51 protein-coding genes and 1 riboswitch (2 of these 52 running past the window's edge) are annotated in these 55,987 nt (G+C 71.7%); of the genes, 22 read left to right on the top strand and 29 right to left on the bottom strand.

The features are described from left to right. On the bottom strand, positions 1–1,153 hold the 5' portion of the coding sequence (locus ACF07B_RS29530; RefSeq protein ID WP_392181196.1) for a hypothetical protein. Its footprint begins 230 nt before the window's first position; 1,153 of the gene's 1,383 nt are visible here — the first part of the coding sequence; the start codon lies at positions 1,151–1,153; the stop codon falls past the left edge of the window. Continuing rightward, entirely contained in the window at positions 1,150–1,836 is a 687-nt protein-coding gene (locus tag ACF07B_RS29525) for a FadR/GntR family transcriptional regulator (RefSeq protein WP_392181195.1), read from the bottom strand. The genes ACF07B_RS29530 and ACF07B_RS29525 overlap by 4 nt, the downstream gene beginning before the upstream one ends. Before the next feature lie 243 nt (positions 1,837–2,079). Here ACF07B_RS29525 and ACF07B_RS29520 point away from each other — a divergent pair, with 243 nt between their 5' ends. Further along, on the top strand, positions 2,080–3,276 hold the full coding sequence (locus tag ACF07B_RS29520; RefSeq protein WP_392181194.1) for a glycoside hydrolase family 64 protein: 1,197 nt from the start codon (positions 2,080–2,082) through the stop codon (positions 3,274–3,276). A 145-nt stretch (positions 3,277–3,421) separates the two neighbouring features. Here ACF07B_RS29520 and ACF07B_RS29515 read toward each other — a convergent pair whose 3' ends face one another. Both ACF07B_RS29515 and ACF07B_RS29510 read right to left on the bottom strand, forming a co-directional pair. Then, positions 3,422–4,558 carry a sulfite oxidase gene (locus tag ACF07B_RS29515; protein ID WP_392181193.1) on the bottom strand — a complete coding sequence of 379 codons (1,137 nt, stop codon included), beginning with the start codon at positions 4,556–4,558 and terminating at the stop codon, positions 3,422–3,424. 33 nt (positions 4,559–4,591) lie between these two features. Further along, positions 4,592–5,254, bottom strand: coding sequence for a TetR/AcrR family transcriptional regulator (locus ACF07B_RS29510; protein WP_392181192.1), 663 nt, complete (start codon positions 5,252–5,254; stop codon positions 4,592–4,594). A gap of 125 nt (positions 5,255–5,379) precedes the next feature. Between ACF07B_RS29510 and ACF07B_RS29505 the strand changes: the two genes are divergently transcribed. Beyond that, on the top strand, positions 5,380–5,940 hold the full coding sequence (locus tag ACF07B_RS29505) for an NAD(P)H-dependent oxidoreductase (RefSeq protein WP_362394446.1): 561 nt from the start codon (positions 5,380–5,382) through the stop codon (positions 5,938–5,940). A 125-nt stretch (positions 5,941–6,065) separates the two neighbouring features. Continuing rightward, positions 6,066–6,743 carry an AIM24 family protein gene (locus ACF07B_RS29500; protein ID WP_351871309.1) on the top strand — a complete coding sequence of 226 codons (678 nt, stop codon included), beginning with the start codon at positions 6,066–6,068 and terminating at the stop codon, positions 6,741–6,743. A gap of 68 nt (positions 6,744–6,811) precedes the next feature. Here the strand turns inward: ACF07B_RS29500 and ACF07B_RS29495 are convergent, their stop codons facing one another. The 3 genes from ACF07B_RS29495 to ACF07B_RS29485 form a co-directional block, all read right to left on the bottom strand. After that, positions 6,812–8,596, bottom strand: coding sequence for a M4 family metallopeptidase (locus tag ACF07B_RS29495; protein ID WP_392181191.1), 1,785 nt, complete (start codon positions 8,594–8,596; stop codon positions 6,812–6,814). A 232-nt stretch (positions 8,597–8,828) separates the two neighbouring features. Next, on the bottom strand, positions 8,829–9,896 hold the full coding sequence (locus ACF07B_RS29490; protein ID WP_392181190.1) for a polyprenyl synthetase family protein: 1,068 nt from the start codon (positions 9,894–9,896) through the stop codon (positions 8,829–8,831). Continuing rightward, positions 9,893–10,948: a tetratricopeptide repeat protein gene (locus ACF07B_RS29485; RefSeq protein WP_384240688.1), complete on the bottom strand. Its 1,056-nt coding sequence runs from the start codon at positions 10,946–10,948 to the stop codon at positions 9,893–9,895. The genes ACF07B_RS29490 and ACF07B_RS29485 overlap by 4 nt, the downstream gene beginning before the upstream one ends. A gap of 343 nt (positions 10,949–11,291) precedes the next feature. Between ACF07B_RS29485 and ACF07B_RS29480 the strand changes: the two genes are divergently transcribed. After that, positions 11,292–12,173, top strand: a complete 882-nt coding sequence (locus ACF07B_RS29480; RefSeq protein ID WP_392181189.1) for an aminoglycoside phosphotransferase family protein — start codon at positions 11,292–11,294, stop codon at positions 12,171–12,173. A 16-nt stretch (positions 12,174–12,189) separates the two neighbouring features. Here the strand turns inward: ACF07B_RS29480 and ACF07B_RS29475 are convergent, their stop codons facing one another. Then, complete coding sequence (locus ACF07B_RS29475; protein ID WP_392181188.1) at positions 12,190–13,029, bottom strand: helix-turn-helix transcriptional regulator; 840 nt, start codon at positions 13,027–13,029, stop codon at positions 12,190–12,192. Between the two features lie 102 nt (positions 13,030–13,131). Between ACF07B_RS29475 and ACF07B_RS29470 the strand changes: the two genes are divergently transcribed. Both ACF07B_RS29470 and ACF07B_RS29465 read left to right on the top strand, forming a co-directional pair. Beyond that, a complete protein-coding gene (locus ACF07B_RS29470; RefSeq protein ID WP_392181187.1) occupies positions 13,132–13,839 on the top strand; it encodes an SDR family NAD(P)-dependent oxidoreductase in 708 nt (235 codons plus the stop codon). A gap of 101 nt (positions 13,840–13,940) precedes the next feature. After that, positions 13,941–14,567 (top strand): alpha-ketoglutarate-dependent dioxygenase AlkB, encoded by a 627-nt coding sequence (locus ACF07B_RS29465; RefSeq protein ID WP_392181186.1) that lies wholly within the window; start codon positions 13,941–13,943, stop codon positions 14,565–14,567. Positions 14,568–14,581: 14 nt separating this feature from the next. Here ACF07B_RS29465 and ACF07B_RS29460 read toward each other — a convergent pair whose 3' ends face one another. The 3 genes from ACF07B_RS29460 to ACF07B_RS29450 form a co-directional block, all read right to left on the bottom strand. After that, positions 14,582–15,148, bottom strand: a complete 567-nt coding sequence (locus tag ACF07B_RS29460; protein ID WP_392181218.1) for a TetR family transcriptional regulator — start codon at positions 15,146–15,148, stop codon at positions 14,582–14,584. Positions 15,149–15,300: 152 nt separating this feature from the next. Continuing rightward, entirely contained in the window at positions 15,301–16,746 is a 1,446-nt protein-coding gene (locus ACF07B_RS29455; protein ID WP_392181185.1) for an MFS transporter, read from the bottom strand. A gap of 140 nt (positions 16,747–16,886) precedes the next feature. Then, positions 16,887–18,089: an FAD-dependent monooxygenase gene (locus ACF07B_RS29450; protein WP_392181184.1), complete on the bottom strand. Its 1,203-nt coding sequence runs from the start codon at positions 18,087–18,089 to the stop codon at positions 16,887–16,889. A 338-nt stretch (positions 18,090–18,427) separates the two neighbouring features. Here ACF07B_RS29450 and ACF07B_RS29445 point away from each other — a divergent pair, with 338 nt between their 5' ends. Both ACF07B_RS29445 and ACF07B_RS29440 read left to right on the top strand, forming a co-directional pair. Then, a complete protein-coding gene (locus tag ACF07B_RS29445; RefSeq protein WP_384242917.1) occupies positions 18,428–18,832 on the top strand; it encodes a tyrosinase cofactor in 405 nt (134 codons plus the stop codon). A gap of 33 nt (positions 18,833–18,865) precedes the next feature. Continuing rightward, positions 18,866–19,690, top strand: a complete 825-nt coding sequence (locus ACF07B_RS29440) for a tyrosinase family protein (RefSeq protein WP_392181183.1) — start codon at positions 18,866–18,868, stop codon at positions 19,688–19,690. Between the two features lie 72 nt (positions 19,691–19,762). Here ACF07B_RS29440 and ACF07B_RS29435 read toward each other — a convergent pair whose 3' ends face one another. From ACF07B_RS29435 to ACF07B_RS29425, 3 genes are all read right to left on the bottom strand, one after another. Next, complete coding sequence (locus ACF07B_RS29435) at positions 19,763–20,464, bottom strand: ribonuclease H (protein WP_392181182.1); 702 nt, start codon at positions 20,462–20,464, stop codon at positions 19,763–19,765. Between the two features lie 200 nt (positions 20,465–20,664). After that, positions 20,665–21,462: a VOC family protein gene (locus tag ACF07B_RS29430; protein ID WP_369482311.1), complete on the bottom strand. Its 798-nt coding sequence runs from the start codon at positions 21,460–21,462 to the stop codon at positions 20,665–20,667. Between the two features lie 171 nt (positions 21,463–21,633). Continuing rightward, positions 21,634–22,116 carry a VOC family protein gene (locus ACF07B_RS29425; RefSeq protein WP_369482310.1) on the bottom strand — a complete coding sequence of 161 codons (483 nt, stop codon included), beginning with the start codon at positions 22,114–22,116 and terminating at the stop codon, positions 21,634–21,636. A 200-nt stretch (positions 22,117–22,316) separates the two neighbouring features. On the opposite strand from ACF07B_RS29425, the gene ACF07B_RS29420 reads away from it, so the two are divergent. From ACF07B_RS29420 to ACF07B_RS29410, 3 genes are all read left to right on the top strand, one after another. Beyond that, positions 22,317–23,513 (top strand): epoxide hydrolase family protein, encoded by a 1,197-nt coding sequence (locus ACF07B_RS29420; protein ID WP_392181181.1) that lies wholly within the window; start codon positions 22,317–22,319, stop codon positions 23,511–23,513. Positions 23,514–23,714: 201 nt separating this feature from the next. Then, positions 23,715–24,368, top strand: coding sequence for an ATP-dependent Clp protease proteolytic subunit (locus tag ACF07B_RS29415; RefSeq protein ID WP_384243321.1), 654 nt, complete (start codon positions 23,715–23,717; stop codon positions 24,366–24,368). A 1-nt stretch (position 24,369) separates the two neighbouring features. Next, the gene (locus ACF07B_RS29410; RefSeq protein WP_392181180.1) at positions 24,370–24,972 is read left to right on the top strand and encodes a ClpP family protease; all 603 of its coding nucleotides are present in this window, start codon (positions 24,370–24,372) and stop codon (positions 24,970–24,972) included. 24 nt (positions 24,973–24,996) lie between these two features. Here the strand turns inward: ACF07B_RS29410 and ACF07B_RS29405 are convergent, their stop codons facing one another. Further along, positions 24,997–25,473 (bottom strand): helix-turn-helix domain-containing protein, encoded by a 477-nt coding sequence (locus tag ACF07B_RS29405; protein WP_384243061.1) that lies wholly within the window; start codon positions 25,471–25,473, stop codon positions 24,997–24,999. 81 nt (positions 25,474–25,554) lie between these two features. After that, on the bottom strand, positions 25,555–26,841 hold the full coding sequence (locus ACF07B_RS29400; protein WP_369482304.1) for a DUF6777 domain-containing protein: 1,287 nt from the start codon (positions 26,839–26,841) through the stop codon (positions 25,555–25,557). A 162-nt stretch (positions 26,842–27,003) separates the two neighbouring features. Between ACF07B_RS29400 and ACF07B_RS29395 the strand changes: the two genes are divergently transcribed. Next, on the top strand, positions 27,004–28,302 hold the full coding sequence (locus ACF07B_RS29395) for a streptophobe family protein (protein ID WP_392181179.1): 1,299 nt from the start codon (positions 27,004–27,006) through the stop codon (positions 28,300–28,302). A 166-nt stretch (positions 28,303–28,468) separates the two neighbouring features. Here ACF07B_RS29395 and ACF07B_RS29390 read toward each other — a convergent pair whose 3' ends face one another. The 5 genes from ACF07B_RS29390 to mgrA all read right to left on the bottom strand — a co-directional run bounded on the left by ACF07B_RS29390 (position 28,469) and on the right by mgrA (position 34,687). Beyond that, complete coding sequence (locus ACF07B_RS29390) at positions 28,469–29,467, bottom strand: serine/threonine-protein kinase (protein WP_384240405.1); 999 nt, start codon at positions 29,465–29,467, stop codon at positions 28,469–28,471. Between the two features lie 34 nt (positions 29,468–29,501). Further along, positions 29,502–30,356, bottom strand: a complete 855-nt coding sequence (locus tag ACF07B_RS29385) for a hypothetical protein (protein ID WP_392181178.1) — start codon at positions 30,354–30,356, stop codon at positions 29,502–29,504. 6 nt (positions 30,357–30,362) lie between these two features. Next, complete coding sequence (locus ACF07B_RS29380; RefSeq protein WP_392181177.1) at positions 30,363–32,705, bottom strand: FHA domain-containing protein; 2,343 nt, start codon at positions 32,703–32,705, stop codon at positions 30,363–30,365. Positions 32,706–32,773: 68 nt separating this feature from the next. Beyond that, entirely contained in the window at positions 32,774–33,184 is a 411-nt protein-coding gene (locus ACF07B_RS29375) for a hypothetical protein (protein WP_392181176.1), read from the bottom strand. Positions 33,185–33,694: 510 nt separating this feature from the next. Beyond that, positions 33,695–34,687, bottom strand: coding sequence for an L-glyceraldehyde 3-phosphate reductase (mgrA, locus tag ACF07B_RS29370; RefSeq protein WP_392181217.1), 993 nt, complete (start codon positions 34,685–34,687; stop codon positions 33,695–33,697). A 150-nt stretch (positions 34,688–34,837) separates the two neighbouring features. On the opposite strand from mgrA, the gene ACF07B_RS29365 reads away from it, so the two are divergent. Together ACF07B_RS29365 and ACF07B_RS29360 are read left to right on the top strand one after the other, a co-directional pair. Then, positions 34,838–35,731 carry a LysR family transcriptional regulator gene (locus ACF07B_RS29365; RefSeq protein ID WP_392181175.1) on the top strand — a complete coding sequence of 298 codons (894 nt, stop codon included), beginning with the start codon at positions 34,838–34,840 and terminating at the stop codon, positions 35,729–35,731. Between the two features lie 108 nt (positions 35,732–35,839). Further along, positions 35,840–36,349 carry a DUF664 domain-containing protein gene (locus ACF07B_RS29360; protein WP_392181174.1) on the top strand — a complete coding sequence of 170 codons (510 nt, stop codon included), beginning with the start codon at positions 35,840–35,842 and terminating at the stop codon, positions 36,347–36,349. On the opposite strand, the gene ACF07B_RS29355 is transcribed toward ACF07B_RS29360, so the two are convergent. Next, a complete protein-coding gene (locus ACF07B_RS29355) occupies positions 36,337–37,401 on the bottom strand; it encodes an adenosine deaminase (protein ID WP_392181173.1) in 1,065 nt (354 codons plus the stop codon). The two genes, ACF07B_RS29360 and ACF07B_RS29355, sit on opposite strands and share 13 nt — an antisense overlap. Before the next feature lie 93 nt (positions 37,402–37,494). Further along, the gene (locus ACF07B_RS29350) at positions 37,495–37,887 is read right to left on the bottom strand and encodes a VOC family protein (RefSeq protein WP_351871232.1); all 393 of its coding nucleotides are present in this window, start codon (positions 37,885–37,887) and stop codon (positions 37,495–37,497) included. Positions 37,888–38,372: 485 nt separating this feature from the next. Between ACF07B_RS29350 and ACF07B_RS29345 the strand changes: the two genes are divergently transcribed. Next, entirely contained in the window at positions 38,373–39,281 is a 909-nt protein-coding gene (locus ACF07B_RS29345; RefSeq protein ID WP_392181172.1) for a phosphatase PAP2 family protein, read from the top strand. Here ACF07B_RS29345 and ACF07B_RS29340 read toward each other — a convergent pair. The 3 genes from ACF07B_RS29340 to ACF07B_RS29330 all read right to left on the bottom strand — a co-directional run bounded on the left by ACF07B_RS29340 (position 39,254) and on the right by ACF07B_RS29330 (position 42,498). After that, positions 39,254–39,862 (bottom strand): hypothetical protein, encoded by a 609-nt coding sequence (locus ACF07B_RS29340; protein WP_392181171.1) that lies wholly within the window; start codon positions 39,860–39,862, stop codon positions 39,254–39,256. The two genes, ACF07B_RS29345 and ACF07B_RS29340, sit on opposite strands and share 28 nt — an antisense overlap. Positions 39,863–40,004: 142 nt before the next feature. After that, positions 40,005–41,372, bottom strand: a complete 1,368-nt coding sequence (locus tag ACF07B_RS29335; RefSeq protein ID WP_392181170.1) for a phospholipase — start codon at positions 41,370–41,372, stop codon at positions 40,005–40,007. Between the two features lie 304 nt (positions 41,373–41,676). Then, positions 41,677–42,498, bottom strand: a complete 822-nt coding sequence (locus tag ACF07B_RS29330; protein ID WP_392181169.1) for an alpha/beta fold hydrolase — start codon at positions 42,496–42,498, stop codon at positions 41,677–41,679. A gap of 348 nt (positions 42,499–42,846) precedes the next feature. Beyond that, positions 42,847–42,941, top strand: a riboswitch (TPP riboswitch). Here ACF07B_RS29330 and ACF07B_RS29325 point away from each other — a divergent pair. The 6 genes from ACF07B_RS29325 to ACF07B_RS29300 all read left to right on the top strand — a co-directional run bounded on the left by ACF07B_RS29325 (position 42,933) and on the right by ACF07B_RS29300 (position 49,734). Next, on the top strand, positions 42,933–44,333 hold the full coding sequence (locus tag ACF07B_RS29325; protein WP_392181168.1) for a purine-cytosine permease family protein: 1,401 nt from the start codon (positions 42,933–42,935) through the stop codon (positions 44,331–44,333). Its footprint overlaps the riboswitch before it by 9 nt. Positions 44,334–44,398: 65 nt before the next feature. Beyond that, complete coding sequence (gene thiD / locus ACF07B_RS29320) at positions 44,399–45,196, top strand: bifunctional hydroxymethylpyrimidine kinase/phosphomethylpyrimidine kinase (RefSeq protein WP_392181167.1); 798 nt, start codon at positions 44,399–44,401, stop codon at positions 45,194–45,196. Between the two features lie 363 nt (positions 45,197–45,559). Continuing rightward, complete coding sequence (gene gndA / locus ACF07B_RS29315) at positions 45,560–47,002, top strand: NADP-dependent phosphogluconate dehydrogenase (protein ID WP_392181166.1); 1,443 nt, start codon at positions 45,560–45,562, stop codon at positions 47,000–47,002. Between the two features lie 392 nt (positions 47,003–47,394). Next, entirely contained in the window at positions 47,395–47,979 is a 585-nt protein-coding gene (locus ACF07B_RS29310; RefSeq protein WP_384243168.1) for a hypothetical protein, read from the top strand. 426 nt (positions 47,980–48,405) lie between these two features. Beyond that, on the top strand, positions 48,406–48,870 hold the full coding sequence (locus ACF07B_RS29305) for a cyclic nucleotide-binding domain-containing protein (RefSeq protein WP_392181165.1): 465 nt from the start codon (positions 48,406–48,408) through the stop codon (positions 48,868–48,870). A 159-nt stretch (positions 48,871–49,029) separates the two neighbouring features. Then, positions 49,030–49,734 carry a response regulator gene (locus ACF07B_RS29300; RefSeq protein WP_392181164.1) on the top strand — a complete coding sequence of 235 codons (705 nt, stop codon included), beginning with the start codon at positions 49,030–49,032 and terminating at the stop codon, positions 49,732–49,734. A gap of 94 nt (positions 49,735–49,828) precedes the next feature. On the opposite strand, the gene ACF07B_RS29295 is transcribed toward ACF07B_RS29300, so the two are convergent. Together ACF07B_RS29295 and ACF07B_RS29290 are read right to left on the bottom strand one after the other, a co-directional pair. Next, a complete protein-coding gene (locus ACF07B_RS29295) occupies positions 49,829–52,213 on the bottom strand; it encodes a glycoside hydrolase family 65 protein (RefSeq protein WP_392181163.1) in 2,385 nt (794 codons plus the stop codon). Positions 52,214–52,309: 96 nt separating this feature from the next. Further along, positions 52,310–54,694: a phosphoketolase gene (locus ACF07B_RS29290; protein WP_392181162.1), complete on the bottom strand. Its 2,385-nt coding sequence runs from the start codon at positions 54,692–54,694 to the stop codon at positions 52,310–52,312. A gap of 86 nt (positions 54,695–54,780) precedes the next feature. Here ACF07B_RS29290 and ppk2 point away from each other — a divergent pair, with 86 nt between their 5' ends. After that, on the top strand, positions 54,781–55,584 hold the full coding sequence (gene ppk2, locus ACF07B_RS29285; RefSeq protein WP_369482284.1) for a polyphosphate kinase 2: 804 nt from the start codon (positions 54,781–54,783) through the stop codon (positions 55,582–55,584). 26 nt (positions 55,585–55,610) lie between these two features. Here ppk2 and ACF07B_RS29280 read toward each other — a convergent pair whose 3' ends face one another. After that, positions 55,611–55,987, bottom strand: partial view of a zinc-dependent alcohol dehydrogenase gene (locus ACF07B_RS29280; RefSeq protein WP_392181161.1) — the 3' end only. It continues 646 nt past the right edge of the window; 377 of the gene's 1,023 nt are visible here — the last part of the coding sequence; its start codon lies beyond the right edge, outside the window; its stop codon occupies positions 55,611–55,613.

Below are 55,987 nucleotides of genomic sequence, written 5' to 3'. Positions count from 1 at the left end.
ACTCGGGCAGGCCGATGGCGGCGCGGAAGCGGCCGAGTCCCAGCCCGCCGACCGCCGAACGTTCCGGTCGCCGTGGCCAGGTGCGGCCGTTTTGGCGCAGGCGCAGGAAGACGAGCGGGGGCAGCCGGCGCAGGACGGGCCGGGTGGACACGGCGGCGACGATCTCCAGGACGTCTCCGTCGCCGAGGTCCGCGTGCAGCCAGGTCCACCGGTGCGCATTGCCGTGCCCGTAGATGCGGGCCGAGGCTCCGGGTGCGGCGCGCAGGTTCAAGGTCGTCTCCCCGTACGAGAGTTCGCCCTCGTACGTGGCTCGGGCGGCCGGCAGCATCTGGGCGGCGGGCAGTACGGGGCGGCGCCAGGACCAGCGGGGGAAGGTGAACAGCGGTGGGCCTTGGCGCTGTTCGTGGAGACTCCAGTGGAAGTCGCCCGCGCTGCCGGTGAGTTGTCCGGCGACACAGGTGACGCCCTCGGTCGTGAATCCGCCGGCGGGCCGGGTCCAGGGGACTGGTCCGAAGCGGGCGTGCCGTACGTCGCCCTCGCGGGGGAACACCGCGGCCCAGCCGTGGGCGAACGGCTCGGATCCGTCGGCGGGTGCGGTGAGTTCGTGGTGCAGCCAGACTCCGGTACCGGTCGCCGGGTCGGTGAGGGTGGTGTACCAGACCTCGGTGCGGCCCGGGGTGCCGTTCCATCGCGGGGCCGCGTGTTCCGCGGGGTCCTCGCGGCGCGGGAAGCGGAATCCGAGCAGGAAGGGGAGAAGGCCGGTGGCCAGGGGAAAGCGCAGGACGCCCTCACCCACCCGCGCCGGGCCGTCGTACACGGTGAACGGCAGCACGGTCATGGAGGTGACGGGACGGCGGGGTGTCACCGACTTCCAGCCGTCCAGGGTGAGGCAGCGCCCGTCGGCGGTGAAGGTGAGCCGGTAGCGGATGCGCCGCCGGGCGATCGGTGACACCTCCAACTCGCCCTTCGCGTACGGGTCGTCGGTGTGTCCGGCGATGCGTACCCGGCCGGCCAGACGGGCCGGGGTGGTCCGGTGCGGGAGCAGGACCTGGTCAGCGGCGGCGCGCAGGTCGAGCCGGATACGCCGCTGTCCCGGTTCGCCGTCGAGGCGGACGGTGCCGAGCATCGTCTCCGTGAACCGGGTGCCCCTCACCTGAGGCCGTCCAGCATGATGCGTTCGGTGGCCCGCAGATAGGTGCCGGCCGCCTCGCGCGCTCGCCGGGCGTCACCGGCGGTGACGGCGTCCACGACGGGTGCCAGTCTTCCGTGGGCGGCCTCCGCGTCGGTGAAGGGTCCCTTGAGCAGGGAACGGACCGGCAGGTAGGCGTTGAAGAGGGTGTTGGTGAGCAGGACGTACACGCGGTTGCCCGTGGCGCGGGCCAGCGCGCGGTGCACCTCGACGTCGGCCAGCTGGACCGCGTCGGCGCCCTCGGCCCGCCGTACTGCCGCGAGCAGCGCGCCGAGTTCGACCCGTTGGGGACGGGTGCCACGCTCGGCGGCCCGCTCGGCGATCAACGCGCCGATCCCGCGCCGTACTTCGAACACCTCGTGCACCCAGCCGGCGTCGTGCCGCACGAGCATGGGCAGGAGATCGGCTCCGCCGAGCCGGGCGTAGTCCCGCACCCGGGTGCCCACTCCGTGCCGGGTCTCCAGCAGTCCGGCCTGCACGAGCCGCCCGAAGGCGTGCTTGAGCGTGGTGCGCGTGACGCCGTACCCGTCGGCCAGCCGCCGCTCGGGGGGAAGGTAACTCCCCGCCGGATGACGGCCGTCGAGTATGTCCGTCCGCAGCCGGTCCTCCAGGACGTCCACGATGGTCTCGCGGGGCAGAGCCTCCACGTTTCCCCCTCCGGGCAAGTGGCTGAGTGGATGAGCCACTGAACCAGCGACCGGACCTGGGGTCAACCCCTCGCGTGCGCTCAACCCGCCCCACCCCTGGGCGAGTTGGACCGGACCAATGCTGCGCGAATCGTTGACACGCCTGCCGCCCGGCAGGATTCTGAGAGCGCTCTCAAAAGGAAGCGGACGAGCCGCGTCCGCGTGCATCCACCTCGCTGAACCCCCACATCAAGGAGGCAGAGAGTGCGCCTACACATCAGATGGCCCGCCTGGGCGTTGGCCTGCGCCACACTCACCGCGACACTGCTCACCTTCGGCGCGCCCTCCCGCGCCGAAGCCGCCGTCCCGGCGACCATCCCCCTCACCTTCACCAACAACTCCGGCCGCGGTGATCAGGTCTTCATCTACGACCTCGGCACCGAGCTCTCGACCGGACGGCAGGGCTGGGCCGACGCGAACGGCACCTTCCACGCGTGGCCCGTGGGCGGCAACCCGCCGACACCCGCGCCCGACGCGTCGATCACGGGACCGGCCAATGGTCAGTCGAAGACGATCCGGCTCCCCAAGTTCTCCGGGCGGCTCTACTTCTCCTTCGGGCAGAAGCTCGACTTCCGGGTGACGACCGGCGGTCTCGTGCAGCCGGCCGTCCAGAATCCGAGCGACCCGAACCGCAACATCCTCTTCAACTGGTCCGAGTACACGCTCAACGACTCCGGTCTGTGGATCAACAGCACCCAGGTCGACATGTTCTCCGCCCCGTACGCCGTCGGAGTCAAGCTCGCCGACGGGACCACGAAGAGCACCGGGCATCTCAAATCCGGCGGCTACAACGGCTTCTTCAGCGCGCTGCGCAGTCGGCCGGGCGGGTGGGCGAACCTCATCCAGACCCGGTCCGACGGCACGGTGCTGCGGGCGCTCGCCCCGGGGCACGGCATCGAGGCGGGCGCGCTTCCGGCCACCGTCATGGACGACTACATCAACCGCGTCTGGCAGAAGTACGCTTCGTCGACGCTGACCGTGACGCCCTTCGGCAACCAGCCGAACACCAAGTACTTCGGCCGGGTCTCCGGTGGCGTCATGAACTTCACCAACAGCTCCGGAGCGGTCGTCACCAGCTTCCAGAAGCCGGACTCGGACAGCGTCTTCGGCTGCTACAAGCGGCTCGACGCGCCCAACGACCTGGTGCGCGGGCCCATTTCACGCACCCTGTGCGCGGGGTTCAACCGCACCACGCTGCTGACCAATCCCAACCAGCCGGACACCTCGGCCGCTAACTTCTACGCGGACGCGGTGACGAACCAGTACGCCCGCGCCATCCACGCGCAGATGGCCGACGGCAAGGCCTACGCGTTCGCCTTCGACGACGTCGGCAACCACGAGTCCCTCGTCAACGACGGCAATCCGCAGCAGGCGTTCGTCACGCTGGACCCGTTCAGCTGACCGAAGCCGCGTCGCGGGAGCGGGGCGGGGCGGGGGCGGGACGGGAACCGTGCCCGTCCCCTCCCCGTCCCTGCGCCCGTCCCGTCCTCGTGCCGCCTGGCCCGGGGCGCCGCGCCGCCCGGACGCCGTAGGCGTGGGTCCGCCGTCAGCGGTCCCGGCCGTCGTCGCCGGGATCCAGACAGTGCACGGGGACCCGCTGGACCAGGTTGTTCACGAAGCCGCCGCGGTTCCACGGCTGCTCGACCGGCTGGGTATGGCCTTCGGCGTCGGTGGCGCGCGCACTGAGGACATGACGGCCGGGGGTCGCCGTCCACGGGAAACTCCACCCCCGCCAGGCCCACCGGTGGCCGTCCGGCGGGTCCAGCCGCGCCGGGTGCCAGGAGCGCCCCTCGTCCGTGCTGACCTCGACACCGGTCACGGGCGCGCGCCCCGACCAGGCCCGTCCCGTCAGGGTGACGACGCCCGGCCGCACAGCCCTGTCGCGCGACATGAAGTCGGGGAAGCCCGGCGGGACCAGCAGGGCACGTGGGGCGATCCGGGTGACCGGCTCGCCCTCGTCGGAGGCGTCCTGCCGCAGCCGGTACGCCACGGCCTGCTGGAATCCGCGGAACGGCGCGCTCGTCACCGTGATCTCCCGGAGCCACTTCACATGCGCCATGCCGTACCAGCCCGGCACCACGAGCCGCAGGGGATGGCCGTGCTGCGGTGGCAGCGGGGCTCCGTTCATCGCGTAGGCCACCAGGACCTCGGGCTCTTCGCCGCGCGCCACGTCCAGCGGAAGCGCGCGCTGGTAGTCCTGCTCGACCCCGCGTTCCACACCGTGATCGGCTCCGGTGAACACCACGTCCACCGCGTCCGGTTCGACCCCGGCCTCGGAGAGCAGCAGGCGCAGCGGCACACCCGTCCACTCGGCCGTGCCGACCGCCTCCACCAGCCACGGCTGGCTGACCGGCCGGGGTGTCAGCAGCGCACGTCCGTTGCCCGCGCACTCCATGGTCACCCGCTGCCTCACCGCGGGATACGCCTTCAGCTCGTCGACTCCGAGCAGCAGCGGGCGCTGCACCCGGCCGCCGAGGGCGAGCCGCCAGGAGGCCTCTTCGGCGTACGGAATGTCGTAGTGCGTCAGCACATAGTGCAGCCCCGGCGGTGTGACGTCGTAGCGCAGGGCCTCCAGCGGCAGTCCGTGGTTCCGGGCGGCGAGAGCCAGCTCCTGGGCGCTGATGCCCTCGTCCGGGCCGGCCAGCCGGGCAGGTGTGCTCATGTCCTCGAGGCGTTGACCCATGCGCCCATTCTCCGCTCGCCCAGGGCGGCGCCGCTAGACGGGGCGCGGGGTGACGCTGCGGTTCACCAGGTCGCGCCAGCCGGCCTCCAGACGTTCCCGCGGCATACCGCGCTGGCGGGTCAGATGGCCGATCAGCGCGGGGTCCAGGTATCCCATCAGGGTCTGGGCGCGGAGCTCCGTGTCCGTCTCCGGTCCCGAGCCGGTCTGCCGCAGCAGCATGCACACGTGCATGAAGCGGACCCGGAACGGCGCGGAGGTGAAGCGGCGGCTGACCTCGGGTTCGGCGGCGAGGTACAGGTCGAGCTGCTCGGAGGTCTGACGCAGGGCGTGGCATCCGAAGGCGTACAGGCGCTCCACCGGTGGCGCGCCGGGTCCGAGCGGTGCCGGACCGCTGATGAAGGCGGTCTGGAAGCGCTGCTCGGTGTGGTCGAGCAGCGCCATCAGCAGGCCGGTGCGGTCGCCGAAGCGCCGGAAGACGGTCCCCTTGCCCACGGCCGCGGCGCAGGCGACGCCCTCCATCGTGAGCCTGGCCACTCCCTGCTCCTCGACCAGCCGCGCGGCGGCCTCCAGCAGGCGCGCGCGGTTGCGGGCGGCGTCGGCGCGCAGCGGGGCTTCCTCAGGCGCGCCGAGCTGCATGAGGACGGGCTCGTCGGGCGACTCCGGTCGCTTCGGAAACGGCGGAAGTGGATGGGACATGAAGCCAGCGTAACGGCAGCGGAGGCGAACTGGACTGCGGTCCGCTTCGGTGGTAGACCTTAAGCGGACCTCGGTCCGTTTTATTACGGCAGTGTTTCAGCGATTCCACCCCCCGGGAGATATCCATGTCCGTACGCATCCTCGCGCTCGTGGGCAGCCTGCGCGCCGGTTCCCACAACCGTCAGCTCGCCGAGGCGGCAGTCAAGCTCGCCCCGGAGGGTGCCGAGGTCGAGCTCTTCGAGGGCCTGGCCGAGATCCCCTTCTACAACGAGGACCTCGACGTCGAGGGCGACGTGCCCGCCGCCGCCGCCCGGCTGCGCGCCGCGGCCGGTGAGGCCGACGCGTTCCTGCTCTTCTCGCCGGAGTACAACGGCACCATCCCTGCGGTCCTCAAGAACGCCATCGACTGGCTGTCCCGTCCGTACGGCGCCGGCGCCTTCACCGGCAAGCCGGTCGCCGTGGCCGGCACCGCGTACGGCCAGTTCGGCGGCGTCTGGGCGCAGGACGAGGCCCGCAAGGCCGTGGGCATCGCCGGCGGCACCGTGCTGGAGGACGTCAAGCTCTCCGTCCCCGGCTCCGTGGTCCGCTTCGCCGAGACGCACCCCGTCGACGACGCCGAGGTCGCGGCGCAGCTCTCCGAGGTCCTTAACCGGCTGCACGGCCACGTCGGGGCACCGGCCGCCTGACAACTCCCCTGTGGGCCGGTCCGGTTGCCCCGGACCGGCCTTCGGCATGTCGTGACTCGGTCACCGTTCGCCCCAAGATCGCCACGGCTCTGGCGGAGCCTCACCCTCCGCGACAGGATGCCCGCATGAAGAGCGATCTCTTTTCCAGTGACCACATGGTGCAGCCGGCCGTGGCGGCGGGCATGACCGTCCAGAACGCGAAATCCATCAAGTACGCAGTCCAGGGCGAGATGTTCGCGCGTCAGGGCGCGATGGTCGCCTACCGGGGCAGCCTCCAGTTCGAGCGCAAGGGCCAGGGCGTGGGCGGCATGCTCAAGCGTGCGGTCACGGGTGAGGGACTTCCGCTGATGACCGTCCGCGGGCAGGGCGAGGCCTGGTTCGCGCACGAGGCACAGAACTGTTTCATCGTGGGCATCGAGCCCGGCGACGTGTTCACGGTCAACGGCCGCAACGTCCTGTGCTTCGACGCCTCTCTGTCGTACGAGATCAAGACCGTCAAGGGCGCGGGCATCACCGGCGGCGGTCTGTTCAACAGCGTCTTCACCGGTCACGGCAGCCTGGGCCTGATATGCGAGGGCAACCCGCTCGTCATCCCCGTCTCCCAGCAGCAGCCGGTGTTCGTCGACACCGACGCGGTCGTCGGCTGGACGGCACATCTGCGCACCTCGCTGCACCGCTCGCAGTCGATCGGCTCGATGATCCGGGGCGGTTCGGGCGAGGCGGTGCAGCTCAAACTGGAGGGCGAGGGCCACGTGGTCGTACGTCCCAGTGAGGCGACACCGCAGAAGACGCAGCAGCACTGAATCCGGGCAACGGCGAGGGGGGCCCGCCGTCTGCGGGCCCCCCTCGTGTCGGCTTCCGGAGCGGTCCGTCAGCGGCCGGCGGCCGGGGTGTTGGCGGCCGTGACGTTGACGGCGGCCCAGGCCGCGCCCACCGCCTTGTACGCGGCGCTGTTCGCGCCGTACAAGTCGGCGGCGGCCTTGAGCGTGGCCTTGCGCGCGTCGTGGAAGTCGGTCGTGGAGACCATGTACCGGGTGAGCGCCCGGTAGAAGACGGCGGTGGCCTTGGTGCGGCCGATGCCGGTCACCCGGGAACCGTCGTACGTCGGCGAGTCGTACGCGACACCGTTGATCGTCTTGCGGCCGCTGCCCTCGGCGAGCAGGTAGAACGCGTGCGAGGAGACACCGGAGCCGGCGTGCACCTCGGTGTCGTAGGCGGCGGGCGACCAGTAGTCGATCGTCTCTTCGAGCACGTCGAGGGAGGGGTGGTCGAGGCGCCGCAGGAACTTCTGGGCGAGGCCCAGCTTCTCCCCCACCAGGTAGTTCGGCGGGTTCTTCGGATTGTTCGCCGAGAACTCGACGTTCGAGCCGAAGATGTCGGCGAGCGACTCGTTCAGGGCGCCCGCCTCCCCGTACTGGTTGCCGTCCTCGTCGACGCGGGTGGGTTCGAGGGCGGCGGTCGCGTCGACGACCCCGTGGGTCAGCTCGTGGCCGGTGACGTCGAGGACGACGAGCGGCTTCTTGAACACCCGGCCGTCACCGTCGCCGTACAGCATGCAGCCGCAGACCGAGTCCCAGAAGGCGTTGCCGACCTTGTTGCCGAAGTGGACCATTCCGCGGGCACCGGCGCTGTTGTTCTTGATGCCCTTGCGGCCGAAGGTCTTCTTGTAGAAGTCCAGGGTCTGGGCGATGCCGTACTGGGCGTCGACCGCGGCGCTCGTGCGGGCCGAGGTGGTACCCGTGCCCCACTTGTTGTCGCCATCGGTGAACGCCTTGCCCCGCGCGAAGGACTCCAGTTCCTGGCCCTTGGCGTCCCGGGTCTCGGTGTTCCACCGGGTCGGGTCCTTGAGCACATAGCTGGTCCGCGCGGTCCGGGTGGTGGTCAGCGCCACCTTGCCGGCGAAGAGGGAGGACCCGCTCCCGGTGGCGGTGGCCGGGTAACGGCGAGCGGCGGCGCTCGTGAGACCGGACAGCCCGGCGACGGCTCCGGCGGCCGTGCCGGTCCGCGGGGTCGCGCTCTCGCCCCGCTCGCGCAGCGTCGCGGCCAGGGACGGGGATATGAACTCGTCGGTGTTCGGGGTGTTGCTGCGGATCCGGCCGGTACGGGCGTCCACGACGACCGTGCTCGACCCTCCGGCCTCGGTGGTGCCGCTGTCCGTGACGAGCACCTGGTAGGCGAGGGAGGCGGCGCCGTCGCGGGCGTCCACGACGAGCCGGGCGGTGCCCGCGTCGCCCTTCGCCACGGCCTCGGCCTTGCGCTCCGCCTGCTCGGGCGTCAGCTCCGCCTCGACGGTGGACGGCTTCACCAGGTGGTCGGCGGCCCGGGTCACACCGAGATACTCGCCCCGCTTGCCGAGGTGGACGACCATGTCGCCGCCGAGGACCGGAAGGCCCTGGTGAGTGCGGACGAAGCGGACGTGGCTCTTTCCGTCCGGGTCCGTCATCACGTCCTTGGCCCGGAGGGTGTCGCCCTGGGCGACACCGGTGGCCGAGGCGTGCGCGAACGCCGCCGCCCTGGCGGCGTCCACCGGCGACGAGGCCGAAGTCGCCACGCGGGCGGGCCCGTTCGGCACGGTGGCGAAGGCGGGGCCGGGGAGCGTGGCGGCCGTCGTCACGGCGACGGCGATCGCCACGCGGCGTATGTGGGGTCTACGCACTGAGTTCCTTTGTACGGAGCGGCCGGGTTCACCAACCGCCTTACGGCGCGGCGCCGTCGGGCACCGCGGGGGCTGTCGGGTCCCGGCCGGACAGATGTGCGGGGGAACGAGGTGGTTGCCCGGCCCGGCCGATCAGCCTCCGTGTGTGACGGATGTCGCACGGCCCGACCCGGAACGGACAGGACACGCGTGCGGGGCGGAGAGGCGAGGGGGATCCGGGAACGCGCAGGCCTCAGATGGTGCGGTCGGCGAGGGCGGACAGCACCGTACGGAGTCGCGCCGCGGGCTCCTGGGCGAGCGGCGCCCCGGCGAGGAGCGCGTCCGCCGCGGCCAGGTGGCGGCGCGCCGCGCGCACGGCCGCCGCGCGGCCCCCGGCGCGCTCGACGAGGGCCGTCGCACGGCGGACCCCGGACTCGTCCAACACGTCCGAGACCGCGAGGAGTTGTTCGAGTTCGCCGTACCCGGCTCCGCCGAGCGCCGCGAGCACCGGCAGGGTCTTCTTCCCCTGCCGCAGGTCACTGTGGACCGGCTTGCCGGTGACCGACGGATCACCCCAGATGCCCAGGACGTCGTCGGCGATCTGGAAGGCGACGCCGAGATGGCGGCCGGCGCGGTCCAGCACGGTCACGGTCCGGTCGGGCGCTCCGGCCAGCCGGGCTCCGAGGGCCAGCGCGCAGCCGAGCAGCGCGCCGGTCTTGCGCTCGGCCATCACCTCGTACTCCCGTACCCCGACCGCGCCGGGTCCGGTCCAGGGCCGGTCGGCGAACAGCAGGTCGTCGGCCTGGCCACGGACCAGGTCACCGAGCGCGGAGGTCAACTGCCGTACGGCGGAACCGGCTTGGGGAGTGAGAGCGACCGTCTCGACGGCCAGCGCGAACAGCGCGTCGCCCGCGAGGACGGCGGGACCGGTGCCGTACGCCTTCCACACGGCCGGGCGCCCGCGGCGCAGCGCGTCGCCGTCCATGATGTCGTCGTGGAGCAGCGAGAAGACGTGCACGAGTTCCACCGCGACCGCAGCCGGCACACCGGCCTCGGCGGGGCCGGAGACGATTTCCGCCCCGAGGACTGCCAGCGCCTGGCGCACCCCTTTGCCCTGGCTGTGGTCGGCGGGGGCGCCGCCGACCTCGCAGCGGCCGAGCGCGTACCGGGCCATCTCGGCCACCCACGGATGCAGCGTGCCGATCGACTCCGACAGTGCGGGAGCGGCGAGTTCACGGCACCGGCGCAGCACCCGCGCGGCGCCGGGCGACGGCGCGTGCGCCGCCGGGGCGGTCGAACGGTCGAGGGCAGTGGAGGTCATCCCGCGGCCTCCGTCTCGTCGGTCCCGGTCGTCAACCCGAGCTCTGTCCGTGCTCGTTCGACCATCCGGTGGGCGTGCCGCAGCCCGATGCTCTCCAGCGTCAGGGCCAACTCATCGAGTTCGGCGCCGGTTTCGGCGCGGTCGCGGCCGAGGCGGGCGAGGGACTTGACCAGCCCGAGACGGGACAGGGCCGTGCCGCGCGGCTCGCTCATCGCCTCGAACTCGGCCAGGGCGCCCGCGTACACCTCACGGGCCTGCTCGTAACGCCCGGCCCGGTAGAGGACGTTGCCGCGCATCTTGTGGTTGTACGCGAGCGCGCCGGACAGCTTCATCGCGCGGCAGGAGACCTCGGCCTCGCTCAGCAGTTCCAGCGCGCGCTCCGTCTTCCCGTCGCGCACGGAGACGATGTCCGCGAGTCCCCGCAGCGCCCAGGCGTGGCCGCGCCGGTCCTCGGCACGGGCGGCTATCCCGGCCGCCTCCTCGAACATCGCGTACGCGGTGTCGTACGCGCCGGTGTTGCGGTGGATCTGGGCGATGCCCTCCAGAGCCCACACCGTGTGGCGGGCCTCGCCGCGCTTGCGGGCCTCGGCCAGCAACTGCTCGTGCAGCGCCGTCACGGCCGCGTAGTCGCCCTGGATCCGGCCGGTCTCCGCCATCCCGGCCAGCGAGTAGCCGCGCACCACGACATCCCCCGCCTGTCCGCCGAGTTCGGCGGCCAGCCGCAGCAGCCGCCACGCCAGCGGGAACGCCCCGCGCTGGCGGGCCAGGGTGCCGCCGCTCCACAGCGCCCACGCCATCGCGGCGCCGTCCCCGGCCTCCCGGGCGGTGCGGTAACTCGCCTTCCACGCCCGGTCGGCGTCGGTCACCTGCCCGAGCCGGCGGTGCGCCTCGGCGACCGCGAGGCCCGACCGGGCGGCCTCGGCGCGGGCGCCCGTACGTTCGGCGGCGCGCAGTTGCTCGGTTCCCGCCGCGAGCACGTCGGTCAGCGAGGAGTTCACCGACAGGGTGGTCAAGGCGCCCTGGTATTCCGGGGCGAAGGCTTTGCCGTACATGAGTGCCCTTCCGTCCGCCCACCGTCCGTCCGCCTACGGGATCGGCCCGGTGGTGATGCTGTTGTCGACTCCTTCAGGGCGGTGACGTGCGGCGGCCGCACTACGCGCTCCCCGTATACACGGCATGTATACGCAAGGTGTATAGTGCGCCGGTCCCCGTCCCCGAAGTTGACGCTTCAGGGAGGACCGCGCGCCACGCGCCCGTTGCCGATCAAGACGGCGATCGCGTCCGGGAGGTTGCCTGGCCGCCCCAAACACGTTGCACGGCGGCCCGAACCGGCCACAGGATGGCGACAACAGCGTCTCCCCCACGGAAAGCAGGCCACCGTTGCCCCCGGCTCCGATGCACGCGGGTGAGACCCGGATCAGCGGTTCGCTCGTACGGCGTCTGCTGGCCGAACAGTTCCCCCAGTGGGCCCGACTCCCCCTGAAAAGCGTGCAGTCGTCCGGGACCGTCAACGCCCTCTACCGTCTCGGCGACGACATGGCCGTGCGCCTCCCGCGGGTCGCGGACGGCGCCGACGACGCGCTCAAGGAACATACGTGGCTGCCCCGGCTCGCCCCGATGCTCCCGTTCCCGGTCCCCGAGATCCTCGGCCTCGGCACCCCCGCCGCGGACTACCCGTGGCACTGGTCCGTGCTGCGCTGGCTCGACGGCGACCTCCCGGCGCCCGGCGCCCTGACCGGCCCACGGGAACTCGCCGCCGATCTGGGGGCGTTCGTCACCGCCCTGCGCGGGATCGACCTGCCGGGCGGGCCGGGCGCCTACCGCAGCACGCCACTGGCCGCGGTGGACGCCGAGACCCGCTCGGCGATCGACGAGCTGCGCGGCGCCGTCGACACCGGCGCCGCGACGGCGGCGTGGGAGGAGGCGCTGGCGGCACCGCCGTGGACGGGACCGCCCCGATGGCTCCACTCGGACCTGATGCCGATGAACCTCCTGGTCCGCCGCGGCCGCCTCGCGGCCGTCCTCGACTTCGGCACCCTCGGCACCGGCGATCCGGCCTGTGACTTCATCCCGGCCTGGAACCTCCTGCCCGCCGCCGCGAGGCCCGCCTTCCGGGACGCGGCCGGCGCCGACGACGCCGGCTGGGCACGGGGACGCGGCTGGGCCCTGTCCATGGCCCTCGCGCAACTCCCCTACTACCGCCTCACGAACCCGGTCATCGCGGGCAACGCCGAGCACGTGATCCGTGAAGTGCTGGCCGAACAGCGGGTGCCGTAGCCGCCGTCACGCGCGATCACTCGACGAGGGCCTGCGTTCCGAGAACGCCGAGGAGGGCGACGCGCTCGGCGTCCTCCGTGCCGGGCTCGGCCGTGTAGACCATGATCCGCAGGTCGCTGCCCGCGACGCTGAGCACATCGCAGTCCAGCGTCACGGTTCCGACCTGGGGATGGTCGATGATCTTGCGGGAGGCGTCGTGACGGGCGACCGCTCCGGACTCCCACAGCTCCGCGAACCGCACACTGTTCGCGCACAGGTCGTCGATCAGCTGCCCGAGGCGCCGGTCCGTCGGGTACCGGCTCGCGGTCGCGCGCAGATCGGCGGCGAGCGTCGCCTCGAAGGCGCGCCGCTCCCGGGGGGTGTGCCGCACCCGGCCGCCGGGGCCGACGAAGGCGCGCCACACACCGTTGCGTTCGTTGCCGCTCCACCCGGACGGATCACCCAGCAGCGCCGCGTACAGCGGATTGGCCAGCAGCAGGGTCCAGGCCGCGTCGTACACCGCCACGGGCGTCCCGCTCAGCCGGTCGAGCAGCCGGTGGACACCCGGGGTGATGTGGGCCGGCACCATGCCCCGGCCCGGCGGTACCAGTCCGGCCACCTGGAAAAGGTGCTCGCGTTCGGCACCGGACAGCCGCAGCGCCCGGCCCAGGGCCTCGACGACCTGCTCCGAGGGATGGGCCGCCCGCCCCTGTTCGAGGCGGGTGACGTAGTCGACCGAGATGCCGGCGAGCAGGGCCAGCTCCTCGCGGCGCAGTCCGGCCGCGCGCCGGGTCCCGCCGCCGGGCAGCCCGACGGCCTCCGGCGTGACCCGGTCACGCCAGCGCCGCACCGTCCGCCCGAACTCCGTGTTCGCCATGCCACCCACTGTGCACCCGCCCGGGCCGGCGCGCCTGGTACCGGCGGTCCCAGGAAGACCGGACTCCTGGCTGTGGGCGGCGGACCGCCGGACTCTGGACGCATGACCACGACACTCATCACCGGAGCGAACAAGGGCCTCGGCTTCGAGACCGCCCGCCGGCTCGTCGCGGCGGGCCACACCGTCTACGTGGGCAGCCGGGACCCGGAGCGCGGACGGCGCGCGGCCACGGAACTCGGGGCACGCGCGGTCGTCGTCGATGTCACCGACGACGCGTCCGTCGCCGCCGCGGCCAGGACCATCGAGGCGGAGGGCGGCCTGGACATCCTGGTCAACAACGCCGGCATCGAAGGGCGCGGCGAGGGCAACAGCGTGATCGGGGCGGCGGAGGTGACCGCCGGGATGATGCGCGAACTGTTCGAGACGAACGTGTTCGGTGTCGTCCGGGTCCTCCACGCCTTCCTGCCCCTGCTCCAGCGGTCGGCCTCCCCGGTAGTGGTGAACCTCAGCAGCGGCCTGGCCTCGCTGGCCCGGATCACCGACCCCGCCGGCCCGGCCCACGCCTACCCCGGTGTCGCCTATCCGGCGTCCAAGACCGCCGTCAACGCGATCACCGTGCAGTACGCGAAGGCGTTCCCCGGGATCCGGGTCAACGCCGTGGAGCCGGGTTTCACCGCCACCGATCTGAACGGCAACACCGGGTTCCAGACCGTGGAGGAGGGTGTCGAGATCATCGTGCGCATGGCGCGGATCGGCCCGGACGGACCGACCGGCGGCTTCTTCGACGCGGCGGGCCCCGTCCCCTGGTGACCACGGCAGTCAGCCGCTCGGCCACCACCCCGCTGCTCGGGCACCCGGCCACCCGGGAGCCCGATGGAACATACATTCGATTATGGGGGTACGCTGGCCCCATGGCCACGCACCTCCAGGGCTCACTCTTCGACCAGACCGACGAACTCCGTCTCGGCCCCCTGAACGGGCTGCGGCGCACGACGCTGGGCGACGGGGCCTGGATCGACCTGCTGCCGGGCTGGCTGAGCGGAGCCGACGAGCTCTTCACCCACCTCGCCGCCGAGGTCTCCTGGCGGGCCGAACGGCGTCAGATGTACGAGCAGGTGGTGGACGTACCCCGGCTGCTCGCCTACTTCCGTGCCGGGGATCCGCTGCCGCACCCGGTCCTGGACCGGGCCCGGGACACGCTGTCGGCGCACTACGCCGAGGAGCTGGGCGAGGCGTTCACCACGGCCGGGCTCTGCTACTACCGGGACGGGCGCGACAGTGTGGCCTGGCACGGGGACAGGATCGGCCGGGGCGCCCGCGAGAACACGATGGTCGCCATCGTGTCGGTGGGCGCCCCGCGCGATCTCCTGCTGCGGCCACGGGGCGGCGGGGAAACGGTCCGGCGCCCGCTGGGCCACGGCGACCTCATCGTCATGGGCGGCTCCTGCCAGCGCACCTGGGAACACGCGATCCCCAAGACGGCACGGGCCGCAGGACCCCGGATCAGCGTCCAGTTCCGCCCGGACGGGGTGAACTGACCGGCCCGGCCGGCTCACGGCGCGAGCTGCGCCTGCACCGCGGGGGCGTACCGGTCGACGATGTCGTCGACCGGCGTGGCGCGCAGGTGCGAGCCCCGCGCGATCCCGTACATCACCCCGAGGCCGAGCAGCGTGCTCACGGCGAGTTCGGCGCGCAGGCCCGCGTCCTGCCCGCTCAGCCGCCCGGCGAGCCGGTCGCTGACCTGGGCCCGGAAGTTGGCCCGCAGTATCTCGCCCTGCTCCCCCTGGAGCGGGGCGAAGACGATCCGCAGGACGGGGTCGGCGCCCCGCTGGGTCTGGCCTTCGAGGAGATGGCGGACCATGTGCCGCCCGAGCTCCTCCAACGGCGCGTCCAGCAGGGCGTCGGCGTCGGACTCGAAGGACATGACCCGGGCGAACAGCGCGTCCTTGTTGCCGAAGTACTTGAGGATCAGCGGCGCGCTCACTCCGGCCCGGTCGGCGACCGCCTTGAGCGTGATGTCCGCGTGCGCGTGCCGGGCCAGCAGATACCGGGCCGCGCGCAGGATCGCCGCCTTGCTCGCCTCGGCGTCACGACGGGGGACGGGCGCGGCTTCCGGCACCTGGTCCGAGGAGGGCGCGACTTCCGGCCCACTGTGCGGGGCGGGCGCGGCTTCGGGGTCGCCGTGCGGCGGAGCGGCGGCGGCCGGCTGCTCACCGGGCCCTGGGGCGGCCGAGGACGCCGTGAGACCGGAGTGCGGGGTGGTCACGGTGCTCAAGCTCCTTCGAGGGCCTCGTCGCGGGGTGCCCCGGTGGGGCGTCCGGTTCGCGGGGTCTCGCGGGAGGCGGGGTCGGTGGGTATCGACAGTGCGGCGGCGCAGGCCACCAGTGCGACGGTACCCGCCATGACGAAGGCCAGCAGATAGCCGTGCAGGGTGGGAACGGGGGCGCCCGCGACGAGGCTCGTGTGATGCACGAGCACGGCGGCCACGGCGGCACTGCACACGGCCTGCCCGATGGTGCGCATCAGGACGTTGACGCTGTTGGCGGACGCGGTCTGCCCGGCGGGCACGGCACGCAGGATCAGGGTCGGCAGGGCGGAGTAGGCGAACGTCGTACCGATCGAGCACACCGTGGCACCCAGGATGATCGCCCACAGGTCACGGCTGTCGGCGATCCGCAGGACGTAGCCGGAGGCGATGATCGCCGTACCGAGGGCCAGGGTGATCCGGGGACCGCGGGCCGCCGATATGCGCGCCGAGACGGACGACAGCAGCAGCATCGTCACCCCGCCGGGCAGCAGGCACAGCCCGGTCGCCACGATGGACAGCCCGAGCCCGTAGCCGGTGGCCGTCGGCGCCTGCACCAGTTGCGCCGTGACCAGCGAGTTGCCGTAGAAGGAGAAGCCGGTCAGCAGCGCGGCGACGTGCGGCAGGGCGACGCGGGGACGGGCGGCCAGCTTCAGGTCGACGAGGGGGCGTTCGGTGCGCAGCTGCTGTCGCCACCACAGCGTCAGAACGGCCGCGCAGGCGGCGAACAGCGCGAGGATCCTGGGGCTGGTCCAGCCCCAGGTGCCGCCCTGGGACACGGCGAGCAGCAGACACACCAGTCCGGCGGCCAGGCCCAGCGCGCCCACGGTGTCGAAGCGGCCCGGCTCCCGTACGGGCGACTCGCGCACCGCCCACCAGGCCAGTGCCGTCCCGAAGACGCCGAGCGCGGTCGTCGCCCAGAACATGACGTGCCAGTTGGCGTACTGCACCACGAGGGCCGCGAGGGGGAGGCCGAGGGCGGCGCCGATGCCCACGGTCGAGCTCATCAGGGCGACGGCGGAACCCGTACGCTCCGGCGGCAGTTCGTCGCGCAGGATGCTGATCGACAGCGGGACCACGGCGGCGGCGGCCCCCTGAAGCGCCCGCGCCACGATCAGGACGCCGATCTGCGAGGTGAGCGCGCACATCAGCGAGCCGACCGTCATCATCGCGAGGGCCATGAGCAGGACGCGCCGCTTCCCGTACATGTCTCCCGCGCGGCCCAGGACGGGGGTGAGCACCGCTCCGGCGAGGAGGGTCGCCGTCACCATCCAGGAGACCGCGCCCGCCGAGGCGCCGGTCAGGCGGGGCAGGTCGGGCAGCAACGGGACGACCACCGTCTGCATGACGGCCATGAGAATGCCGCCGAACGCCAGGACAGGGATCGCGAGCCGCTCGCGCAGGACCGCCATCGGCACTCCCGAAGTAGACGTGAGAATGAGGTGAATGACAATTCACCTTAGTGGTGAATTGTCATTCACCCCAAGTGGGGTCCACTTCTCCAGGAGTGCGCGAGGGCGCCTCGGCGGCGCTCGGGTGTCGGTCGGTGCGGCTATCGCCCGGCTCGGGCCTGTACGCCGCGGGCGACCTTGGGGCCGAGCCAGCGCTTGAAGCGGCGCAGCGCCTCCAGCCGGCCGGCCGCGCGGTCGATGCGGTAGTACAGCTGCGGCGGGACGTACGGCAGCAGCGGTGAGTGACGCTGCCCGAGCAGGGCGAACATCTGCGCCGGCGGAAGACCGATGTAGCGCGGCAGGCTCTCGTACCACTGGGCGCTGTGACGGGCCGCGCTCTGCACCGACAGCAGCTCGGACCTGCGCTTCTGCCCGTAGTAGGTGAGGGCGGTGTCGAGGTCCGGGTGCTCCCGCAGCGCTCCGGCCAGGGAGATGGCGTCCTCCAGGGCGAGGGTGGTTCCGGCCCCGATCGAGTAGTGCGTGGTGTGGGCGGCGTCGCCGAGCAGCACGAGGTTGCCGCGGTGCCACGTCCGGTTGGTCAGCGTGCGGAAGGTGAGCCACTGGGCGGCACCGTCGGGCTGCGCCCTGCCGATCAGCCCGTGCCCGTCGAGCAGGTCGGCGAAGAGCTTCTCCAGCAGCGCGAGACCGTCGGCCTCGCTCGCGTGCCCGAGCCCGAGGCCGGCCCAGGTCCGGGGAGAGCACTCGATGACCAAGGTGCTCCGGTCGTCGCTGAACCGGTACGCGTAGCACCAGATCCAGCCGTGGCCCGTCTCCACGAAGGAGAAGGTGAACGAGTCGAAGACCTTGGTCGTACCGACCCAGATGTAGTGGTTGCGTCCGTGGGTGACCTCGGTGCCGAAGTGGTCGGCGTGGCGCTCGCGCAGAGCGCTGTTGACCCCGTCACCGGCGACGACGAGGTCGGCGTCGGGCAGCCGGTCGGCCGCGATCTCGCTCTCGTACTCGACACGGACACCCAGGGAGCGGGCCCGCTCCGCGAGCAGGTCGAGCATCCGGCGGCGGCCGATCCCGAATCCCTCGTCCCCCGGGGCCACGGTCGTGCGGTGGCCGACATGGGCGACGCCGTCGCTCCAGCTCACCGAGTTCTCGCTGACGGCGAGCGCGGACGCCGGATCGCCCTCGCGCAGCTTGTCGAGCAGCCCCGACCAGTAGGTCACACCCCAGCCGTACGTCGAACCGGCCGGGTTCCTCTCATGGACGGTGACGTCATGGGACGGGTCCTGGAGCTTCATCAGGATCGAGAAGTACAGGCTTGCGGGTCCGCCACCGACGCACGCGATCTTCACGCGCACTCCCCTATGTAGCACAATGCGGTCAATTGACCACGAAGAGTAGCAGGGGGTGCCACCCTCGCGGTTCGCGCCAGATCGCGGGCGTGAGCCGCGCCACGAGCCGGCGGCCGCGACCGCAAGATCATCGACCCGGCGGCTTCCGGCCGAAGGATTTCCGCCTGGCGGCAGGCGCGAGGACCCCGGACAGCAAGATCAACTTTGTTCAACTCTGCATGACATATACGCGATTGTCCGGATCACGGCCAACCGACATTCGGCGATTTCTCCCGTTGTTTGGCGACCAGATAGGCATATCAGGTCATCAACACCCGCTGATCACAGGAGGTCTCCGCATGCCGGAGCTCACTCGCCGCCGCGCCCTCGGGGCCGCCGCCGCGCTCGCCGCGGGCGCGGGCGCCCAGGCCCTCGCCGCACCCGCCGCGTCCGCGAACCCGAACGGACCGGCCACATCGCGGCGGTCCATGGCCGGGCACCACCACGGCGCCCCGGAAGCCTTCGACGAGGTCTTCCGGGGGCGCCGCATAGAAGGCCGCCCGGTCACCGGGGGCGGTCACCACCACGGCGCCGGATACGCCGTGTTCGTCGACGGCGCGGAGCTGCACGTGATGAGCAACGCCGACGGCAGCTGGATCAGCGTCGTCAGCCACTACGCCCCCGTGCCCACCCCGCGCGACGCGGCCCGCGCCGCCGTCGTGGAGCTGCAGGGGGCGCCGCTCGTGCCCTTCGCCGCCAACTGAACCACCCCGCAAGCAGATCGTGGAGTCCCGCACATGACCGTACGCAAGAACCAGGCGAGCCTGACCGCCGACGAGAAGCGGCGATTCGTCGACGCGCTGCTGCAGCTCAAGCGCAGCGGAACGTACGACGCCTTCGTCACCACGCACAACGCGTTCATCCTCGGCGACACCGACAACGGCGAGCGGACGGGCCACCGTTCACCGTCGTTCCTGCCCTGGCACCGCAGATTCCTTCTGGAGTTCGAGCGGGCCCTCCAGGCCGTCGACCCCTCGGTGGCACTGCCCTACTGGGACTGGAGCACCGACCGCACCGCGCGGGCGTCGCTGTGGGCGCCGGACTTCCTCGGCGGCACCGGGCGCAGCCTGGACGGCCGGGTGATGGACGGTCCGTTCGCCGCCGCTTCGGGCAACTGGCCCATCAACGTCCGCGTCGACAGCCGCACTTATCTGCGCAGGTCGCTGGGCAGCGGGGTGCGGGAACTGCCGACCCGCGCCGAGGTGGAGTCGGTGCTCGCCATGGCGACGTACGACATGGCGCCCTGGAACAGCGCTTCGGACGGCTTCCGCAATCACCTCGAAGGCTGGCGGGGCGTCAATCTCCACAACCGGGTGCACGTCTGGGTGGGCGGCCAGATGTCCACGGGCGTCTCCCCCAACGATCCGGTGTTCTGGCTCCACCACGCCTTCATAGACAGGCTGTGGGCCCAGTGGCAGCGCCGTCACCCCGGCTCCGGCTATCTCCCGCTCTCGGGCACCCCGAACGTCATCGATCTCGGCGAGACGATGAAGCCGTGGAACGACACCCGGCCGGCCGACCTGCTCGACCACTCCGCGTTCTACGCGTTCGACACCGTCTGATCCCGAGGGCAGCGCCGACGGCCACGGCGCGGGCGCGGGCGAGCGTCCTCGTCACGGGGAACGCCGGAGGTGTCAGGCTCCGCCCTGCGCCTCGGTGCGGCACTCCGGGTGACCCCAGCCCTGGGCGTTCTTGGCGATCGGCTCGCCCGCGGCATAGGAACGACCGCACACACAACGGCCGTTGAACTTGGCCTTGATGGTGCGGCTGCTCGACGCGCCCTGCCCGGAAGTCTTGGCCGGAGCGCGGCGCCGGGAGGCGACCGGGGTGTCGGGGGAGGCGGGCGGCTCCGGGGAACCGAGCTCGCTGCCCGCGGGCCGCTGTACCACCGCGGCCTGGCTGGCGGCACGGTCGGCGAAGTCGTTCAGCCGGTCGCCGTCGACCTGGTGGGCGGGGACGTAGCGGAACTCCACCGTGCGGCCGGTGAGGAGTTCGTCGATCCGGGCGACCAGTTCCTGGTTGGCCACGGGCTTGCCCGCGGCCGTCTTCCAGCCCTTGCGCTTCCAGCCCGGCAGCCAGGTCGTGACGGCCTTCATCGCGTACTGGGAGTCCATCCGGATCTCCATCGCCACCTCGGGGGCGACGGCCGTCAGCAGGCGTTCCAGCGCGGTCAGTTCGGCGACGTTGTTCGTCGCCGTGCCCAGCGGGCCCGCCTCCCAGCGGGCCGGGGTCTCGTCCCCGTCGGCGACGACCCAGGCCCATCCGGCGGGTCCCGGGTTTCCCTTCGAGGCCCCGTCACAGGCGGCAACAACGCGTTCAGGCATGCCCCCGATCATGCCACGCCCCGGCGAGGACCCCGCGCACGGGCGCGGGGCCGGGGGCCGAGGAAGCCGGGTGGTGACCCGGCGGGGTCCGTCGCGGGCCGTCGCGGGCCGTCGCGGGCACCTGCGGTCCGGCGGCACGGTCCGGGTCGCGCGCGGCCGCCCCGCCGGTCACGGCGGGGCGGCCGGTGCGGGACGGCCGGTGCGGGCGAAGGTCAGGACACGTCCGTCATCTCGGGCATCTCGCCCTGGGTCGCCTTCATGTCGATGACGGAGAACGACGCGCCCTGCGGGTCGCTCAGCGCCGCGAACCGGCCGAACGGGCTGTCCATCGGCCCGAAGCGCAGGACCGCACCCCGCGCGGTCGCCTTGGCCACCGCGTCGTCGCAGTTCTCGACGGAGAAGTAGACGTTGACGTACGACGGCACCTCGGGCGGGAACTCGTCCGTCATCTTCATCCGGCCGAGGACCGGATTCCCGCCGATGTTGAAGACACGGAAGTCGACGGCGTCGTCGCGCACCTGCTGGGCCGTGAAGGGGAAGACGGCCGGGAAGAACGCGTCGGACTTCTCCGGATCGCGGGTGAAGACCTCCGCCCAGGCGTACGCGCCCGGCTCTCCGATCGACTCGAAGCCCTCGTGGACGCCGGCCTGCCAGACGCCGAAGACGGCACCGCCGGGGTCGCGGGCCAGCGCCATGGTGCCGAAGTCCCCGACCTTCATCGGCTCCATCAGCACCTCGCCGCCCTCGCCCTTGATCTTCTCGGCGGTCGCGGCGGCGTCCGGCGAGGCGAGGTACAGACACCAGGCGGACTGGCCCTCCTGTCCCGGCATCGGCGGCACGACGGCGGCCACCGCCTTGCCGCCGGAATAGGCCTGTGTGTAGTTCCCGTACTCCGAGGACGCCTCTCCGAACGTCCAGCCGAGCACGTCCCCGTAGAAGCTCTTGGCCCCTTCGACATCGCTGAACATCGCGTCCGCCCAGCAGGGCGTTCCTTCAGGCTGTACGGCCATGACCCGACCTTCTCCTGTTCGGTGAACGATTGCGTTCTTCACGCTAGCCAGCCTTCACGCGCGCCGCGCGCCGAGGCGCGGCCCCCGCACGGCACCGCAGGCGGGCCGGCCCGGTCGCGCCGCCCGCTCCTCCGGCCGGGCGGGCTCTCCTGCCCGGCCGGAGGACGCCGGTCACTCCCCCGCGTGCGCCTTCTCCAGGGCCGCCATGTCCAGTTTGGTCATCTTGTACATCGCCTGCGCCGTGCGGGCGGCCTTCTCCGGGTCGGCGTCGCCGAGCAGGTCGATGAGCCCGTCCGGGACGACCTGCCAGGACAGTCCGTACTTGTCCTTCAGCCAGCCGCAGGGACCCGCCTCGCCCCCGTCCTCGACGAACTTGTTCCAGTAGTGGTCCACCTCCTCCTGGCCGTAGCAGTGGATCTGGAACGAGATCGCCTCGTCGAACGTGAACTGCGGTCCTCCGTTGACCGCGACGAACTTCTGGCCGTTGGCCACGAACTCGACGGCCAGCACGGAACCGGCGGTCCCCGGCCCGGCCTCGGTGTAGCGGCCGACCCGGCCGAGCCGGGAGTTCTTGAAGATCGAGACGTAGTAGTGGGCGGCCTCCTCGGCCTGGCCGTCGAACCACAGACAGGTGCTGAAACCGTCGGCGGGCATGTGTACCTCCTCGGGCGGAAAATCGTCGTCACCTCTGTCGACCGATCCTCGTCCGAAAACTCATCGGCCGCGCGCGCACGACCGCACCCGCGACGCCCCGGCGCCGCCCCGGAACCCGTCCGGTGACACCCGGCCGCCGGGTCCCGGTCCCGCGGAAAACCCGTACCGGGCGATCCGGGCGCGGCGTTAACATCCGCGGAATGCATCCCACCGGCTCCCCCGGCGTCCATCCGTTCCGTGTCGGCTTCCCGCAGAGCGACATCGACGACCTGCACCGCCGCCTCGACGCCACCCGCTGGCCCGACGAACTGCCCGGAGTGGGCTGGTCCTACGGAGTCCCGATGGACTACCTCCAGGATCTCGTCCACCACTGGCGGCACGCCTACGACTGGCGCGCGGCCGAGGAACGCCTCAACTCGTGGCCGCAGTTCACCACCGAGATCGACGGCGCCCGCGTGCACTTCGCGCACATCCGCTCGCCGGAACCCGGCGCCACCCCGCTGATCATGACGCACGGCTGGCCCGGGTCCATCGTCGAATTCACCGATGTCGTGGGGCCGTTGACCGATCCGCGCGCGTACGGCGGCGATCCGGCCGACGCCTTCCAACTGGTCGTGCCGAGCATCCCGGGCTTCGGGCTCTCGGGACCGACCCGGGACACCGGCTGGGAGTTCACCCGGGTGGCCGCCGCGTTCGCCGAGCTGATGGAACGTCTCGGCTACCGGCGATACGGCGCACAGGGCGGGGACTGGGGCGGGGCCGTCTCACGCGAGCTCGGGCGCGCGCACCCCGACCGGGTGACCGGCGTCCACCTCAACCTGCTGCCCGGGGCGTTCGCCGTCACCGAGCCGACCGCCCCGGAACTGGCGGCGCTGAGCCCCTACGAGCGCGAGCGCACCCTCCGCTCCTGGCGGCGGGGCCAGGAGTGGAACCGCGACGAAGCGGGTTACGCCGCGTTGCAGTCCACCCGGCCGCAGACCCTCGCGTACGCCCTCACGGACTCTCCGGTCGGTCAACTGGCCTGGATCGCGGAGAAGTTCAGGCAGTGGACGGACTCGCGTGACCGCTCCGAGGACGCCGTCGACCGGGATCTGCTGCTGACCAACGTGATGCTGTACTGGCTGACCGGGACGGCCGGTTCATCCGCGCGGATCTACTACGAGCGGGCCCACGCCGCCTACTGGGGCACACCGCCCGAGCCGTCGACCGCTCCGACGGCCCTGGCCGTCTTCCCCGAGGAGAACTTCGTCGCGCTGCGCCACGTCGCGGAACGCACCGACACCATCGTCCGCTGGACCGAGTTCGACCGGGGCGGTCACTTCGCCGCGATGGAGGAACCGGATCTGCTGGTCGGGGACATCCGGGCCTTCTTCCGCCAACTCCGCCCGGTCGTCTGAGGGACGGTGACGGTACTCCGCCGGCCCGCCTCGCGACGGCCGTGGCGGCCGTCGCCGGGCACTCCGCGGAACACACCGGGCGCGCCTTCCTGCTCTGCCGACAGCGAATCTGCCACGGGCCGAGAAATCCGCACCGGCACCGCCACCCGACCGAGAGTGGAGTCAGCGGCGACACCCGCCGCGTCACGACCAGGAGGAACCATGACTCCCCTCATCACCGGCCAGGACCCGGCCCGCACGCCGCGGGCCGAGGAGGGCGACACCCCGGCGACCCGCTACGACGACCATCTGGCCGCGCAGTTGCTGGCCCAGCGGATCGTCTTCCTGGGCACCCAGGTCGACGAGGTCTCCGCGAACCGGGTGTGCGCCCAGCTGCTCCTGCTGTCCGCCGAGGACGCGCGCACGGACATCAGCCTCTACATCAACAGCCCGGGCGGTTCGGTGACCGCCGGGCTCGCCATCTACGACACCATGCGGCTGATCCCCAACGACGTCTCCACGCTCGCGATGGGATTCGCCGCGAGCATGGGACAGTTCCTGCTCAGCGTCGGCACGCGCGGCAAGCGCTTCGCCCTGCCGAACACGCGGATCATGATGCACCAGCCGTCCGCGGGCATCGGCGGCACCACCGCCGACATCGAGATCCAGGCACAGAACCACGAGTTCACCAAGCGAGCCATCGAACGGATCACTGCGGAACACACCGGCCAGAGCGAGGAGACGATCTCCAGGGACGGTGACCGCGACCGCTGGTTCACGGCGGAGCAGGCCAGGGAGTACGGCATGGTGGACCGGGTCGTGGAGTCCCTCGACGATGTCCGCCCGGCCGCGTCACGCCGACGGATGGGACTCTGACATGGGTACGTACACGATTCCGAACGTCGTCGAGCGGACCCCGCAGGGCGAGCGGTCGTACGACGTCTTCAGCCGGCTGCTCTCCGAGCGGATCATCTTCCTCGGCACGGAGATCGACGACGGCGTCGCCAACGTCGTCATCGCGCAACTCCTCCATCTGGAGTCGTCGAGCCCGGAGAGCGAGATCGCGATCTACATCAACTCGCCCGGGGGTTCGTTCACTTCGCTGATGGCCATCTACGACACGATGACCTTCGTACAGGCGCCCATCTCGACGTTCTGCGTCGGACAGGCCGCCTCCACGGCCGCCGTGCTGCTCGCCGGGGGTGACCCCGGGCGGCGATTCGTCCTGGAGCACGCCCGCGTGCTGCTCGGCCAGCCGGCCAGTGGCGGCCGTCAGGGCACGGTGTCCGACCTCAGCCTCCAGGCCAAGGAGATGCTGCGGATCCGCTCGCAGGTCGAGGAGGTCCTGTCCCGGCACACCCACCGCGACGCCGCGACGCTGCGCGCGGACATGGACCGCGACAAGATCTTCACCGCGCGGGAAGCGGTGGAGTACGGCCTCGCGGACGAGATCCTGAGCCGCCGGCTCGCCGTGGTCTGACCTCGGCGAGCCCGCGGGACGGCGTCAGGCGGCGAGACACATGCCGTCGTACCGGGAGGCGGAGGACGGGGTGGACGCGGAGCGGCCGCGGACGGACCCGGCCCGGGTGTGCCGGGTCAGCTCCCGCTGGGCCAGCGACAGCAGTTCGGTCAGACCGAGACCCAGGGCGCGCGCGGCCGCGGCGAGGACCTCGGAGGAGGCCTCCTTGCGGCCGCGTTCCACCTCGGAGAGGTAGGGCATGGAGATCCGGGCCGCGTCGGCCACGTCCTTGAGCGTGCGCTCCTGGGCCAGCCGCTCGCGCCTCAGGACATCGCCGACCAGATCGCGCCACAGCGGCTCCCTGCCCGCGGGAGCGGGAGCCGCGGGTCCCCGGAGGGGCGCGAGCACCGGTGGCCGTGGCGCCCGGGGCGGCGCACCGGCCGGCGGCGCTGTCCGGGAAGGCTCCCCCGCCGCCGGGCGCAGGGGAATGACGCGGGCTTCGTTCGTCATGTGGTCGCTCACCCCTTCAGCCTAGAAGCGCGGGGCCGTACGGGAAGGGACCGGCGTTCCGCTCTCGGTGAATCCGGGACGCCGGCCGGGACCTCACGTCCCGTTGTCCGGAGCGGGAGAGGAACCGGCCGGCTCCGGCGACTGATCGCCGGACGACGAGCCGGAGGCCGGGGCCGACTCCGTCGCGGGCGGCGGAGGCTCGCTGGAAGGACTCTCCGGTTCCACCGAGGACGGCGCGGAGGAGGACGGCTCGGAGGAGGAGGACGACGGGGAGGAACTCTCGGACGACGGCGAGGTCGAGGTCGACGGGGACTTGGAGCCCGAGTCACTGACCGACGGCGAGGGCTTCACCGGGGGGTGCGTCTTCTTGTCCTTCTCCACGTTGTCACCCCGGTGCCGCTCGATCCATTCCTTGCTCTCGGGGTCGTAGAGAACGAACACGTTGATGACCGTCGTCGACGGGGCGATGGCCACGGAGTTCTGCGGACGGTACGACGGCCACGGGTCGCCGGTCGTCTTGGGGGTGCCCTTCTGCGGTACCGGTTCGAGCAGCGGGTTGCCGCAGGCACAGCGCACCCGGGGCACGCCCCGGGAGTCCACGAGGACGGCGGTGCCCGCCTGGAGGACCGCCTGGTAGCTGGTGGGGGCGCCGTTGCGGTAGCCGTGGTTGGTGACGCGGGTGTCCAGACGCAGCTGTACGGGGGTCAGGGAGCGCAGATAGGCGGGGACCGCGTCGGGCTGGACGCGCACGACGGAGGCGAAGGCCTTGTTCTTCGCGGGGTCCGCCTTCAGCGCGCTGATCTGCTTCTCGACATCGCAGCTCGACACGTTGCGGGTGCCGCCGTAGAGGCCGGCCGTGTTGCCTCTGAACGTACGGGTCGCGTTGGCGGGCGCCGACGAGACCGTGGCCGCCGGGCTCTGCGTCTCGATGGAACTGTCGTTGGCCGTCGACTCGGTGAACGGGTCGGGCCCCGTCTTGTCCGAGGACGCCGCGAAGACCTCACCGCTGGTGTTCTTGGTCCCTCCGCCGCCGCCGGTGAAGACCAGTCCGAGGATCACCGCCGCCGCCACGACACCGGTGATCAGCGCGACCCGGGGCGCCGACCGCCACCAGGGCCGTTCGGGTCCCCCGCCCGGCTGCCCGGGACCGGTGGCTCCACCGCCCGGCCCCTCGGGACCCGAGCCACCGCCACCCGTACCGCCCCCTCCCGTACCACCGCTTCCCGGCCCGCCGGCTCCGCCACCCGCGCCGGACGCGCCGCTGGGCGGACCGGCGGGCGGGAGGTTGACGGGCTGGGTGGGGCTCGGCTGCGTGGGGCCCGACAGCGGGCCCGAGGGCGGTCCTGTGGGGCGGCCGGAGGACGGCGGTTCGACGCTCACAAGCTCTTCTCCCGATGGAGGGATGCGGTGGCACCGAGGTGCTTTTGTGATGATTTCTTACACGACAAACCCATTGTGTGCCTCGCTCCGCCGGTGCCCGCAAGCCGACGCGGCCGGCTCTCCCGAGGGGCGGTCGGTGCCGGTGCTGCTTAGCGTGGCAGCGTGAGTCACCAGACACCGTCCGCCCAGCCCGCACCCAGCAGCGGTGCGCGTCCGGCCGCCCGTCACGGCTGGCTCCAGGCCCTCGTGGCCGTACTGGCCGGTCTGGTCCTGATGGGGGTGGTCGCCGCTCTCGGCCTGTGGGCCTCCGGCGCCACCGACCTCCCCGACAACGCCTATCCGAGAGTGGTCGCGGCCACCCTGGTCACGGCGGTCGGCGGGACCATCGAGTTCACGGGCGACGCGGGAGCCATCGCCGAGACGAAGGCGGGCCTCACGGTGATTCCGCTGTCGGTGACCCTGACCGGGGCGCTGGTGCTCGGGGCGGGATTCCTGCGGCCGCTGCGGCATCGCGCCGTCGCCGGAACGACGGAGCTGGCCGGCTGGGCCGGACGGCTCGCCGTCCTGTGGCTGCTCGTCCTGATCGGTCTGGCGCTCGCCGCCCGCCAGAACTTCACCATCGACCTCGGGAACGACACCATCGGCGCCATCGGCGACCTGTTCGGCGCAACGCCCCAGGTGGGTTTCAAGGCCGCCGTGGCACCGACGCTGGTCTTCGGAGTGCTGTGGCTCGCCGGTGTGTTCGTGATCGCGCTGCTGGTCTCGCGCGGTGCCGCCCTCCCCGCCCGGCTGCTGCGCTTCCAGGAAGCGGTGCGACCGGCCGCGTACGCCATGGTGATCCTGCTGCTCGCCTGCGTGGGCCTCGGCGTGGTCATCGGACTGGTCGTGGCGGCGACCCGCGGGCATCCGGCCGAGACCTTCGCCGTGATGCTCCTCGGTCTTCCCAATGTCGTCTGGCTCGCGTTCACCATCGGGCTGGGCGCCACCTGGAACGGACGGGTGGACGGGCCCTTCGGGCTGCCGATGCCGCACGTTCTCGACGAGGTGCTGCGCACTCCGGACGTGTCCGCGCTCAACCTCGGCTCCCTCGCCGACTACGACGGCAGGATCTGGTGGCTGGTGGTCGTCGACGCCGTCCTGCTGCTCGGGGCGGCGTTCCTGATGGCGGCCCGTTCACCGTCCCGGACGCGGGCCTGGCAGCACGCCGTCCGCATGGCGGTCGCACTGGCGCTGACGGTGCTCATGATCTGCCTGCTGGGCCGGATCTCGGCGAACTACGGCCTGTCGATCCTCGGTCTCGGTGACATCGGCGGAGGCCTGAAGGGGGAGCTCTTCCTGAAGCCCCAGGTGTGGGGCGCCCTCGGTCTCGCCGTGCTGTGGGGTCTGGTCACCGGTTTCCTGGGCGCCGTTCTGGCCAAGGGCGTCCGGCGCAAGGGCGAGGTCGATTCCCCCGGCCGATGACCGTCGACTGACGCCCGACAACTCACGCCCGACGCCCGACGGCTGACGGCTGACGGCTGACGGCTGACGGCTGACGGCTGACGGCTGACGGCTGACGGCTGACGGCTGACGGCTGACGGCTGGCGGCTCAGGGTGGCGCCTCAGGGTGGCGCCTCAGGGTGGCGCCTCAGCCCCGGAACACCGGCCGGGCCCAGACGGGTGGCTGCGGCACGGGCCCCGGGCCGCCCGACACCACCTCGGCCTCCGTGCTCGCCCCGGTGCCGCCCCCGGTCACCGGGCCGCGTGCGGCGATCCGCAGCGCGCTGACGAAGGCCAGGCACGAGTCGTACCGGTCGTCGGGGCTCTTGGCGAGCGCCTTCGCGAGGACCGCGTCGACCGCCTCCGGGATATCGGGGCGATGGCTGGTCAGGGCCGGCGGCTGGTCGTACTGGTGGGCCCACAGCAGCGCCATGTCGTCGTCGCGCTGGAAGGGCGGATGTCCGGCCATCGTCTCGTAGACGACGCAGCCGAGGCTGTAGACGTCGCAGCGGCCGTCGACCGGCTTGCCCGAGATCTGCTCCGGCGCCACGTAGTCGAGGGTGCCGACGAACTGCCCGACGCTCGTGAACCCGGTCAGCGACAGGGACTTCTTGGTCAGTCCGAAGTCCGTGAGATAGACGTGTTCGGGGTGGTCGCTGTCGGTGCCCTGGGCCACCAGGATGTTGCCGGGTTTCACGTCCCGGTGCACCAGGCCGTGGTCGTGCGCCGCGTCGAGCGCGGAGGCGACCTGGATGCCGATCCGGGCGGCCACGGTGACCGTCAGCGGGCCCTCACGGTCGAGAAGATGGCGCAGGTCGCGTCCGGCCACGTAACGCATGGCGATGTAGAGGACGCCGTCCGTCTCGCCCGCCTCGAACACGGGCACGATGTGCGGGTGGTCGATCGCGGCGGCCACCCGTGACTCGTGGGTGAAGCGGCCGCGGAAGGTGTCGTTCCGGGCGAGTTCCGGGGCGAGCAGTTTGAGAGCGACCGTGCGGTCCAGACGCAGGTCCTTGGCCTGATAGACGACGGCCATCCCGCCGCGGCCGATCTCCCGCTCGATCCGGTAGCCCGCGATCTGCCGTCCGATCAGGTCGGACGGCCGCCCCGAGAACAGGCTGGTGTCCCGCCCGGACGTCTCGTCCATCAGAGGTCACCCCGGTCCTGCCCGGCGCCGTGCATCAGTCCTCGCTCCCGTCGTCGCCTTCGTCACCGCTGAACGTGACCAGGCGGGTGGGCTCGTGTCCGCCCGGCGGCCCGCTGGGAGGTCCGCCCGGAGGCCCGCCGGGGGCGGACTCCCGCACGATCCGCGTCGGCTCCGCCTGGCGCTCCTGCGCCCTGCTCGGCCCCTGCGAACGGTCCGGCGACCGATCCGCCTCCCGCGACCGGTCGGATTCCTGCGTCCGGTCCCGCTCCGGGCCCCGGTCCCGCTCCGGACTCCGGTCCCGCTCCGGACTCCGGTCCCGCGGCGGTTCCCGCTCCGGCGGCGGTTCCTGTTCGCGGGGCGGTTCCTGTTCGCGGATCTGGTGGTCGCTCTCGCGTCGCGCGGTCGAGGGGGTGCGCTCGGCAGCGAAGGTGCTCAGCCGCGTCCCGTCGCAGTACACCCACCGCTCGTGCTCTCCGTCGTACAGCCACAGCGACTCGCCGTCGACGACCACGCCGATCCGGCTGCCCTGCGTCCGGGCACGGAAGTTCTCGGCCTCGAGCTGTCCGGACGCCAGGTCCTCGGCCGCCCGCCGGTAGTCGGTGAGCGCCTGCTCGACGCGGGCCAGCAGCGGGCGCGGATCGGCCGTGCGGGCAAGCGGACGGGTCGCCGCCGGCGGTACCTGCGGTACGCCGATCAGCAGACGCCCGTCGACCCAGGCCGACCAGCCGTTCGCGCACACGACCCGTCCCCAGTCCCCGAGCCGGTCGACGAGTTCGACCGGCAGGAGCGCGTCCAGGGGAACGGTGGGCCGGGACGGGTCGGGCGACTCCCAGGCGGGCAGCCCGTCCTGCGGAACGACATGCGTCGGGCGGAAGCCGGGGCTCGTCATCGGCGGCTACTTCCGCATGACCGCGGGCTCGTGCCGTCGCAGCAGCCGGGCGACCAGCCAGCCGAAGACGACGGAGAGCACCACGAGCATGCCCATGTTGATGAGCCACGCGCTGGTCGAGTGCCGGAACATCGGGTCGCCGGTCAGCTCGCCGGGCACGATCCGGGCCAGGCCGATGGTCCCGGCCATCGCTCCCAGGGCCCAGCGGGAGGGCACGAGCCAGGACAGCTGTTCCAGGCCGGGCACACCGTGCAGCTTCAGCAGGGCGCCGCAGAACACCACCTGGACGATGGCCAGCAGCACCAGCAGCGGCATCGTCACCTCCTCCTTGCGCACCACGGCGGAGACGAGGAGGCCGAGCATCATCGCGGTGAAGGCCAGCAGGGCCACGGCCAGCGTGATCTCCACGAGGGGTGGCATCAGGACGCCCTCACCCCCGGGTGCGTTGAGGTCGACGCCGAACAGGCCGACCAGGGTGAGCACGACGGCCTGGAGCACGGTGATGGTGCCGAGCACGACGACCTTGGACATCAGGTACGCCGATCTGGACAGCCCGACGGCCCGTTCTCGCTGGTAGATCGTCCGTTCCTTGACGAGTTCGCGGACGGCGTTGGCCGCGCCCGTGAGCACACCGCCGACACACAGGATGAGCAGCGCGTTCATCGCCGTCTCCTGGGTCAGTTTGCCGCCCGCCAGCGCCCGTGCCATCGCACCCATCACGAACGGCAGGGCGATCATGATGGCGAGGAAGGTCCGGTCGGCCCCGAGCGCGGCCGCGTAGCGGCGGACCAGGGTTTTGAGCTGGGAGCCCCAGCTCTGGGCCTTCGGCGGCGGTCCGACGAGCGCCCCGGTGGCCGCGTCCGGCATTCTCGGCTGCGAGGTCGACCTGTCGATGTACTGACCGTGGAACGGCGAGTCCTGGTACTCCCCCGCCCAGTCACGGTCCGTGTCACGCTCGAAGGCTTCGAACGCCTCGGGCCACTGCCGGTAGCCGAAGAAGGCCAGCGTGTCGTCGGGCGGCCCGTAATAGGCCACCTTGCCGCCGGGCGCGAGGACCAGGAGCCGGTCGCAGACGTCCAGGCTGAGCACGCTGTGGGTGACCACGATGACCGTCCGGCCGTCGTCGGCGAGGCCGCGCAGCATGTGCATCACCGAGCGGTCCATGCCCGGGTCGAGTCCGGAGGTCGGTTCGTCGAGGAAGAGCAGGGACGGCTTGGTGAGCAGTTCCAGGGCCACGCTGACGCGCTTGCGCTGTCCGCCCGACAGGCTGTGGATGGGCTGGTCGGCACGCTGTTCCAGGCCCAGCTCGCCGATCACCTCGTCGACCCGCGCCAGGCGCTCCTCCTTGGCGGTGTCCTGCGGGAAGCGCAGTTCGGCGGCGTAGGTCAGCGCGCGTCGGACGGTCAGCTGGGCGTGCAGGATGTCGTCCTGCGGGACGAGGCCGATGCGCTGGCGCAGCTCGGCGTAGTCGCGGTAGAGGTCACGGCCGTCGTAGAGCACCGTGCCGTGGTCGGCGGGCCGCTGTCCGGTGAGCGCGTTCAGGAGCGTGGACTTGCCGGCGCCGCTCGGGCCGACGACGGCGAGCAGACATTTCTCGCCGACGGGAAAGGACACCCGGTCCAGGAGCGTCTTGCTGCCCCGGTCGACCTCGACGGTGAGGTCCTGCACGTCGAGGGAGACCTCGCCGCTGTCGACGTACTCCTGCAACTGGTCGCCGACGAGGCAGAACGCGGAGTGTCCGATGCCGACGATGTCACCGGGTGTGATCAGGGCGGTCTCGACGGGCTGTCCGTTGAGGAACGTGCCGTTGTGGCTGCCGAGGTCGACGATCTCGTACGTCCCGTCGGGCCGGGCCCGCAGTTCGGCGTGGTTCCGGGAGACGATCAGGTCGTCGATGACGAGGTCGTTGTCGGCGCCGCGGCCGATGCGGACGGTGCGGGAGGGCAGCGGCCGTACGGTGGTCGGCGCCTTGAAGGTGCCCGTGGCGGCCGGCATGGAGACGGCCGAGGGGCGCTCCGCGGCGGGTGGCGGGCGGCGGACGAGGACGGCGCGCGGGCCGTCGGCGGGACTTCCGAAGCGGATCACGCTGCCGGGTCCGACGCCCCATTCATGGACGCGCCGGCCGTCGGCGTACGTGCCGTTCGTGCTGTTCTCGTCCTCGAGCGTCCAGTGATCGGCCTGGGGCCGCAGCACCGCGTGGTGCCACGAGACCCGGACGTCGTCGATCACGACCTCACACAGGGGATCGCGCCCGACGTGGTAATCGTGGTTCGGACTCATCACCGTCGAGCCCGTCTCGGTTTCGAGGACGAGCTCGGGTGCAGTCGCCGCGAGCGGCCTCTCTGCCATGTCAGAATTCTAACGATTCGCCCAGATAAGTGCCTGATCTGCGTCCGGTGGCCGGGACGCGCGAACGGTCAGGCGGCGGAGATTCCGAGAACTCCGGCGGTGCGGTGCATGCGCAGCGCGTCCACCGATTCCGCGAGCAGTTCGTACTCGGTGGTGTCGTCGCTGGTGGAAACGCGGACGAGTTTGCCCGCGGCCAACTCCTCGGCTACCAGCTCCTGTTGCCCCGAGTCACCGCACCAGGCGCGCAGCATCGTCGGGACGTCGGGAACGGTGTCCCCCACCGGCGCGATCGCGTTGGGCGGATAGGTGGGGTCCTCGGGCTGCGGATCGAGCCGTTCGGCCATCCAGGCCGCACGGTCCCGCATCCACCACAGGGCCAGCGCGAGGGTCGGCGCGCGATACGTGCCAAGGGGTACACCGACTCGCTGACCGCCGCATATGCCGTACGCGGTGACATGGCACAGGAATTCGTCGTGCACGGTTTTCCCCCATTGGCGTCGCTCGTCGCCGGTCCGGCCTCACTTTCCCTGCGGCTCATGGGCTATGCTCCGTGCAATTGCACAGGCATGGCTGAATTGCCCTACTGATTGAGTATCGTCACTACTGACACACTGTCACCATGTGAATTCAGCCAGTCTCTTGGCATATTCACCGCCGCGGTTGGCCGAAAGGGCATCGACAGCTTTCCCGGCCCCGGAACCGCCCTCGGTCTTGCGGGCCCCTGAACTCCGGCTTCTGGCATGCCCCGTGGGGAGATCGGCGCTTCGCGCGGCGCCCGCCACGGTCGCCGTACCGCTTCCTCAAGCCGAACACCGGCTCGGGACAAGGGCCTTGAGCATGCCTACGTTCCCGCGTGAAGGCCGGTTCGCCAGGTCCGCGAACACCGACCGCACCGAACCGCCGTCACCCTCTGTTCCGAGGAGGTCCCCGACGCGACCGCGCGTCGGGGACCTCGGCGTAACCCGCGGGCGCGCTCGGCGCCGTGGGCCCTACGCCCTGGCCACCGCGTCGATCCGGGCGAGCTCGTCCTCGGTGAAGTCCAGGTTGGCGACGGCCTCGACGCTGTCCTCCAGCTGCCGCGGGCTGCTGGCGCCGACCAGGGCCGAGGTGACCCGGCCGCGGCGCAGCACCCAGGCCAGCGCGAGCTGGGCCAGCGACTGGCCGCGGGACTTGGCGATCTCGTCGAGGGTCCGCAGCCGGCCCACGAGATCCTCGGTGACCGTGTCCGCGCTCAGGAACGGGCTGTCGCTCGCGGCGCGCGAGTCCTCCGGGATGCCGTCGAGATAGCGGCCGGTGAGCAGGCCCTGCTCCAGCGGCGAGTACGCGATGGAACCGACCTGGAGCTCGTCGAGCGTGTCCAGCAGGCCCTCGTCCTCGGGGCGGCGGTCGAGCATCGAGTAGCGCGGCTGGTGGATGAGCAGCGGGGTGCCCAGCTCGGCCAGGATCCGGGCGGCTTCGCGGGTCTGCTCCGCCGAATAGTTCGAGACGCCGACGTACAGCGCCTTGCCCTGCTGGACGGCCGAGTGCAGGGCACCCATCGTCTCCTCCAGCGGAGTCTCCGGGTCGGGGCGGTGCGAGTAGAAGATGTCGACGTACTCGAGGCCCATCCGGCCCAGGCTCTGGTCGAGCGAGGACAGCAGGTATTTGCGCGAGCCCCATTCGCCGTACGGGCCCGGCCACATCAGATAGCCGGCCTTGGTCGAGACGATCAGCTCGTCGCGGTGGTGCGCGAAATCCGCTCTCAGGGCGTCACCGAGGGCGGACTCGGCCGCGCCGGGCGGCGGGCCGTAGTTGTTCGCCAGGTCGAAGTGGGTGACACCGAGGTCGAAGGCGCGGCGCAGGATCGCGCGCTGGACGTCCACGGGCCGGTCGGGGCCGAAGTTGTGCCACAGACCGAGCGACAGCGCGGGAAGCTTCAGGCCGCTGCGTCCGGTGCGCCGGTAGGGCATGTCCGCGTAACGGTCGGGGTGCGGGGTGTACAACACGTACTCCTGAGAGGCCGGGGGAACAGGCTGACTCCACTCTCGCGCGCCCCCCGGGCAGCGGTCCAACGGAAGGATCGGATGGCATTGAGCGATCCCGCTTCTCAATCGGTCCGGGCACCCGCCCTTCGGCGCCTACCCTTGCCTCTCATGGAACTGCGTCATCTTCAGCACTTCGTCGCCGTCGCCGAGGACCGGCACTTCACCCGGGCGGCGGAGCGGCTCATGGTCTCGCAGTCGGGCCTCTCCTCCTCGATCAGAGCGCTGGAGCGGGAGCTTCAGGCGCCGCTGTTCGTCCGTACGACCCGCCGGGTCACCCTCACGGAGGCCGGCCGCGCCCTGTTCGTGGAGGCGGAGCGGATCCTCGCCCAGGTGAGGTCGGCGCACGACGCCGTGGCCGCCGTACAGGGGGTACTGCGCGGCACGCTGTCCCTCGGCACCGAACAGTGCATAGCCGGCGTGCACTGCGCCCGGCTGCTCGCGGCGTTCCGGCGGCGTCATCCGGACGTGGAGATCCGGCTGCGCCAGGCGGGTTCCGAGGCGCTGGCGGAGGAGGTCGCGGCGGGCCGTCTCGACCTGGCCTTCGCCGTGCGCACCCGTGCCGATTCCGAGCATCTGCGGTCGGTCCCGCTGGCCAGTGAGCCGATGACCGTGCTCTGTCACGCCGAGCACCCTCTCGCGACCGCCGCCGTGGTCACGCCCGAGGAACTGGGCGGGGAGGCCTTCGTCGACTTCCACCCCGACTGGGGTCCGCGGCGCACCACCGACGCGGCCTTCGCGGAAGCGGGTGTGCGGCGGACGGTGGCCCTGGAGGTCAACGACGTCCACAGCCTTCTGGAGCTCGTCCACGAGGGCCTCGGCATCGCCGTCGTACCGCGCCATTTCGGTCACAAGCCGGAGGCCCGCGATCTCACCGCGCTGCCCTTCAAGGGCGCCTCGGAGGGCTTGTACGAGACGGTCGCGATGCTGCCTCTGGCGGAGGCCACGAGCCCGGCCGCGCGGGCCCTGATGACGCTGCTCGACGCCCCTCAGGAAGGTGTCTGAACCGTCCGGGACGCGCGGCGACGGCGGGAACCGGCGCGCCCGGCACCGTTTCGGGACACCCGGACGGTTCCGGACGCAGGGACGGGCCCGATGGGCGATGGTGGTTCCATGCTTGCCAAGGACATCCTCATCGACGGATTCGGCCGCATCCGGGAAGAAGTCCATGCCGCTGTCGACGGACTCGCTCCGGAGGCCCTCAACGCCCGCCCCGGCGAAACGGTGAACTCGATCTCCTGGCTGGTCTGGCACCTCACCCGGGTCCAGGACGACCATGTCGCCGACGCGGCCGGGACGGAGCAGGTGTGGCTCACCGAGGACTGGGCGAAGCGCTTCGCGCTCGACCTGCCGCGGGGCGACACCGGGTACGGACACACGTCCGGGAAGGTCGCCCGGGTCCGGGTGGAGTCGGGCGACCTGCTGCTCGGCTACTACGACGCCGTCCACGAACGGAGCCTCGACTACATCGGCGGGCTGGCCGCCCACGACTTCGAGCGCGTCGTGGACGAACGCTGGGACCCGCCGGTCACCCTGGGCGTACGCCTGGTCAGCGTCCTGTCCGACGATCTCCAGCACGTCGGACAGGCCGCCTACGTCCGCGGGCTGGTTCAGATGTCGTAGCCGGGCAGGATGACGTCCTCGACGAGGGCCTTGCGCTCGTCGTAGGGGATGAACGCGCTCTTGACCGCGTTCACCGTCACGGTGCGCAGATCCTCCACGCCCCAGCCCGCCTCCTCGACGAGCAGCGACATCTCCCGGGTCATCGTCGTCCCCGACACCAGACGGTTGTCGGTGTTGAGGGTGACGCGGAAGCCCAGGTCGCGCAGGGCGGTGATGGGGTGCTCGGCGACGGACTTCGCCGCGCCGGTCTGGAGGTTGGAGGTCGGGCACATCTCCAGGGCGATACGGCGGTCGCGCACCCAGCCGGCGAGGCGGCCGAGCTTGCCGTCCACGATGTCCTCGGTGATGCGGACGCCGTGGCCGATGCGCTGGGCGCCGCAGACCTGGAGCGCCTGGTGGATGCTGGGCAGACCGTGCGCCTCGCCGGCGTGGATGGTGAACGGGACGCTCTCGCGGCGCAGGTGCTCGAAGGCGGCCAGGTGGTCGGCCGGCGGGAAGCCGTCCTCGGCGCCCGCGATGTCGAAGCCGACGACCCCGGCGTCCCGGAACGCCACCGCGAGGTCGGCGATCTCGCGGGTCCGCTCGAACATCCGCATGCCGCACAGCAGGGTGCCGACACGCACCGGCGTGCCCGCGGCGGCGGCCTTGGCCATACCGGCCGCGAGGCCCTCCTGCACGGCCTCGACGACCTCGGGCAGCGTCAGACCGCCGTTGACCATGAGCTCGGGCGCGTACCGCACCTCGCCGTAGACGACACCGTCCTCGGCGAGGTCGAGGACGTACTCCTCGGCCGTGCGGAGCAGGCCCTCGCGGGACTGCATCACGGCGAGGGTGTGCTCGAAGGTGGCTATGTAGCGGACCAGGTCGCCGGAGTTGGCGGCCTCGTAGTACCAGCCGGCCAGTTCCCGCGGGTCCGTGGTGGGCAGGGTGTGGCCGACGGTGTCCGCGAGCTCGACCAGGGTGGCCGGTCGGAGGCCGCCGTCGAGGTGGTCGTGCAGGACCGCCTTGGGCAGGCGGCGGATCGTGTCGATGTCGATGCGGGGCGCGGTCATGTGCGGTGTTCCTCGGCAGGTCGTTCGGATCGGAGGGCAGGGAAAGGTACAGGGCGTACGGGGCGTACCGGAGGGCGCGGGAGAGCGGGCCGGTCAGCCCGCGGGCTGGAGCAGGTCCCAGCGGTTGCCGTACAGGTCCTGGAAGACGACGACCGAGCCGTACGGCTCGTGGCGCGGCTCCTCCAGGAAGGTCACACCCGCGGCGCGCATCCTGGCGTGATCGCGGGCGAAGTCGTCGGTGTACAGGAAGAAGCCGACACGTCCGCCGGTCTGGTCGCCGATCCGGCCGCGCTGCGCCTCGTCCTTGGCCCGGGCGAGCAGCAGTCCGGTTCCGCCGCCGTCCGCGCCCGGCTCGACCACGACCCAGCGGGAGCCGTCGGGCCTCGGGGTGTCCTCGACGAGGCGGAACCCAAGGGCTTCGGTGTAGTGGCGGACGGCCTCGTCGTAGTCGTCGACGACGAGGGTGACCAGGGCGATGCGTCTCATCGGACCTCTCCAGGGTTATACGTAACACGTAGGGTACGGCATCGGGTACGGCGTTCCCTGCCGGGCACCGGGGCGACTCCCTTCCGCCGGTCACCCGGGCCGGGCGGACGGGCGCGCGGACGGGCGGGCGGGAGAGCGAACGGGCGGGAGGACGGGCGGGAGGACGGGCGGACGACGCCGGCACCACCGGGCGGCGGCGATCCCCGGGGGCGACACGGCGCGGCGCTCCGCCGAGTGACGGGACACCGGCCCCCGGTCGGCGAAAGGGGGCCGACCCTCGCGGGTGATGCGACGCTGATCTTCATGGAGCATTCCGGGAACCACCCCGGAGGCCATCGTCTACAGTTATGTAGACGAGACCGCGACGCGGCAAGGCGCGGGCGAGCGGTCCTGCCCTGTGCGCGCCTCCCGTGGAAAGGGGCCACAGCCATGTCCGCCGCCCCGGGCGCACCCGCGTACGAGACCGACGCCCCCCGGGTCCGGCCATGAAGCGACAGGGCACCGGCGACATCGCCGCGTCGACCGCGCTGGGGAGCCTGGTCGCCTTCGTGCTGCTGGCTCTGGTCGTGACCGGTCACGACGGCGCACCTCTGTCCGGCGACTCGGAGCTGGCCTCCTGGTCCCTCGCTCACCGCCCGGACATGGCACTCGCCCTGGCACGCGGCGTGACCTACACGGGCACCGGAATCGTCCCGTACACGCTGGTCGTCGTGGCCGGCCTGCTCCTCGGCCGGACGGCACGGCAGCGGGTCCGCGCCGTCGCCGCCTGTGTCTGCGCTCTGGCCGCCGCGCAGGCCCTGCGGTTCGCCGTGATGTCACTGATCGCCCGCCCCCGGCCGCCCCTGGAGAACTGGGCCACCCATGCCTCGGGGTGGTCGTTCCCGTCCGGTCACACCACCACCTCCGCGGTCGCCGCCGGACTGCTCGTCCTCGCGGTGCTCGCCCGCGCCCCCCAGTCCAGGAGAGCCTTCGTCCTGCTCGTCGGCTGCTGGGCCGTGCTCGTCGGCTTGTCACGCGTCTATCTGGGCGTCCACTGGTTCTCCGACGTCGTGGGCGGCTGGCTGTTCGCCGTCTGCTGGCTGAGCCTGCTCCTGTACGTCCTCGCGCGGTTCTTCCCCGGCATCCACTCCACGATGACGGCGGCCCCTCACCGCGAAGACCCCACGACGGGATCAGATGCCGTCACGATGGACGTGGGCGTCCGAGCCCTTCATCAACGTCCCCGCGCGGAGGACAGCCGGTTGTCCGTGAGGGCGTCGGCCGGGAGCCGGACGGCCGGACACAGGCAGCAGTCCTCGAAACGCCGGACCGTCTCGGCATCAAGGATCCGGCTTCGGGTCCTGGCGGCCGGCCGACGGGGCGGGCCTCACTCGACGCCCGGCGGAAATCCGTAGATGCCGTCGTCCACGGGTGCCCCCTCCGGGATGTCCAGAGGACAGATTCCCCAGTTCCGCGCGATGGCCATGACATGCTGTTCATCCGGCATGGCGGCACGCCAGTCGTCGCTCTCGGCTTCGCTCCAGTTCTCCCAGCCCTCCTCCAGCCACCGCTCCCCGACGCCCAGTCGGCGCTCGATCTCGGTGGGCTCACCGAACCGCAGGGGCACATCACCGGCGCAGCCGTGAAAGCAATAGGCCCGGACCACTCGGCCGGCCTCCACCCTCGCCCAGGCGTGATACTCACCGATGCGATCCGTGCTGAAGTACTGAAGGTCGCCGAAGCGCCGGCCGAGCACTCCGAGCCAGTCCAGGATGGCGGGACCGTCGCCGTCGCGTCCGTTGTCGAGGTGGACCCGGCCGTGGGCCAGCGTCCAGCCGTCCACGGGGGACGCCACGAAGACGCCCCGCTTGTACGCCGCTTCGGACCCTGTCTCCCAGTCCATCGCCACGCGCCCGACCAGCCCGAGCGCGTCGGCGACTGCCCTGCTGTCGGCGCCGGGCACGGCGAGCCAGGACGTCTTGTAGCCCATACCCATGGTGATCCCCTCCCACGTCTGAGGGTGGAGCCTGCCGCACGGTACCGACATCCGCCGTCGGGCGCCCCGGCCACGCCCCTGCGACCCGCCCGGGACCCCTCCCTCCCGGGGTGCCCTCGGCGGGGCTCGCGGTGGCGCCCGGCTACGGATAGACGTACGTGTTCAGCGTGTTCACCGCGGAGCCGGGATCACCCAGGTCGTAGCGGTCGACCGCGAGGTAGTTGGGCTTCTTGCGGGCGGCCGGCTCACAGAAGCGGCGGGCCCGGTCGGCGAGTTTGGTGTTGTCCGTGCCGGCGGTCCCGGAGATCGTGACGTCGCGGAAGTGATTCATGACGAAGAGAGGGCGGAAGCCGTTCTCCGTGCGGGTGAGCGGTACGTTCGTGCCCGCGTCGTACCAGCGGCTGTAGCAGGACCAGTCGGAGGAGCCGAGGCCCGAGCCCATCGACCAGTAGTTCTCGACGGTCCACTCACGCTGGTACATGACACCGAAGCTGTCCCGGGTCAGTCCGGCGGACTCGTCGGACGAGCGGCTGTGGTCGGTGAAGATGAGCATGCGGTGTCCTGCGGCGGTCAGATCAGCGAGCTTCGGCCAGCCGTTCTCGCGCACGCCGGTCGCGTCGGGACGGTAGAGGACGTCGGACAGACCGTTCACGCGGGCGAGTTCGGAACGCAGGACACCCGGATCGACGTAGTCCTCCAGGAACACGGTGACGAACTGGTCGGGGTGCCGCTTGAGGAAGTCGACCATGCGCTGGAGGTCGACCCAGAGCGCGACCGGCCTGCTGACGAGGGTGCAGCTGTTGTGACACAGGATCGCACCGTCGGGGGTCTGGTGCAGGTCGAGCATGAACCCTCGCACGCCGTCGGCGAGTTGCTGATCGATACCGCGTTTCTGATTGGGTACGAAGTTGACGAAGGGCGGGGCGAATCCGCCGTCCACGCCGTTGGCGTAGGCGTTGTGGGCGGTGAGGAACGTGACCTGGTCCAGGGTTCGTTGATCCTGGGGCGGCATCGGCCGGGTCACGGGCTGGGCCGGGGTGAGGTACCAGGAGGCGAGAGCGCCGGCCGAGCCGATGGCCAGCTGGGCCGGGTAGTTGGAGCCCGAGGACCTGTCGGTGACCGTCAAGTACCGTTCCGAACCCGGGGCTTTGAGCGTGTACCGGTCGGTGCCGCCCGGCGTCACCTCCCAGGCGGCGTCGGCGCTCGTACAGGCCACGGTCCGGGCCTGGTCGCCCGAGCGGCCCAGGCAACTGCCCGCGCTGTCCGTGCTTTCGAGCACGGAGGAGGAACCGCTCTGGCGCAGCGTCCACTGCTGGCGGTCCTCGTTTCCCCTGGGGTTGTGCTGGACGACCGCGCCCGCGCTGTCGGCGGCGTTCAGTCCCGTGACGGCGCTCTGGACGAAATAGGTTCCCGCAACGGGGACTTGGGCGGCACCGGCTGGCGCGGGGACGGCGAAAACGGAGCCCAGTACGGCGGTGGCGGCGAGCAGGGAGCGTCGGCTCGGTCTCATGGCACGTGATCCCTTCCTGTGGGGAGCATGAGCATGCCATGCAGAGACCCGGCGTCGGGGGACAGCGGTCGGATCGCGTCACGGGACGTGGCCCCACCCCGGTCCTGGCCCTCACCTCGGCCCCCGGTCCGTCCCCGCCCTGGGCCCGGCCTCGCCCCCGGTCCGCCCCGGCCCGGCCCCGCGCGGCCCGCCCCGGACACGGTGTCGCCCGGGCGGCGACGCATGCCCCCGAGAGCCCCCTCGCATCACCTCCGACGCGGCTCGGACGGACCGCCGTTCACCCTCCGCGCGAGGTCAGGTGCCCTTACCGCGTGCCGGGATGCTCGATCCGCGTGACGAACGCGGTGATGTCGGCGACCACGCGTTCGGGCTGCTCCCAGTGGAGGCAGTGGCCGGTCTCGGGGTAGGCGAGGAACTCCGCGCCGTGCACCGCGTCCAGGATGGTCTGCTGGTCCTCCCGGGGCAGGAACTCGTCCTGTTCACCCCAGATGACGAGTGTGGGCACCAGGATGCCCGCGAGCGTCGCGCGGAGATCGGCGTCGAGGAGTCCGCGGGCCGTGTCCTTCCAGACGTACGCGGGAAGCTTCAGATTCTCCTCCACCATGGTCTCCACGAACCCCCGGGCGATCGGGCGGGTCACCGTGCCGGCCAGGAAGTCCTCGACGAACGCGCGGGGCACGGGATCGGTCAGCTCCTCCACGGCGCCGGCCAGCCTGGTCACCGCCGGTTTGTCCGTGAGGGTGCCGGGGACACCGAGCAGCACCAGGCCCGCGATGCGGTCGGGGTGGCTGCCTGCGACGATCCGGGCCGGTACGCCGCCGCTGGACGCCCCGACCAGGACGGCCCGGGGGATGTCGACCGCGTTCAGGAAGTCCACGAGGTCGGCGGCGAAGTCGTCCGGGCCGTAGCCCTCCGGGGGCCGGCCGGCGTCGCCGTGCCCGCGCTGCGTGGGCGCGTATCCGTGCAGGGACGCCGGAAGGCGCCGCAGGAGGGGTTCGAAGGACCACCAGGAGTCGGCCAGACCGTGCACGAAGACGACCGGCGTACCACTGGGATAGCCGGCCTCGGCGTACGGCAGGACGAGACCTTCCCCCACCTGCGCGGACTTCAGGGAGATCACGGTCACGGCACCCTGCCTCCTTCCGCCCGGCCGCCGGGTCCGGGACCCGGGAGCGAAGAGCGAGCGGCGATCACTTCCGACAGTACCGAGGGGCGGCACACGCCGCGCTGCGAACCGGCCCGGTCGCGCCGTTCGAATGAACCGGAGCGCGCGCGGGCGCGCTCCGGCCCGGGTGTGTGACCCCATGAGGCGACGCCTTCGAAGAGGCGCCGGGGTCACGGGCCCCGGACGGCTCCCGGACGGTCCGGTCCGTGTCCCGGTGGTGGCGCCGCCCTCCGCGCACGGGAGCCGAGCACGGGTTCCGCCCGGGGACCCACTGCCGCTCGGTCGCGAGGAGCGGTTAGTGTGTCCGTCGTACCGGACACGGGGTGCCCCGTCCGAGGGCTGAGATCACACCCGTCGAACCTGAACCAGTTCATACTGGCGGAGGGATGTCTTCCATGCCATGGGCGCATGTTCCCGGCGGGCTGCCCGCCGACACCCGGCCTGCCGTCTTCGACGGACGGATGCCCGCCGCACCCGGTGACCTTCGGGTGGAGGGGCACGGCATCGAGCCGGTCCCCGAGAGCAACCGGTACGGCGGGGCCGGGCGCCTGTTCACCGTCTGGTTCGCCCCGAACCTGACGATGACGGGCGTGTTCACCGGCACCATCGGGATCGCGCTGGGCCTGGACTTCGGCACCGCGCTCGCCGCGGTCGTCCTCGGAACCGTGTTCGGCGCCCTGCCCACCGCCTACCTCAGCACCTGGGGCGGACTCACCGGCACCGGCCAACTCCCGCTCGCACAGCTCGCGTTCGGCCGGGCGGTGGTGCTGCCCGGGATGCTCCAGTGGCTGTCCTCGGTCGCCTGGGACGCGTTGATCGGCCTCTTCGGCGGGGATGCGCTGGCGCGGCTGTGCGGCTGGCCGTTCTGGCTCGGCGTGCTGGTCATGATGGCCGCTCAGGGGGCCCTGGGTGTCCTCGGCTACGAAGCCGTCCACCGCCTGCAGATCGTCATGACGTTCGTGCTCGCCGTGGCCTTCGCGGCGATCGCCTGGCGGATGCTCGACGGGGTCCACCCCGCGACGACCGGGTCCGCGACGGGCGCCGACCGCGCCGGCGCGTTCGTGCTCACCAGCACCATCGCGCTGAGCCTCTCGCTGTCCTGGGCGCCGTACGCCGGTGACTTCAGCCGCTATCTGCCGCGTTCGACGTCCCGGCCGCGGATGTTCTGGTGCACCTTGCTCGGGCTCGTCGCGTCCTTCGTCGGTGTGCAGGTCCTCGGGCTGTGGGGCGCGTCGGTGCTGACCGACCAGACAGCGGCGGGCGTGGACGCGTTGCTGGGCGGTGGCGCCGCAGGAGCGTTCGGGCTGCTGGCCGTGGCACTCGCCGCGGTGTGCAGCAACGCGATGAACGACTACAGCGGTTCGTTGGCCCTCCAGACCCTGGGTGTGCGGATTCCGCGCCCGTTGGCGGCCGCCCTGGCCGCGGCGCTCGGCTTCCCGCTGGTGCTGTGGATGCACGCCGCCGACACGACGGCCCGCTTCCAGAACGTGCTGTTGTTCGTGGGCTATTGGATTCCCGGGTTCGTCGCCATCGTCGTCGTCGACTGGATCGCCCGGGGGCGGGAGCGCGGGGACGCCCCGGTCGACGTCGCCGCCGAGATGTCCCGTCCGCGCTCCGCATGGCCGTCGCTGGTGGCCTTCGTGGCGGCATTCGGCGCGGCCGTGCCGTTCATGGACACGGGCCTGTACGTCGGTCCGGTGGCCGACGCGCTGCACGGCGCCGACCTCTCCTACTACGTCGCGTTCCTCGTCGCCCTCGCCCTCTACGCCCCGCTGCGGCTGCGCCGCCGCGTCTGAGGGCCGCCCGTCGCTCCGCCGGTCCAGGGCTTCGGGCCCGTGGCCGTATCCGAGAGGAACACCTCATGCCCACCCCGCCGCGCGTCCTGACGATCGCCGGCTCCGATTCCGGCGGAGGCGCGGGAATCCAGGCCGACTTGAAGACCATGCTCGCGCTGGGCGCCCACGGGATGAGCGTGCTCACCGCCGTGACCGCGCAGAACTCCGTGGGTGTGCAGGGGGCTTGGGAGCTGTCCGAGGAGGCGGTACGGGCCCAGTACCGCAGTGTCGTCGACGACATCGGCGTCCAGGCCGTGAAGACGGGGATGCTCTCGTCGCCCGGACTGGTCGCCACCGTCGCCGAGTTGCTGTCGGACGTGGGCGCCCCGGTCGTCGTGGACCCGGTGAGCGTCTCCAAGCACGGGGACCGGCTGCTGGCCGACGACGCGCTGGACGCCGTACGGACCCGGTTGCTGCCGCGGGCGACCGTGGCCACCCCGAATCTCGACGAGGTCGCTCAGCTCACCGGGCTGAAGGTGGACGACGAGACGGACATGCGCCGGGCCGCCGGGCTGCTGCTCGCCTTCGGTCCCCGGTGGGTGCTGGTGAAAGGGGGTCATCTGCCGGGCCAGGCCGTCGATCTGCTCACCGACGGAACGGCCGAGCACTGGCTGCGGGCGCCCCGCCACGACAACCGGCACACGCACGGCACGGGGTGCACGCTCGCCTCGGCCATCGCGGTGGGCCTGGCCGAGGGACTCTCGGTACCGGAGGCCGTACGACGGGCCAAGGCGTACGTGACCGCCGCGATCGAGGCCGGTTTCGCGCTCGGTGCCGGTATCGGACCGGTGGACCACGGGTGGCGACAGCGCCGGAACGGCTGACCCGGCCCGACGTCAGCCCGTCGTTCGGCACGACCCCTCCTGTCCGGGCCGCCGCCAGCGATCCCGGCGCGACCGCCCTCTTCCCGGCCGCCGGCCGTCGTTCGGGGACGACCGCGCCTCCTTCCGGCACCGGCCGTCCGGGCAGCCGGACGCCGGCCGAACCAACGGCTCCGCACGGCGGTGCGATGCTCCCGCGCGGCCATGTCCGTCCGGCGCCCGAAGGTCCGTCCCGCGGTCCGGAACACCTCCTGGCGCGAAAGGTGAACACCTCGGCCCCTCCCGGCGTACTGATCGGCACAGCGACAGTCGTCTGCCCGCCCGTCAGGTACGCGGACAGGCAGATCCGGATCCAAGGAGCAGACCATGAAGGCGACCGCGCAGATCGGCGTCACAGGGCTCGCGGTGATGGGCCGCAACCTGGCCCGCAACTTCGCCCGGAACGGCTACACCGTCGCCGTCCACAACCGCACCCCCGCGCGCACCAAGGCACTGGTCGAGGAGTTCGGGCACGAGGGCGCCTTCGTCGCGGCCGAGTCGGCCGAGGACTTCGTCGCGGCGCTGGAACGCCCCCGACGCCTCATGATCATGGTGCAGGCGGGTGCCGCCACCGACGCCGTCATCGAGGAGTTCGCCCCGCTGCTCGAAGACGGCGACATGATCATCGACGGGGGCAACGCCCACTTCAGTGACACCCGTCGTCGTGAGCAGTCGCTGCGCGAACGCGGCATCCACTTCGTCGGCGCGGGTGTGTCCGGCGGCGAGGAGGGCGCCCTCAACGGGCCGAGCATCATGCCGGGCGGCTCCCCCGAGTCGTACGCCTCGCTGGGCCCGATGTTCGAGTCGATCAGTGCCAAGGTGGACGGCGAGCCCTGCGCCACGCACATCGGCACCGACGGTGCCGGGCACTTCGTCAAGATGGTGCACAACGGCATCGAGTACGCCGACATGCAGCTCATCGGTGAGGCCTACGACCTGCTCCGGCGCGTCGGCGGCTACACGCCGCAGCAGATCGCGGAGATCTTCCGGCGCTGGAACAAGGGCCGCCTCGACTCGTACCTCATCGAGATCACCGCCGAGGTCCTGGCGCACACGGACGCCGCCACGGGTGAGCCGTTCGTCGACGTCGTGGTGGACGCCGCGGGGCAGAAGGGCACCGGCCGCTGGACCGTGCAGACCGCCCTGGACCTCGGCTCCCCGGTCACCGCCATCGCGCAGGCGACCTTCGCCCGCGCCGCCTCCAGCCAGGACGGACTGCGCTCCGCCTACCGCGGCCTGCCCGGCGGCACCCACTGGGAGCTGTCGGGAACGGAGGCCGAGCGCTTCACCAGCCAGGTGGAACACGCCCTGTATGCCTCGAAGTTGATCGCCTACGACCAGGGCTGGAAGATGATCCTGGACGCGGCGGCCGAGTACGGCTGGGACATCGACCTCGGTGAGGTGGCGAAGATCTGGCGCGGCGGCTGCATCATCCGCGCGGCGTTCCTCGACCGTATCCGCGCCGCGTACGCCGTCGATCCGGGCCTGGTCAGCCTGCTCTCCGACGCGGGGTTCGCCACCGAGATCAAGGACGCCCAGGTCCCGTGGCGCGAGGTCGTCTCCACGGCCACCCGCAGAGGCGTGCCGGTGCCCGCGTTCTCGGCCGCCCTGTCCTACTACGACACCCTGCGCGCCGACCGGCTGCCCGCCGCCCTCACCCAGGGCCAGCGCGACTTCTTCGGTGCCCACACCTACCGGCGCACCGACCGCCAGGGCAGCTTCCACACGCTGTGGGGCGAGGCGTCCCGCAACGAGACCGAGGTCCTGTGACCGCCACCGGTCGATGAGTGAGCGAGGGGCGGGCCGTACCTCCGTGATGACGGAGATACGGCCCGCCCCTCTCCCTCTTTGACGCCGGGGGTCTCCCGTCGCGCCGGTCCGGACGTGATGTCCCTCGTGTCGGGTCTGTTCGGGTATGAGCCGTCGGATCGCTCCGGGAGGGTGTCTCGGTGAGCGGGGCGGCCCGGTATCCAAGGCGGACATTTTCGCGTCGACGGCTCGTTCGGTACGTGCGTCGATGTCGCCATCCCCGCCCTGACCGGGGCAGATGCCGCGCGCCGGGGCCTTCCGCTCTCCGCCGCGGGACCGGGCGGCCTCTGCCACCGCTCGCGCGCTCCGCGATCCCCTTGCACTGTTGGGGTGTAACGAGGAGGTGCGGTGCCATGCGCGGAGCACAGGGTGCGAGGCAGTGGTGCTGGCGCTGGCGGAGGAATCCGCTGCGTCGCCGTGACGACGTCTTCGAGGCGTGGATCGTACTGATCGTCTGGATGGTGATGGTGCTGGGAGGCACCCTCGCCGGCCTGGCGACCGCCCACGCCGCCGACGAGTCCTTCACGCGGCTGCGCCACGACCGGCACGCCATCCCGGCCGTACTGGTCAGCAGTACGGAAAGGTCGATACCCGCCGGAGAGGGCTCGGCCTACGACCATGTCCGGGCGACGGTCCGCTGGAACGCGCCGGACGGGACACCACACGTCGGCAGCGCCCTGGTGGAATCCGGGCACAAGGCCGGATCGCACGTGGTGATCTGGACGGACGCGCGGGGCCGGCCCACCACGGCACCGCCGACCACGAGCGCCGCGGCCACCGAGGCCACCCTGCTGGGCGTCGCCGCGGCCGTGGCCCTGGGCGGCCTGGTCTTCGGCGCGGGCGGCCTCGCCCGGTGGCGGCTCGACCAGCGGCGCTACCGCCGGTGGGAGCGCGAGTGGGAGCGGCTCGGGCCGCAGTGGGGGCACAAGACTCCCTGACCGAGGTGGGTCCGTTCCCATGGTCGAGACCCCTTGTCCCCGGCAGGCGTCAACCAGCCTGTGCGGTACGGGACTTCACGTCTCCCGGACGGTGTCGCCGTCCGGGAGACGCTCGGCGGTGGTGAAGGGGTCCCGGAGGCGTTCAACAGTGACCGGGTCCCGGGGGCGTTCGGCGGTGACCGGGTTCCGGGGGCGTTCGGCGGTGACCGGGTTCCGGGGCGTTCGGCGGTGACGGGGGCCGGGGCGGTCATGGCGCCGAGGACGCGCGGCGGGGCCTCGCGGAGCCGGCATTCCGCTTCCGCGGAAGCCCTCGGTCCCGGCCGGTGCCATGCGGCCCATGACCGGGGCCGCATGGCCCATGGCGGCGGGCGCGCCTCGGGCGGAGATTGGAGGCGGAAGGGTCGCGCGCCAGGAAGAGGCAGGATCATGAACACTTCCACCACATCCACCATGTTGCGGGCGCTGCCCGCCCACCAGCAGGAACGGCTGCTGGCCATGGCCCGCGAGGTGTCGTTCCCCGAGGGCACCCGGCTGTTCGAGGAAGGCCGTCACGCGGACCGGTTCTGGATCATCCGGACCGGGACGGTGTCCCTCGACCTGCGGGTCCCGGGCCGCCGTGCGGCCGTCATCGAGATCCTCGGTCACAACGAACTCGTCGGCTGGTCCTGGCTGTTCGCCCCGCACATCTGGCATCTGGGCGCCGAGGCGACGAGCCCGGTCCGCGCCTACGAGTTCGATGCCGAGGACGTCCGGGCCCTGTGCCGCGACGATCCCGAACTGGGCATGGCCGTGGCCCAGTGGGCGGGCGAGATCGTCGGCCACCGGCTCCAGTCGGCCCGGACCCGGCTGCTGGACCTGTACGCCCCCTACGGCAGCGGCAGCGCGCGCTGACCGCCGGCGCCGGGCGGGTCGGTGAGCCCCCCGCCCGCGACGGGGGAACGTGTGCGGACCCGTATGGGACCGGTCGGCCCTAGTGCATCGAGGCCGGAAGCGTGACGATGGCCTGAGCGGGCCCACGGTCCGTGGTCCGTCACTGAACAAGGGGTCGCCATGGCCGAGGCGCGTACGTTCTCCGAGCGGAACCCGATCAGGGTCTTCCTGCTGGACGACCACGAGGTGGTGCGCCGGGGTCTGACCGACCTCCTGGACTCCGAGCCCGACATCTCGGTGGTCGGTGACGCGGGCAGCGTCGCGCACGCCCTGGTACGCGGCCCCGCGCTGCGGCCCGACGTGGCCGTTCTCGACGTACGGCTGCCGGACGGCGACGGCATCAGCGTCTGCCGGGAACTGCGCAGCCGGATGCCGGAGCTGTCCTGTCTGATGCTGACGTCGTTCGACGACGAGGAAGCGCTGCTCGACGCGATCATGGCCGGGGCGGCGGGCTACGTACTGAAGCAGATCAAGGGATCCGACCTGGTCTCGGCGGTCCGTACCGTCGCGTCCGGCCAGTCGATGCTGGACCCGACGACCACCGCCCGGCTGATGCGCAAACTGCGCGCGGACCCGGCCGAGGAACCGGCCCCCTCGCAGGAGCTCGCCGGCCTGTCACCGCGCGAGCGGGACATCCTCGCGCTGATCGGGGACGGGCTCACGAACCGTGAGATCGGCAAGGAGCTCTATCTCTCCGAGAAGACGGTGAAGAACCACATCTCCCGGCTGCTGGCCAAACTCGGCGTCCAGCGCCGCGTCCAGGCCGCGGTCATGGCCAACCAGCTCGAACACCCGGAAGCGGCCGGCCACCACTCCACGCGCTGAGTCCCGCCCCCGGCCGCTCCCCGTTCACCGGTCGCCTGTCCCCCGTCACGAGTGTCCCCCCGTCCCGTCCCGGGTTCCCGTGCCGCGTCCCCCGTCATGGTCGCCATTCCGGCAGCGTGAGTGTGCAGGACTCACCCGGCGCCACCGTGACCGTGCGGTCCGCCAGGGTGATGTCGATCGGCGGCTCGTCCGACGCCGGCACACTGACGCTCAGCCTCCCCCCGCCCAGGTGCAGTTGCACACCACGGTGCCCCCGGTAGCGGATCGCGAGACCGTACTCGGACAGCTCCGGCAGCGGGACCGGATCGAACCGCAGGGCTGCGCCGCGGGTCTCCAGACCGGTCAGCCCGCGCTGGACGAGATCGAGGGTGCCCGCCATCGCGCCCAGGTGGATGCCCTCCCCCGTGGTGCCGCCCTGGAGGTCGGCGATGTCGCCCCGCAGAGCCTCGTGGATGTACGTCCAGGCCTCGGCGCGCCGGGCCCGGCCCAGCACCCAGCCGTGCACGAGACTGCTCAGCGTCGAACCGTGGCTCGTGCGGCTCAGGTAGTGGTCGACGGTGCGCCGCCAGAGGGTGTCGTCCACCTCGTGTCCGAGCCTGCGGAACAGAGCGCCGAGTTCGGCCGGCGCGAAGAGATAGCCCAGCATCAGCACGTCCGCCTGCTTCGAGGCCTGGTAGCGGTTGACGCTGTCGCCCTCGGCCTCCAGGATCCGGTCGAGCCGCCGGATGTCGCCGTACCGGTCCCGGTAGCCCTCCCAGTCGAGCTCCGCGAGGTCGCCGTAGCCCTCGAACTGGCTGATGACCCCGGCGTGGAAGGGCACGTGCAGTCCGCTCGACACGTCGTGCCAGAGGTCGAGTTCGGCGGGGTCGAGGCCGGTCCGCTCCACCATGTCCCGGCGCAGCAGCTCGGGCAGCTCGCCCAGCACGTCGAGAGTGCGGGCGAGCACCCAGGCGGCCGTGACGTTGGTGTACGTGTTGTCGTCGAGCCCGGGCCGGATGGCGTCCGGGTAGGCGTCGTGGTACTCGTCGGGGCCCACGACACCGCGGATCCGGTAGCGGCCGAGGGCGGCGTCGTACTCGGCGAAGCCGGCCCAGAATCGGGAGATCTGCACGAGCATCTCGATGCCCTTGGTGTGCAGGAACTCGGTGTCGCCGCTCGCCTCGCAGTACTGCCACACGTTGTACGCGATGGCCGATCCGACGTGGTGCTGGAGGTGCGAGTGATCGGCCAGCCAGCGCCCGGATCGCGGGTTCAGGTGCAGTTGCTGGGTCTCCTCCCGTCCGTCGCTGCCGCTCTGCCACGGGTACATCGCGCCGGTGCGGCCGGCGTCCTGGGCCGTCCGGCGGGCCCGCTCCAGACGGCGGTGGCGGTAGGTGAGCAGGGCGCGGGAGACCTCGGGGAAGTGGAGGTTCAGGTACGGCAGCACGAACAGCTCGTCCCAGAAGACGTGCCCGCGGTAGGCCTCGCCGTGCAGCCCGCGCGCCGGGACGCCGACGTCGAGCTCCGCGGTGTGCGGGGAGAGCGTCTGGAGCACGTGGAACAGGTGCAGACGCAGGATCGGTCCCACGCTGCCCCGCACGTCCACTTCGGCGTTGCGCCACAGTGCCTGCCACGCGGTGCGGTGGGTGTCCAGCAGCCCCTCGAAGTCCGCGGCCCGCCCGACCCGGTCGACGGCCGCGTCCAGCGGGTCCTTGATCGCCAGGTCTTGGGAGGTGTGCAGGGCGACGGTCTTGTCCACGGTCACCGTCCGGCCGTCGCTCAGCGCGATCCTGAGCGACTGGGCGGCACGTCCCGGGGTGTGCGCGTCCGTGGTCTCGGCGGGGGCGTCCGTGACGGTCCGGGCGGCCATTCCGATGCCGATCTCCGAGGCGTAGGTGCGGCAGCGCAGCCAGACCGTGTCGGGTTTCCCGGTACCGGCCCTGACGTCCGTCAGGTGGCGGGAGGCGAGGGAGCGATAGCGCTCGACTCCGCTGTTGGTGACCGTCCCGTCGAGCGCCGACTCGATCTCGACGGGGCCGGACCAGCCCTCGGCCGTCACCTGCGTGCGCAGCAGGGCGAGGTGGGGATCGGCCATGTGGACCAGGCGAAGCTGCCGCACGGCGAGGCGCCGGCCCTCCTCGTCCTCGTAGCGCACGGTGCGTTCCAGGGTGCCCGCGACCAGGTCGAGGCTCAGCCGGTGGTCGAGCAGCCGGTGGGAGTCGGGGGTGAGCCAGGTCCCGGTCGCGGTCCGCACGCGCAGGGGCAGCCAGTTGGGGAGGTTGACCATGTCCTCGTTCTCGACCTGGTGCCCGGCCACCTGCGAGGTCAGACGGTTGTAGCAGCCGGCCGCGTACGTGCCCGGGTAGTGGACGGAGTCGGCGGAGCACTCCGGGGCGGCGCCCCGGGTCGCGAAGTACCCGTTGCCGAGGGTGCACAGCGATTCGCGCAGACGTTCCTGCGCCGGGTGGTAGCCCTCGTAGTCCCAGGTGAGGTCGTCCATGCCTTCATCCTCCGGTACGGGAGGCCCGCCGGCCTCGCGGCACACGCGGGGCGACGGCGGCCCTGTCCCGTGAGCGCGGGCCGTGGGCGCGGGCCCTCAGCCGGTCCAGGTCCAGTCCGCGACCTCGGGAAGGTCGGTGCCGTGTTCGCGGATCCAGATGGCGTGGCGGGAGCGGGCGTCGGCCATCTTCTGGCGCAGGGCGGCGGCACGGACGCCGAGGCCGGGCACGCGGTCGATGACGTCCATGACCAGCCGGTAGCGGTCCATGTCGTTGCGGACGACCATGTCGAAGGGGGTCGTGGTGGTGCCCATCTCCTTGTACCCGCGCACATGGAGGTTCCCGTGGCCGGTGCGGCGGTAGGCGAGCCGGTGGATGAGCCAGGGATAGCCGTGGTAGGCGAAGATCACCGGCTTGTCCGTGGTGAACAGTCCGTCGTACTCGAAGTCGCTCATCCCGTGCGGGTGTTCCTCGCTCGGCAGCAGCCGGGTCATGTCGACGACGTTGACGACGCGGACGGCGAGCTCGGGCAGATGGCGGCGCAGCAGGTCGGAGGCGGCCAGGATCTCCTGGGTGGGAACGTCGCCCGCGCAGGCGAGGACGACGTCGGGGTCCCGGGCGCCGTCGGCGGTTCCCGCCCAGTCCCAGATGCCGGCGCCGCGGGCGCAGTGGGCACGGGCCTGGTCCATGGAGAGCCAGTCGAAGCAGGGCTGTTTGCCGGCGACGACGACGTTCACGTAGTCGCGGCTGCGCAGCACGTGATCCATCACGGACAGCAGGGTGTTGGCGTCCGGCGGCAGGTAGACGCGCACGACCTCGGGGCTCTTGTTGAGGACGTGGTCGACGAAGCCGGGGTCCTGGTGCGAGAAGCCGTTGTGGTCCTGGCGCCAGACATGTGAGGTGAGCAGGTAGTTGAGGGAGGAGATCGGGGCGCGCCAGGCCAGGTCGCGTGACGTCTTCAGCCACTTGATGTGCTGGTTGACCATGGAGTCGACGATGTGCACGAAGGCCTCGTAGCAGGAGAACAGACCGTGCCGGCCGGTGAGGGTGTAGCCCTCCAGCCAGCCCTGGCAGAGGTGTTCGGAGAGGATCTCCATGACGCGGCCGTGCCGGTCCAGGTGCTCGTCCACCGGCAGGATCTCTGCCTGCCAGGCCTTGCCGCTGGCGCCGAAGACGGCCTCCAGGCGGTTGGACGCCGTCTCGTCGGGGCCGACCAGCCGGAAGTCGCGGCGCTCGGTGGTCTCGCGCATGACGTGTTCGAGGAGGCCGCCGAGGACCCGGGTCGGCTCGTGCGCGGTGGCTCCGGGCTTGTCCACCGGGACGGCGAAGCGCTCCAGGGGCGGGAGCGGGAGATCACGCAGGAGGAGGCCGCCGTTGGCGTGCGGGGTGGCGCCCAGGCGCCGCGAGCCCTCGGGCACGCAGGCCAGTACGTCGGCCACCGGCCGCCCCTGGGCGTCGAAGAGTTCCTCGGGGCGGTAGGAGCGCAGCCAGGTCTCCAGCTGCCGCAGGTGTTCGGGGTTTTCACGGACTCCGGCGAGGGGCACCTGATGGGCGCGCCAGGTTCCTTCGACGGGCTCACCGTCGACCTCGGCGGGGCCGGTCCAGCCCTTGGGTGTGCGCAGGACGACCATGGGCCAGCGGGCCCGCTCGGTGATGCCTTCCTCGCGGGCCGTGCGCTGGAGCAGCGCGATCCGGTCCAGGGCCCCGTCGAAGGCGGCGGCCAGGGCGCGGTGCACCTGGGCGGGGTCGTCGCCGGTGACGTGGATCGGTTCGTGGCCGTATCCGCGCAGCAGTTCGTCGAGTTCGGCCTCCGGGAGCCGGGAGAGCACGGTCGGGTTGGCGATCTTGTAGCCGTTGAGGTGCAGGATCGGCAGGACGGCGCCGTCGTGGACCGGGTCGAGGAACTTGTTGGAGTGCCAGGACGCGGCGAGCGGTCCCGTCTCCGCCTCACCGTCACCGATCACGCAGGCGACGAGCAGGCCGGGGTTGTCGAAGGCGGCTCCGTAGGCGTGGGCGAGGGAGTAGCCGAGTTCGCCTCCCTCGTGGATGGAGCCGGGCGTCTCGGGGGCGACATGGCTGGGCACTCCGCCGGGGAAGGAGAACTGCCGGAACAGCTTCTCCATGCCCTCGCGGTCCCGGGGGACGGAGGGGTACGTCTGGCTGTACGTGCCCTCCAGCCAGGAGTTCGCCAGCACGGCCGGACCGCCGTGCCCGGGACCCCATACGCACAGCGCGTCCAGGCCGCGTGCCTTCACGACGCGGTTGAGGTGGGTGTGAACCAGGTTGAGGCCGGGCGAGGTGCCCCAGTGGCCGAGCAGGCGGGGCTTGATGTGCGCGGGAGTCAGGCGCTCGGTGAGCAGCGGGTTGGACATCAGATAGATCTGGCCCACGGCAAGGTAGTTGGCGGCCCGCCAGTGGGCGTCCAGAGTGCGCAGTTCGTCGTCGGTCAGTACGGTGCTGTCCTGGTGTTCGGCCTTGGGCATGGAGACTCCGTCGGTCATCGGGGTACGTCGGCAAGGCGGGTCATCGCGGCGCTTCACAGGAGGCGTCATCGGGCGGAGGAGGCGGCATGGCCGAGGAGAAGACGGCGAAGGTGCCGCGTGAGGCCTACGAGCGGGAGCTGCTGCGTCTGCAGACGGAGCTGGTGAAGCTCCAGGAGTGGGTACGGACCGAGGGCGCCCGGGTGGTGGTGGTCTTCGAGGGCCGGGACGCGGCGGGCAAGGGCGGCACGATCAAGCGGGTGGCGGAGCATCTGAACCCGCGCGTCGCGCGGATCGCGGCGCTGCCGACGCCCACCGAGCGCGAGCGGACCCAGTGGTACTTCCAGCGCTACGTGGAGCATCTGCCGGCCGCCGGGGAGATCGTGCTGTTCGACCGGAGCTGGTACAACCGCGCCGGGGTCGAGCACGTCATGGGCTTCTGCACGAAGGAGGAGCACCAGATCTTCCTGCGGCAGTGCCCGATCTTCGAGCGGATGCTCGTGGAGGCGGGTGTGCTGCTGCGCAAGTACTGGTTCTCGGTGAGCGACGCGGAGCAGCAGAAGCGGTTCCGGCGCCGGCTGCAGGACCCTACGCGGCGCTGGAAGCTGTCGCCCATGGATCTGGAGTCGATCACCCGCTGGGAGGCCTACTCCCGGGCGAAGGACGAGATGCTGGTGCACACGGACATCATCGAGGCGCCGTGGTTCGTGGTCGAGAGCGACGACAAGCGCCGCGCCAGGCTGAACATGATCGCCCATCTGCTGTCCACCGTCCCGTATCGCGAGGTGCCGCCGCCCGTTCTGGAGCTGCCCGAGCGGCCGCCGTCGACGGGGTACGTCCGCCCGCCGCGTGATCTGCAGACGTTCGTCCCCGACCACGCGGCGAGCCTCTGAGACGTTGGCACCCGGCACGGGGGGGGTCAGCTCCCTTCGCCGAAGTCGAAGACGATCCGGGCCTGGATCCGGCCGTGCAGGACCTCGTCGATGGACTCGTTGACGGAGGCGAGGGGCCGGGACTCGCGGATGACCCGGGTCCGCCCCGCGGCGTGCAGTTCGAACACCTCGGCGAGGTCCTGGCGGGTGCCGACGATGGAGCCGATCACGGAGGTGCCGTTCAGCACGGTCTCGAAGATCGGAACCGGGATCGTGCCGTGGGCCGGCATCGCGACCATGACGAGTTTCCCGCCGCGGCGCAGGCCCTTGTACACCGCGGAGAAGGCGTCCTCGTTCACCGCGAGGGCCAGCGCGGCGTGCGCGCCGCCGTGGCGCTTGAGGACCTCGGCGGGGTCCTCCTTGC

It is taken from the genome of Streptomyces sp. NPDC015532, assembly GCF_043078065.1.
Classification (GTDB): Bacteria; Actinomycetota; Actinomycetes; order Streptomycetales; family Streptomycetaceae; genus Streptomyces.
This window is presented reverse-complemented; position numbering and strand designations above follow the sequence as displayed.

Bases quoted from the DNA above. Each gene is read 5' to 3' on its own strand.
- ACF07B_RS29480 (WP_392181189.1), top strand. From the start codon at position 11,292: ATGCACGCGGGTGAGACCCGGATCAGCGGTTCGCTCGTACGGCGTCTG.
- ACF07B_RS29500 (WP_351871309.1), top strand. From the start codon at position 6,066: ATGAAGAGCGATCTCTTTTCCAGTGACCACATGGTGCAGCCGGCCGTG.
- ACF07B_RS29430 (WP_369482311.1), bottom strand. From the start codon at position 21,462: ATGGCCGTACAGCCTGAAGGAACGCCCTGCTGGGCGGACGCGATGTTC.
- ACF07B_RS29295 (WP_392181163.1), bottom strand. From the start codon at position 52,213: ATGGACGACCTCACCTGGGACTACGAGGGCTACCACCCGGCGCAGGAA.
- ACF07B_RS29360 (WP_392181174.1), top strand. From the start codon at position 35,840: ATGCTTGCCAAGGACATCCTCATCGACGGATTCGGCCGCATCCGGGAA.
- ACF07B_RS29465 (WP_392181186.1), top strand. From the start codon at position 13,941: ATGGCCACGCACCTCCAGGGCTCACTCTTCGACCAGACCGACGAACTC.
- ACF07B_RS29510 (WP_392181192.1), bottom strand. From the start codon at position 5,254: ATGTCCCATCCACTTCCGCCGTTTCCGAAGCGACCGGAGTCGCCCGAC.
- ACF07B_RS29420 (WP_392181181.1), top strand. From the start codon at position 22,317: ATGCATCCCACCGGCTCCCCCGGCGTCCATCCGTTCCGTGTCGGCTTC.
- ACF07B_RS29340 (WP_392181171.1), bottom strand. From the start codon at position 39,862: ATGGGTATGGGCTACAAGACGTCCTGGCTCGCCGTGCCCGGCGCCGAC.
- ACF07B_RS29455 (WP_392181185.1), bottom strand. From the start codon at position 16,746: ATGGCGGTCCTGCGCGAGCGGCTCGCGATCCCTGTCCTGGCGTTCGGC.
- ACF07B_RS29325 (WP_392181168.1), top strand. From the start codon at position 42,933: ATGCCATGGGCGCATGTTCCCGGCGGGCTGCCCGCCGACACCCGGCCT.
- ACF07B_RS29300 (WP_392181164.1), top strand. From the start codon at position 49,030: ATGGCCGAGGCGCGTACGTTCTCCGAGCGGAACCCGATCAGGGTCTTC.
- ACF07B_RS29305 (WP_392181165.1), top strand. From the start codon at position 48,406: ATGAACACTTCCACCACATCCACCATGTTGCGGGCGCTGCCCGCCCAC.
- ACF07B_RS29345 (WP_392181172.1), top strand. From the start codon at position 38,373: ATGAAGCGACAGGGCACCGGCGACATCGCCGCGTCGACCGCGCTGGGG.
- ACF07B_RS29425 (WP_369482310.1), bottom strand. From the start codon at position 22,116: ATGCCCGCCGACGGTTTCAGCACCTGTCTGTGGTTCGACGGCCAGGCC.
- ACF07B_RS29435 (WP_392181182.1), bottom strand. From the start codon at position 20,464: ATGATCGGGGGCATGCCTGAACGCGTTGTTGCCGCCTGTGACGGGGCC.
- ACF07B_RS29475 (WP_392181188.1), bottom strand. From the start codon at position 13,029: ATGGCGAACACGGAGTTCGGGCGGACGGTGCGGCGCTGGCGTGACCGG.
- ACF07B_RS29490 (WP_392181190.1), bottom strand. From the start codon at position 9,896: ATGACCTCCACTGCCCTCGACCGTTCGACCGCCCCGGCGGCGCACGCG.
- ACF07B_RS29380 (WP_392181177.1), bottom strand. From the start codon at position 32,705: ATGGCAGAGAGGCCGCTCGCGGCGACTGCACCCGAGCTCGTCCTCGAA.
- ACF07B_RS29310 (WP_384243168.1), top strand. From the start codon at position 47,395: ATGCGCGGAGCACAGGGTGCGAGGCAGTGGTGCTGGCGCTGGCGGAGG.
- ACF07B_RS29385 (WP_392181178.1), bottom strand. From the start codon at position 30,356: ATGACGAGCCCCGGCTTCCGCCCGACGCATGTCGTTCCGCAGGACGGG.
- ACF07B_RS29365 (WP_392181175.1), top strand. From the start codon at position 34,838: ATGGAACTGCGTCATCTTCAGCACTTCGTCGCCGTCGCCGAGGACCGG.
- ACF07B_RS29290 (WP_392181162.1), bottom strand. From the start codon at position 54,694: ATGCCCAAGGCCGAACACCAGGACAGCACCGTACTGACCGACGACGAA.
- ACF07B_RS29445 (WP_384242917.1), top strand. From the start codon at position 18,428: ATGCCGGAGCTCACTCGCCGCCGCGCCCTCGGGGCCGCCGCCGCGCTC.
- ACF07B_RS29515 (WP_392181193.1), bottom strand. From the start codon at position 4,558: ATGGGTCAACGCCTCGAGGACATGAGCACACCTGCCCGGCTGGCCGGC.
- thiD (WP_392181167.1), top strand. From the start codon at position 44,399: ATGCCCACCCCGCCGCGCGTCCTGACGATCGCCGGCTCCGATTCCGGC.
- ACF07B_RS29355 (WP_392181173.1), bottom strand. From the start codon at position 37,401: ATGACCGCGCCCCGCATCGACATCGACACGATCCGCCGCCTGCCCAAG.
- ACF07B_RS29390 (WP_384240405.1), bottom strand. From the start codon at position 29,467: ATGGACGAGACGTCCGGGCGGGACACCAGCCTGTTCTCGGGGCGGCCG.
- ACF07B_RS29485 (WP_384240688.1), bottom strand. From the start codon at position 10,948: ATGTACGGCAAAGCCTTCGCCCCGGAATACCAGGGCGCCTTGACCACC.
- ACF07B_RS29350 (WP_351871232.1), bottom strand. From the start codon at position 37,887: ATGAGACGCATCGCCCTGGTCACCCTCGTCGTCGACGACTACGACGAG.
- gndA (WP_392181166.1), top strand. From the start codon at position 45,560: ATGAAGGCGACCGCGCAGATCGGCGTCACAGGGCTCGCGGTGATGGGC.
- ACF07B_RS29335 (WP_392181170.1), bottom strand. From the start codon at position 41,372: ATGAGACCGAGCCGACGCTCCCTGCTCGCCGCCACCGCCGTACTGGGC.
- ACF07B_RS29470 (WP_392181187.1), top strand. From the start codon at position 13,132: ATGACCACGACACTCATCACCGGAGCGAACAAGGGCCTCGGCTTCGAG.
- ACF07B_RS29505 (WP_362394446.1), top strand. From the start codon at position 5,380: ATGTCCGTACGCATCCTCGCGCTCGTGGGCAGCCTGCGCGCCGGTTCC.
- ACF07B_RS29415 (WP_384243321.1), top strand. From the start codon at position 23,715: ATGACTCCCCTCATCACCGGCCAGGACCCGGCCCGCACGCCGCGGGCC.
- ACF07B_RS29410 (WP_392181180.1), top strand. From the start codon at position 24,370: ATGGGTACGTACACGATTCCGAACGTCGTCGAGCGGACCCCGCAGGGC.
- ppk2 (WP_369482284.1), top strand. From the start codon at position 54,781: ATGGCCGAGGAGAAGACGGCGAAGGTGCCGCGTGAGGCCTACGAGCGG.
- ACF07B_RS29440 (WP_392181183.1), top strand. From the start codon at position 18,866: ATGACCGTACGCAAGAACCAGGCGAGCCTGACCGCCGACGAGAAGCGG.